55 protein-coding genes and 4 pseudogenes (1 of these 59 cut by a window edge) are annotated in these 57,671 nt (G+C 34.8%); 14 read left to right on the top strand and 45 right to left on the bottom strand.

Annotated features, from left to right (window positions below; all coding sequences use genetic code 11):
* Window positions 1–44 precede the first annotated feature (44 nt).
* The 5 genes from ACIGHG_RS06490 to ACIGHG_RS06470 all read right to left on the bottom strand — a co-directional run bounded on the left by ACIGHG_RS06490 (window position 45) and on the right by ACIGHG_RS06470 (window position 4,405).
* On the bottom strand, window positions 45–398 hold the full coding sequence (locus ACIGHG_RS06490) for an SH3 domain-containing protein (RefSeq protein WP_336472507.1): 354 nt from the start codon (window positions 396–398) through the stop codon (window positions 45–47).
* A 126-nt stretch (window positions 399–524) separates the two neighbouring features.
* A complete protein-coding gene (locus tag ACIGHG_RS06485; RefSeq protein WP_396547651.1) occupies window positions 525–1,085 on the bottom strand; it encodes a hypothetical protein in 561 nt (186 codons plus the stop codon).
* A gap of 283 nt (window positions 1,086–1,368) precedes the next feature.
* Window positions 1,369–2,388 (bottom strand): zinc-binding alcohol dehydrogenase family protein, encoded by a 1,020-nt coding sequence (locus tag ACIGHG_RS06480; RefSeq protein ID WP_336472505.1) that lies wholly within the window; start codon window positions 2,386–2,388, stop codon window positions 1,369–1,371.
* A gap of 598 nt (window positions 2,389–2,986) precedes the next feature.
* Entirely contained in the window at window positions 2,987–3,304 is a 318-nt protein-coding gene (locus ACIGHG_RS06475; protein ID WP_336472504.1) for a protealysin inhibitor emfourin, read from the bottom strand.
* 39 nt (window positions 3,305–3,343) lie between these two features.
* Window positions 3,344–4,405, bottom strand: a complete 1,062-nt coding sequence (locus tag ACIGHG_RS06470; protein WP_396547649.1) for a M4 family metallopeptidase — start codon at window positions 4,403–4,405, stop codon at window positions 3,344–3,346.
* A gap of 187 nt (window positions 4,406–4,592) precedes the next feature.
* Between ACIGHG_RS06470 and ACIGHG_RS06465 the strand changes: the two genes are divergently transcribed.
* Together ACIGHG_RS06465 and pgaC are read left to right on the top strand one after the other, a co-directional pair.
* A complete protein-coding gene (locus tag ACIGHG_RS06465; RefSeq protein WP_396547647.1) occupies window positions 4,593–4,730 on the top strand; it encodes a hypothetical protein in 138 nt (45 codons plus the stop codon).
* 53 nt (window positions 4,731–4,783) lie between these two features.
* Window positions 4,784–6,010 carry a poly-beta-1,6-N-acetyl-D-glucosamine synthase gene (gene pgaC, locus ACIGHG_RS06460; RefSeq protein WP_396547645.1) on the top strand — a complete coding sequence of 409 codons (1,227 nt, stop codon included), beginning with the start codon at window positions 4,784–4,786 and terminating at the stop codon, window positions 6,008–6,010.
* Between the two features lie 416 nt (window positions 6,011–6,426).
* Here pgaC and ACIGHG_RS06455 read toward each other — a convergent pair whose 3' ends face one another.
* Window positions 6,427–7,197 carry a polysaccharide deacetylase family protein gene (locus ACIGHG_RS06455; protein ID WP_396547643.1) on the bottom strand — a complete coding sequence of 257 codons (771 nt, stop codon included), beginning with the start codon at window positions 7,195–7,197 and terminating at the stop codon, window positions 6,427–6,429.
* A gap of 320 nt (window positions 7,198–7,517) precedes the next feature.
* A complete protein-coding gene (locus ACIGHG_RS06450; protein ID WP_396547642.1) occupies window positions 7,518–7,865 on the bottom strand; it encodes a winged helix-turn-helix transcriptional regulator in 348 nt (115 codons plus the stop codon).
* Between the two features lie 291 nt (window positions 7,866–8,156).
* Here ACIGHG_RS06450 and ACIGHG_RS06445 point away from each other — a divergent pair, with 291 nt between their 5' ends.
* Window positions 8,157–8,693: an NAD(P)H-dependent oxidoreductase gene (locus ACIGHG_RS06445; RefSeq protein WP_396547640.1), complete on the top strand. Its 537-nt coding sequence runs from the start codon at window positions 8,157–8,159 to the stop codon at window positions 8,691–8,693.
* 584 nt (window positions 8,694–9,277) lie between these two features.
* Here the strand turns inward: ACIGHG_RS06445 and ACIGHG_RS06440 are convergent.
* The 10 genes and pseudogenes from ACIGHG_RS06440 to ACIGHG_RS06395 form a co-directional block, all read right to left on the bottom strand.
* The gene (locus ACIGHG_RS06440; RefSeq protein WP_396547638.1) at window positions 9,278–9,823 is read right to left on the bottom strand and encodes a GNAT family N-acetyltransferase; all 546 of its coding nucleotides are present in this window, start codon (window positions 9,821–9,823) and stop codon (window positions 9,278–9,280) included.
* Between the two features lie 220 nt (window positions 9,824–10,043).
* Window positions 10,044–10,571 carry a permease gene (locus ACIGHG_RS06435; RefSeq protein WP_139207598.1) on the bottom strand — a complete coding sequence of 176 codons (528 nt, stop codon included), beginning with the start codon at window positions 10,569–10,571 and terminating at the stop codon, window positions 10,044–10,046.
* A complete protein-coding gene (locus ACIGHG_RS06430) occupies window positions 10,568–11,050 on the bottom strand; it encodes a hypothetical protein (protein WP_396547636.1) in 483 nt (160 codons plus the stop codon). Before ACIGHG_RS06430 ends, ACIGHG_RS06435 begins: the two co-directional genes overlap by 4 nt.
* Complete coding sequence (locus ACIGHG_RS06425) at window positions 11,043–11,384, bottom strand: PadR family transcriptional regulator (RefSeq protein ID WP_242221317.1); 342 nt, start codon at window positions 11,382–11,384, stop codon at window positions 11,043–11,045. Before ACIGHG_RS06425 ends, ACIGHG_RS06430 begins: the two co-directional genes overlap by 8 nt.
* Before the next feature lie 556 nt (window positions 11,385–11,940).
* On the bottom strand, window positions 11,941–12,567 hold the full coding sequence (locus ACIGHG_RS06420) for an ATP-binding protein (protein WP_336472498.1): 627 nt from the start codon (window positions 12,565–12,567) through the stop codon (window positions 11,941–11,943).
* A gap of 211 nt (window positions 12,568–12,778) precedes the next feature.
* The gene (locus ACIGHG_RS06415; protein WP_396547633.1) at window positions 12,779–13,054 is read right to left on the bottom strand and encodes a hypothetical protein; all 276 of its coding nucleotides are present in this window, start codon (window positions 13,052–13,054) and stop codon (window positions 12,779–12,781) included.
* A 195-nt stretch (window positions 13,055–13,249) separates the two neighbouring features.
* Window positions 13,250–13,838, bottom strand: a pseudogene (locus tag ACIGHG_RS06410) (DUF3967 domain-containing protein).
* A gap of 471 nt (window positions 13,839–14,309) precedes the next feature.
* Window positions 14,310–15,239, bottom strand: coding sequence for an alpha-helical endospore appendage domain-containing protein (locus tag ACIGHG_RS06405; RefSeq protein WP_396547632.1), 930 nt, complete (start codon window positions 15,237–15,239; stop codon window positions 14,310–14,312).
* Window positions 15,240–15,755: 516 nt separating this feature from the next.
* Window positions 15,756–16,517, bottom strand: coding sequence for a glycosyltransferase (locus tag ACIGHG_RS06400; protein WP_396547630.1), 762 nt, complete (start codon window positions 16,515–16,517; stop codon window positions 15,756–15,758).
* A gap of 326 nt (window positions 16,518–16,843) precedes the next feature.
* Window positions 16,844–17,545, bottom strand: coding sequence for a MerR family transcriptional regulator (locus tag ACIGHG_RS06395; RefSeq protein ID WP_396547628.1), 702 nt, complete (start codon window positions 17,543–17,545; stop codon window positions 16,844–16,846).
* A gap of 148 nt (window positions 17,546–17,693) precedes the next feature.
* Between ACIGHG_RS06395 and ACIGHG_RS06390 the strand changes: the two genes are divergently transcribed.
* Entirely contained in the window at window positions 17,694–18,188 is a 495-nt protein-coding gene (locus tag ACIGHG_RS06390) for a DUF6022 family protein (protein WP_396547626.1), read from the top strand.
* Window positions 18,189–18,362: 174 nt separating this feature from the next.
* On the opposite strand, the pseudogene ACIGHG_RS06385 reads toward ACIGHG_RS06390, so the two are convergent.
* A pseudogene (locus tag ACIGHG_RS06385) lies at window positions 18,363–18,725 on the bottom strand (DUF3139 domain-containing protein); the annotation flags it as partial.
* A 13-nt stretch (window positions 18,726–18,738) separates the two neighbouring features.
* Here ACIGHG_RS06385 and ACIGHG_RS06380 point away from each other — a divergent pair.
* Window positions 18,739–19,048, top strand: a pseudogene (locus ACIGHG_RS06380) (IS4 family transposase); the annotation flags it as partial.
* Window positions 19,049–19,078: 30 nt separating this feature from the next.
* Here ACIGHG_RS06380 and ACIGHG_RS06375 read toward each other — a convergent pair.
* Together ACIGHG_RS06375 and ACIGHG_RS06370 are read right to left on the bottom strand one after the other, a co-directional pair.
* Complete coding sequence (locus tag ACIGHG_RS06375) at window positions 19,079–19,852, bottom strand: Cof-type HAD-IIB family hydrolase (RefSeq protein ID WP_396547624.1); 774 nt, start codon at window positions 19,850–19,852, stop codon at window positions 19,079–19,081.
* 87 nt (window positions 19,853–19,939) lie between these two features.
* A complete protein-coding gene (locus tag ACIGHG_RS06370) occupies window positions 19,940–20,287 on the bottom strand; it encodes an ammonia permease (protein WP_336472490.1) in 348 nt (115 codons plus the stop codon).
* Between the two features lie 156 nt (window positions 20,288–20,443).
* Between ACIGHG_RS06370 and ACIGHG_RS06365 the strand changes: the two genes are divergently transcribed.
* On the top strand, window positions 20,444–20,890 hold the full coding sequence (locus ACIGHG_RS06365) for a GNAT family N-acetyltransferase (RefSeq protein ID WP_336472489.1): 447 nt from the start codon (window positions 20,444–20,446) through the stop codon (window positions 20,888–20,890).
* 193 nt (window positions 20,891–21,083) lie between these two features.
* Entirely contained in the window at window positions 21,084–22,118 is a 1,035-nt protein-coding gene (locus ACIGHG_RS06360) for an alpha/beta hydrolase (RefSeq protein WP_336472488.1), read from the top strand.
* Between the two features lie 800 nt (window positions 22,119–22,918).
* Here the strand turns inward: ACIGHG_RS06360 and ACIGHG_RS06355 are convergent.
* The 5 genes and pseudogenes from ACIGHG_RS06355 to ACIGHG_RS06335 all read right to left on the bottom strand — a co-directional run.
* A pseudogene (locus ACIGHG_RS06355) lies at window positions 22,919–23,111 on the bottom strand (SMI1/KNR4 family protein); the annotation flags it as partial.
* A gap of 39 nt (window positions 23,112–23,150) precedes the next feature.
* Window positions 23,151–23,318, bottom strand: a complete 168-nt coding sequence (locus ACIGHG_RS06350; protein WP_336472589.1) for a DinB family protein — start codon at window positions 23,316–23,318, stop codon at window positions 23,151–23,153.
* 222 nt (window positions 23,319–23,540) lie between these two features.
* A complete protein-coding gene (locus ACIGHG_RS06345) occupies window positions 23,541–24,743 on the bottom strand; it encodes an L-lactate MFS transporter (RefSeq protein WP_336472487.1) in 1,203 nt (400 codons plus the stop codon).
* 137 nt (window positions 24,744–24,880) lie between these two features.
* Window positions 24,881–25,621 carry a LytR/AlgR family response regulator transcription factor gene (locus ACIGHG_RS06340; protein WP_336472588.1) on the bottom strand — a complete coding sequence of 247 codons (741 nt, stop codon included), beginning with the start codon at window positions 25,619–25,621 and terminating at the stop codon, window positions 24,881–24,883.
* Window positions 25,599–27,365 (bottom strand): LytS/YhcK type 5TM receptor domain-containing protein, encoded by a 1,767-nt coding sequence (locus ACIGHG_RS06335; RefSeq protein WP_336472486.1) that lies wholly within the window; start codon window positions 27,363–27,365, stop codon window positions 25,599–25,601. Before ACIGHG_RS06335 ends, ACIGHG_RS06340 begins: the two co-directional genes overlap by 23 nt.
* A gap of 557 nt (window positions 27,366–27,922) precedes the next feature.
* Between ACIGHG_RS06335 and ACIGHG_RS06330 the strand changes: the two genes are divergently transcribed.
* Window positions 27,923–29,428 carry a serine hydrolase domain-containing protein gene (locus ACIGHG_RS06330; RefSeq protein ID WP_336472485.1) on the top strand — a complete coding sequence of 502 codons (1,506 nt, stop codon included), beginning with the start codon at window positions 27,923–27,925 and terminating at the stop codon, window positions 29,426–29,428.
* Window positions 29,429–29,518: 90 nt separating this feature from the next.
* Here the strand turns inward: ACIGHG_RS06330 and ACIGHG_RS06325 are convergent, their stop codons facing one another.
* A complete protein-coding gene (locus ACIGHG_RS06325) occupies window positions 29,519–30,391 on the bottom strand; it encodes an RNA polymerase sigma-70 factor (protein WP_336472484.1) in 873 nt (290 codons plus the stop codon).
* 17 nt (window positions 30,392–30,408) lie between these two features.
* Window positions 30,409–31,692 carry a phytoene desaturase family protein gene (locus ACIGHG_RS06320; RefSeq protein ID WP_336472483.1) on the bottom strand — a complete coding sequence of 428 codons (1,284 nt, stop codon included), beginning with the start codon at window positions 31,690–31,692 and terminating at the stop codon, window positions 30,409–30,411.
* 615 nt (window positions 31,693–32,307) lie between these two features.
* On the opposite strand from ACIGHG_RS06320, the gene ACIGHG_RS06315 reads away from it, so the two are divergent.
* Window positions 32,308–33,633, top strand: coding sequence for an MFS transporter (locus tag ACIGHG_RS06315; protein WP_396547770.1), 1,326 nt, complete (start codon window positions 32,308–32,310; stop codon window positions 33,631–33,633).
* Between the two features lie 140 nt (window positions 33,634–33,773).
* Here the strand turns inward: ACIGHG_RS06315 and ACIGHG_RS06310 are convergent, their stop codons facing one another.
* The 3 genes from ACIGHG_RS06310 to acnA all read right to left on the bottom strand — a co-directional run bounded on the left by ACIGHG_RS06310 (window position 33,774) and on the right by acnA (window position 38,206).
* Entirely contained in the window at window positions 33,774–34,418 is a 645-nt protein-coding gene (locus ACIGHG_RS06310) for an alpha/beta family hydrolase (RefSeq protein WP_396547768.1), read from the bottom strand.
* Window positions 34,419–34,625: 207 nt separating this feature from the next.
* Window positions 34,626–34,982: a hypothetical protein gene (locus tag ACIGHG_RS06305; RefSeq protein WP_396547620.1), complete on the bottom strand. Its 357-nt coding sequence runs from the start codon at window positions 34,980–34,982 to the stop codon at window positions 34,626–34,628.
* A 500-nt stretch (window positions 34,983–35,482) separates the two neighbouring features.
* Window positions 35,483–38,206 carry an aconitate hydratase AcnA gene (acnA, locus tag ACIGHG_RS06300; protein ID WP_336472481.1) on the bottom strand — a complete coding sequence of 908 codons (2,724 nt, stop codon included), beginning with the start codon at window positions 38,204–38,206 and terminating at the stop codon, window positions 35,483–35,485.
* Window positions 38,207–38,488: 282 nt separating this feature from the next.
* On the opposite strand from acnA, the gene sspO reads away from it, so the two are divergent.
* Window positions 38,489–38,638, top strand: coding sequence for a small acid-soluble spore protein O (sspO, locus tag ACIGHG_RS06295; RefSeq protein WP_020063103.1), 150 nt, complete (start codon window positions 38,489–38,491; stop codon window positions 38,636–38,638).
* A 34-nt stretch (window positions 38,639–38,672) separates the two neighbouring features.
* Here sspO and ACIGHG_RS06290 read toward each other — a convergent pair whose 3' ends face one another.
* On the bottom strand, window positions 38,673–39,341 hold the full coding sequence (locus tag ACIGHG_RS06290; RefSeq protein WP_396547766.1) for a polysaccharide deacetylase family protein: 669 nt from the start codon (window positions 39,339–39,341) through the stop codon (window positions 38,673–38,675).
* A gap of 106 nt (window positions 39,342–39,447) precedes the next feature.
* Window positions 39,448–39,711, bottom strand: coding sequence for a hypothetical protein (locus tag ACIGHG_RS06285; RefSeq protein WP_090913231.1), 264 nt, complete (start codon window positions 39,709–39,711; stop codon window positions 39,448–39,450).
* A 208-nt stretch (window positions 39,712–39,919) separates the two neighbouring features.
* On the opposite strand from ACIGHG_RS06285, the gene ACIGHG_RS06280 reads away from it, so the two are divergent.
* A complete protein-coding gene (locus tag ACIGHG_RS06280) occupies window positions 39,920–40,066 on the top strand; it encodes a small acid-soluble spore protein P (RefSeq protein ID WP_020063100.1) in 147 nt (48 codons plus the stop codon).
* A gap of 148 nt (window positions 40,067–40,214) precedes the next feature.
* The gene (locus ACIGHG_RS06275; RefSeq protein WP_336472479.1) at window positions 40,215–40,598 is read left to right on the top strand and encodes an Hsp20/alpha crystallin family protein; all 384 of its coding nucleotides are present in this window, start codon (window positions 40,215–40,217) and stop codon (window positions 40,596–40,598) included.
* 128 nt (window positions 40,599–40,726) lie between these two features.
* Here the strand turns inward: ACIGHG_RS06275 and ACIGHG_RS06270 are convergent, their stop codons facing one another.
* Window positions 40,727–41,965 (bottom strand): MDR family MFS transporter, encoded by a 1,239-nt coding sequence (locus ACIGHG_RS06270; protein ID WP_336472478.1) that lies wholly within the window; start codon window positions 41,963–41,965, stop codon window positions 40,727–40,729.
* Between the two features lie 82 nt (window positions 41,966–42,047).
* Window positions 42,048–42,440 (bottom strand): hypothetical protein, encoded by a 393-nt coding sequence (locus ACIGHG_RS06265; protein WP_336472477.1) that lies wholly within the window; start codon window positions 42,438–42,440, stop codon window positions 42,048–42,050.
* Between the two features lie 340 nt (window positions 42,441–42,780).
* Between ACIGHG_RS06265 and ACIGHG_RS06260 the strand changes: the two genes are divergently transcribed.
* Entirely contained in the window at window positions 42,781–43,989 is a 1,209-nt protein-coding gene (locus ACIGHG_RS06260) for an alanyl-tRNA editing protein (RefSeq protein WP_396547617.1), read from the top strand.
* Window positions 43,990–44,008: 19 nt separating this feature from the next.
* Here ACIGHG_RS06260 and ACIGHG_RS06255 read toward each other — a convergent pair whose 3' ends face one another.
* The 11 genes from ACIGHG_RS06255 to ACIGHG_RS06205 all read right to left on the bottom strand — a co-directional run bounded on the left by ACIGHG_RS06255 (window position 44,009) and on the right by ACIGHG_RS06205 (window position 56,401).
* A complete protein-coding gene (locus tag ACIGHG_RS06255; RefSeq protein ID WP_396547615.1) occupies window positions 44,009–44,257 on the bottom strand; it encodes an HAD hydrolase-like protein in 249 nt (82 codons plus the stop codon).
* Between the two features lie 36 nt (window positions 44,258–44,293).
* Complete coding sequence (locus ACIGHG_RS06250) at window positions 44,294–45,208, bottom strand: D-alanine--D-alanine ligase (protein WP_336472475.1); 915 nt, start codon at window positions 45,206–45,208, stop codon at window positions 44,294–44,296.
* Between the two features lie 5 nt (window positions 45,209–45,213).
* Window positions 45,214–46,662 carry a MocR-like pyridoxine biosynthesis transcription factor PdxR gene (gene pdxR, locus ACIGHG_RS06245; protein WP_336472474.1) on the bottom strand — a complete coding sequence of 483 codons (1,449 nt, stop codon included), beginning with the start codon at window positions 46,660–46,662 and terminating at the stop codon, window positions 45,214–45,216.
* Window positions 46,663–47,189: 527 nt separating this feature from the next.
* Complete coding sequence (locus ACIGHG_RS06240; RefSeq protein ID WP_336472473.1) at window positions 47,190–48,284, bottom strand: acetyl-CoA C-acyltransferase; 1,095 nt, start codon at window positions 48,282–48,284, stop codon at window positions 47,190–47,192.
* On the bottom strand, window positions 48,277–49,740 hold the full coding sequence (locus ACIGHG_RS06235) for an acyl-CoA synthetase (protein WP_396547613.1): 1,464 nt from the start codon (window positions 49,738–49,740) through the stop codon (window positions 48,277–48,279). The genes ACIGHG_RS06240 and ACIGHG_RS06235 overlap by 8 nt, the downstream gene beginning before the upstream one ends.
* A gap of 39 nt (window positions 49,741–49,779) precedes the next feature.
* Entirely contained in the window at window positions 49,780–50,340 is a 561-nt protein-coding gene (locus ACIGHG_RS06230; RefSeq protein WP_336472471.1) for a biotin transporter BioY, read from the bottom strand.
* A 120-nt stretch (window positions 50,341–50,460) separates the two neighbouring features.
* On the bottom strand, window positions 50,461–52,074 hold the full coding sequence (locus tag ACIGHG_RS06225) for a long-chain fatty acid--CoA ligase (RefSeq protein ID WP_336472470.1): 1,614 nt from the start codon (window positions 52,072–52,074) through the stop codon (window positions 50,461–50,463).
* A gap of 349 nt (window positions 52,075–52,423) precedes the next feature.
* On the bottom strand, window positions 52,424–53,071 hold the full coding sequence (locus tag ACIGHG_RS06220) for a 2OG-Fe(II) oxygenase (RefSeq protein ID WP_336472469.1): 648 nt from the start codon (window positions 53,069–53,071) through the stop codon (window positions 52,424–52,426).
* A 308-nt stretch (window positions 53,072–53,379) separates the two neighbouring features.
* Window positions 53,380–53,955: a GNAT family N-acetyltransferase gene (locus tag ACIGHG_RS06215; protein ID WP_336472468.1), complete on the bottom strand. Its 576-nt coding sequence runs from the start codon at window positions 53,953–53,955 to the stop codon at window positions 53,380–53,382.
* A 24-nt stretch (window positions 53,956–53,979) separates the two neighbouring features.
* Complete coding sequence (locus ACIGHG_RS06210) at window positions 53,980–54,993, bottom strand: S66 family peptidase (RefSeq protein ID WP_336472467.1); 1,014 nt, start codon at window positions 54,991–54,993, stop codon at window positions 53,980–53,982.
* Window positions 54,994–55,162: 169 nt separating this feature from the next.
* Window positions 55,163–56,401 (bottom strand): esterase/lipase family protein, encoded by a 1,239-nt coding sequence (locus tag ACIGHG_RS06205; RefSeq protein WP_396547610.1) that lies wholly within the window; start codon window positions 56,399–56,401, stop codon window positions 55,163–55,165.
* A 523-nt stretch (window positions 56,402–56,924) separates the two neighbouring features.
* Between ACIGHG_RS06205 and ACIGHG_RS06200 the strand changes: the two genes are divergently transcribed.
* On the top strand, window positions 56,925–57,671 hold the 5' portion of the coding sequence (locus ACIGHG_RS06200; RefSeq protein ID WP_413788883.1) for an ANT(4')-I family aminoglycoside nucleotidyltransferase. Its footprint extends 18 nt past the window's final position; 747 of the gene's 765 nt are visible here — the first part of the coding sequence; its start codon is at window positions 56,925–56,927; the stop codon falls past the right edge of the window.

The following is a 57,671-nucleotide window of genomic DNA, read 5'->3' as shown; positions in this document are numbered from 1 at the left end:
ATTCTACATAGCAGCGACCTATATGTCGGAAAATTAAAATATATTTATATGGTAAGCTTCACATTTTCTTTTGGTATCCATCCTTCTTCTAGAGTTAGAACTCTTTGACACCAAATCCAACCGTTAAGTTCTTTTAACCCTACTAGATGTTCACCTTCATCAACATTCAACTCTTTTGCAGTATAATCTTCCTTCGCAATACCTTCTGTTCCTTTCCATTGGATAAGTTGCGCTGGAACCCAACCTGAACTGTTTTTATCTACTGTTGTACAAAAGTACCAATTATCCCAATGCTCCGGCCCTTTATATTTTCCCCCAATAATAAATGACTGTCCCTGAACTAAGCTAATAGGATTCGGATAATTCGTCCTATGACTTTTTATAACTACATAATTCACTACGAATCCCTTCTTTCTTATCTACACTTTATTAGTAATCCTATAAATTCACCTATTTCCTGTAAATTCGACAAAAAGTCTAGTGAATCCTTTTGTATAAAAAGCAAAATGTACACACTTCAAAAATCATTCTTGCACTTTCACTAACATGCTCCCAATTGTATCCGCTCCATTTTTTAAGGTTACTTTTACATTTCCCGATTCTTTAAACGCGTAAGAAGACATCTCATAAATTTCTTTAATTTTAAACTGCTTATTCACGTTTTGTTTCATTGTATCCGTAAGCAAAGACATTTGCGGCTCCCAAACTTCCACTTTTCCAGATGGATAAGTGATAACCATTTGAACATCCGCTAAGCGAATCTCTTCCCAAAGTGTTATATGCATGTGCGTTTCTTTTCCTTTTCTAATCAATTCATCAGAATAATATCCTAACTCTCCAATATTTCCAAAGACAGTATATTTCTCATTTTTTACCGTAATATCAATATAGGGAAGTTTATATGTCATTTTATGATATATACCCAAAGCAGTACAAAGAACACCAATAACTGTAAATCCTAAAAGAAACTTTTTCAGTTGTTTTCCTTGAAAACTTACCATCATAGCTGAGTTTGGAGCAATTTTTTCTGCTAATAAAAAAATAAGAACTACAATTAAAACTCCACTCCCGATCAAAATATACATACGATTCCCATCACTTTCCTTTCCATAAAAAAATAAAGAAACTTACTCATTTGCAACGATTAAACGTTACTTACAAGAACTTTCTGTGAACTACCCTCCACGTTTAGAAGTGGGAGATGAATTTCGGATAGAAGTTAAAATAATATATATGCGGGAGTTTAAAAAATTAAAAGAGAACCAACTGTTTATTTGGAGATATTTTTCAAACATATAAAAATGGAGCTGTAGTACATGCAGCCCCATTTTTCATACATCACTCTCGTCAGTATCTACTTATATACTTTTAAAATGTTTCTAATACGATCTTTCCAATCGTACTTCCTGTTTCAATCATCGCATGCGCTTTTCTAATATTAGCCGCATGAATTGGCGATAACGTCTTGTTTAAAGTCGTCTTAAGCACTTTTTGATCCAACAACTCACTAACTTGATTTAACAAAAGGTGCTGGTTAATCATATCTTCAGTCTGGTACATAGATTTTGTAAACATGAATTCCCAAACAAATGTAGCACTTTTACTTTTTAATAACCCTAACTCTAACGGTTTCTCATTTTCTACAATAGAACAAATCTTTCCTTGTGGTTTGATTACTTCCGCCATGCTGTTCCAATGTTGATCTGTATTATTTAAGCAGAAAATATAATCAACTTCATCTATTTCAATTTGCGATAATTGTTCTTTAAATGATTCATGGTGATTGATAACATAATCGGCGCCAAAACTTTCCACCCATTCTCTCGTTTCCTTTCGAGAGGCAGTTGTAATAACGTTAAGACCAGCCCATTTTGCCAATTGGATAGCAATAGAACCTACACCACCTGCACCGCCGATGATTAAAATATTTTTCTGTTTATTCTTTTCCTTATTATTAATGTCAATTGCTAAACGTTCAAACAAGCCTTCCCACGCTGTAATCGCAGTTAAAGGAATAGCAGCTGATTGTGCATGAGTCAAATTTTTCGGTTTCGCTCCAACAATTCTCTCATTCACTAGATGATACTCACTATATGTACCTGGTCTAATAATACTTCCTGCATAGAAAACTTCATCACCTGGTTGAAACAAAGTACACTCTTCTCCAACTTCTACAACAACGCCGCTAGCATCCCATCCGAGTATTTTGTACGCTTCTTCTTTCTTATCTTTTGGTGCTCGAACTTTTACATCAACAGGATTAACCGAAATAGCATAGATTTTCACAAGTAAATCTTTTCCCTTCGGTGTCGGACGTGGTAATTCAATATCGATTAGACTGTTCTCATTTTCGATAGGCAAATATTCCAATAAACCAACTGCTTTCATATTCATTTCCTCCGCTTAATAAAAATTGTGCTTCTCTTTAAATTATAGATTGCAAAATCAAATTATGTAAGAAGGCACATTTATGTCACATAGTATCACTAATGTTACTATTAGTATTACTATATATTGCCACCTTTATAAGGAATAAAAAAGCAGTTTTAGTGTCCGTATGTAAAGCTATGATCACTGAACTATTCCACCGTTGTACCTCAATTCATATATACTCATTCCATAGCTGAATTGCACGCTAAGGAATGCAAAGCCTTAACGTGACAGTATTTTCAAAGGATATATCCATGTTCAGAAAGATAAAAACCAACGATTAATTGAACATTAAACTATTTACACACTTTATAAACGTGAATATAGTTAGAAAACGTTGAATTTGTTAAGTTTTATCCTTTATTTATAAGTAGAGATTTCTGTACAAATATCTCTTAGCGTACAATAGAAGAGTTAATTTGTGTCCAAATTGCGCTTAAACGTACAATTTTCCCGAAATGGTATTATAACCCATACCCATCAACTTAAGAAAACAGATTAAACCCCAAAACAAAAAATGAGTCCGATGCCTCCGCATCGGACTCATTTCTCTAAGTTATTCTCCCATTTTTTCTGCAACAGCGAGATTACGTAAGTAATCTAATAAAGGGCGCACTTCCTGTGGAGCTGTTACATCCGTAAATGAGAAGGACTTTTCCTTTTCACCATCTTCTATCCTAAGCTCGTAAGAAAAAGCATCCGCTCCTTGGATAGTAGCAATCTCCCCTTCACTTAATCTGAGGTTGAAAAGATTAGATTGCTTAATTAAATCTAGTAATTTTTCAGCTTTTTCCTTTGGTAATTCACCCGTATCTGCCTGAAAGGTTAGGTCAAAGTTAGCAATTCCTCCTATACAGCTAAATTGGATGTACATGTTAATTATTGAGCCTCCAATTCATGATAAAGAACCCCATTAATAAGGTAGTCCAACAGTTTTAAAAGCAGATTCTACAGATTTGGCTGCTGTTTTAGGAACTTCTCCACTATCAACAAGTTTTTGTGCTGCTTTGATAACAATTTGTACAAATTGATTGAAATTTGCAGTTGCAAATAAGCTTTGAATTGCAGTATACCATATCAAGGCTGCTTTATCTGTTCCAATTTCCATGGATACAAGATAAAACACCTTATTTGGTATGCCACTATTAATATGGACACCGTGGTGATCACGATCTCCTTGATAATAGTTTTTCATATGATCAGGTTGCATATCCTTACCCATTAGTTTGTTGTCAAATGCAGTACCAGGTGCTTTCATTGAACGAAGGGCTTGTCCTTTTAGCGTTGGCCCCATTATATCAGCACCAATTAGCCAGTCTGCATCTTGTGCTGTTTGCTTTAAATACGCTTGTTTAATTGCAATACCAAATACATCCGAAATATGTTCATTCAAAGCTCCAGACTGGCCTTCATACTCTAACCCGTTAGTGAACTGAGTAATACCATGTGTAAGTTCGTGCCCAATGACATCGAGTGAATTTGCAAAACTGGTAAAAATAATTCCATCGCCATCACCAAACACCATTTCATCACCGTCCCAATAGGCGTTTTGGAAATTATGCCCATAGTGAACGTTCAGAATGAGATCCAAACCGTTGTCGTCGATAGAATTACGGTGGAACACATTCTTGAAATAGTCACGCACAATTCCAGCATAATCATACGCATGGTTAACCACAGTATCTCCACCTGATCGGTCTCCTTCTTTCCTAACCTCATTAACCCGAAGTTCTGTCCCTCCTTTACAATCGTATACATGGCGAGCAGATTCACCTCGTGGTCCTGCTCCTGCATCAGTTAAAGCAACAACACCATTAATATCATATTCCTTCAAGATTCTGCGTTTTCGAATGCGGTGACTTTTTGCTAAACTGATTCGCGCGGCTTCTACTTCGTTTTGAGCTAAATTCTCCAAAATATAGTTAGGTACAATAAAACATTGGCAATTTTTATGCGAACAACGTTTTGTATGCAAATTTAACACCCCTTCATGATAGTCATAAATAACTTCTCAATTATTCTGTGCTTATTGCATGAGGTTTAAACATTCTATTGAATGAATTCATTAGGGATGTAGATATATAATGCTAGTCTAAAAAGTGGACACGACAAACTGGGGTTTTTAGCATAATAAACTTACTAAAAAGAAAGAGATGTCCATAATGGCAAAAACATACGATAACGAGTTTAAACTATATGCAGTAAATTTAGTGGTAGAAAAAGGAAGAAAAGGAGCGGAAGTAGTTCGGGAATTAGTATTATTTAACAATAGTGATTGGTTAGAAAATCATTTATGCTAGTATAGGAGAAAATAACATTTCTCCGGAAATAAACCTGTAGAGGTGTATATAATATGATGTCTTTTCTATCTGAATTTGTAATATGGTATCCAATTTGTATGTCTATTATTTGGATGATGGGTGCTATTATATTTTATATTTGTATAGAATCTAAGCAAATACTATCTCGAGATGAAACACCGTTTGTTTCAATTTTAATACCTTGTTACAATGAAGAACATACAATTCGAGAAACGATAGATCATGTAATGAAACAAAAATATCCCCATTATGAAGTTATTGTGATAAATGATGGAAGTACAGATCAAACCGTTTCTATTGTGAAACAACTCATTGATAAATATCCGAACTTGCGCTGTATCAATGTGAAAAAAAATTTCGGAAAAGCCAATGCATTACATGCCGGATTATTAGCTTCTAAAGGAGATTTTTTAGTTTGTATAGACGCAGATGCGATATTAGATGTACATGCGTTACAATATATGATTCCACATTTTTCAACTGCTAATCAAGGAGACAATATAGGTGCAGTAACTGGAAATCCAAGAGTTAGAAATCGGAATAACTTATTAAGTAAAATCCAAATATCCGAATTTTCAAGTATAGTAGGCATGATTAAAAGAACACAAAGTATATATGGAAGTATAATGACAGTTTCGGGTGTCGTTGTTGCTTTTCGAAAACAAGCATTATTAGATTGTCAATTATGGGATCGAGATATTTTAACGGAAGATATTGCGGTGACATGGAAATTACAGAAAAAAGGTTGGCAAATTAAATATGAACCCCGCGCTATTTGTTGGATGTTAGTTCCTGAAACCCTATATGGATTGTGGAAACAAAGAGTTCGATGGGCACAAGGCGGTTTAGAAGTTTTAATCAAACATAGGGATATCTTTTTAAATTGGAAATATAAAAGTTTATATATCATTTATATAGAACAACTTGTAAGTATTGTATGGTCAATCGTATGGTTTCTCATGAGTGTCACTCTTTTCATAAACATTTCTTTTACATTTGATTTTTTGAAATTATTTACAGTATCATCAGGGATATTATCGATGATATGCGTTTTTCAATTTTTCATTGCGATCATGATAGATAAAAAATATGATGTGAATTTAATAAGAGAATATTTATGGGCTGCTTGGTATCCCATATGTTATTGGTATATTAATGTTTTTGTGATTTTAATGGCTATTATGAAAGTTTTAACAAAGCAGAAAGGAAAATTTGCAGTATGGGAAAGTCCAGACAGAGGTCTACAACAAACGAAATAATTGTATATGATTTGAATTTAACAAAAATGAAATTTTTACAATATAGCATATCCTTCTCTTTATGGTTGTATATTATAATGTTTGGTATTTTTATTATCATGATTTGTCTCAAATGGAATATGGAGTATACGGAATTCTTATTATTTTTATTGAATACAAACCCATCACATATTCGAATAATGATGTTTATTATTTTGGCATGGGGTATTCTCTCATTTTTTTTCATATTTCTGTGGAATACGTATAGATCTTATAATTTTCAATCAAAAACAAAAAGACAGGTTTGGAATATGGAACAACATGCATATATGACATCTCGTTTTTTTAATTTGACGAAAGAAGAGAATATATATTTCCAAACGGAAACATATATAGAAATAGAATACCCATTGGATGCCTAACATATACTGCATGTTTCATGAAGTTGTATGGACCCAATTTTGTATCGCTTTCCAAGAAACATCATCAATTAATACTCTTTGAATAAAAAAAGGGAAACTATGTTGATTAACGATTCCTGGTGATAAAGTGAAAAGTAAATCATATTGCTCAGATAATAATATGTTATCTGTCTGTGGTGTCCCATATCCATATGGATATGCAAAATATTTAGGTTCATACCCGAAATGATCATAAAAAACTTGTTTTGCTCGTTTGGAATCTGTAATAAATTTAGATATATTTTCACTTTTTAAAAAAGGTGGTTTCTCATCTTTTTCAATGTAATGTAACTGATGAGTATGTGTCCCCACTGTTACTAGATTTGATCTTGTCATTTCAAAAATTTGATCCCAGTTAATCATGGTTAATCCATTAAAATTTGGATTTCCTACTTCTCCTGTAATAATGAAAATTGTAAAAGGGATTTGTTGTTTTTTTAAAAAGGGATATGCATAACGATAAACGCTCTGATCAATGTCATCAAATGTAATCATCGCACATTTGGGAGGCATTTTTTTTTGTTGATCTATGTAATCATATAATTCTTTTGGTGTGATAAATTGAAATTGATGTTTTTGTAAAAATGCAATTTGCTTCATAAAATCATCTTTAAAAACAGAATACGTTGTTAATTCTGAGTTTCCACTTACTTTCGCAAGATATTTGATGATGGCATTACCGGGACGAATTCGGTGGTAATTTAATATGATACACCCCTTTCCAGAAAGTTTTTTAACTTGTGTCAAGGGGTGTTCTTTTTCTCTTGTCATATAAGCATAAGTATATGTATATAAAATGATAAGCAGAAACATGCTAATCAATAGTTTTCTTTTCACACTATCCCTCATTTTATGTTGTGTATACAGTATGTTTAATATTTCCTTATGTCCAGGTATTTATGACAGCGAATAAAGCAAATGTAATTACTTGACATGGAGCCTCTGTATACAAGATGTTCCATTTGCAGGTTATCTAGCCTATCATGCACGCCTCTTCGTGTAAAACAGGTGCTTCGAACTGGAAAAAAGCGCTCAGCCTTATCAAACAGTAAAGTGTCCAATCTTATTTAGTGGTTACATTTGATATCGTTATCTGTCTCTTCTAATTGTTTCTGTATATGATTCTTACCCCATTCACACATACAATCAAGTACAGGCGTTAAAGATTTTCCATACTCACTTAAAGAGTATTCTACTTTAGGAGGTACTTGATTATAAACTGTACGATTAATGATCCCATCTGCTTCTAATTCCCTTAATTGTTGGGTAAGCATCTTTTGTGTAATACTAGGCATCGCACGTTTAATCTCACTAGTCCTCTTTTTTCCATTTAATAAAATACATAATAATACTACTTTCCATTTACCACCTACAACATCAAGAGTTGCCTCTATAGGAAAATTGTATTTTTTCATAAAATATCCCCCTTTACTTGTCAGAAAAAGAACCCTTACTTTCTTCACTAACTTTTTAACTTATACTAGAGCTACAATAGTTCTAAATCTAAAGCTTGCGAAAAAATGAATAAGTACTTCCTTTCCCCTTCTATAGGCACTTAAAAGTATCTATAGAACTTAAAAGTACCTATAGCACTTTTAAGTGCGTACTTTAAAGATTAATATATATACTACATAATATCAATATGATCAAAATATGAGATGTTATTGATATCATGTAGTATTATTTTTTTGAAAGGGGAAATATTTATGAAAACACTTGTAGTCATTGCGCATCCAAATATTGAAGAATCACGAGTGAATAAACGTTGGTTAGAGGAAATAAAAAAATACCCAGAAGACTTTACTGTACACGAAATATATAAACGTTACCCAAATTGGAACTTTGATCTTGAATATGAGCAAAATCTCTTATTAGAACATGATCGTTATATTTTCCAATTTCCATTTTACTGGTATAGCTCACCACCACTATTAAAAAAATGGTTTGACGATATTTTAACATATGGTTTTGCATACGGATCTAAAGGAGATAAGCTTCAAGGAAAAGAGTTCGGTTTAGCAATCTCCGCAGGCGTAATAGAGAAGGAATATCAAGCAGGTGAGGCAAATGAATATACATTAAGCGAATTATTAAAGCCTTATCAAGCTACATGCCTCTATACTGGTATGAAGTTCTTACCAACATTTGCTGTATATGGTGCTGAACACAATTTGACAGATGAAAAATTGGAAGAAAGCGCCAAAAATTACATGCTTCACACGAAAGAAATATCTAATAATTAAAAATATTAATCATTTAACATCCTTTTAATTTTTAAGAATACTTCAGAGTTCCAAGTATAGGAACTCTTTTTTTGATCCAATATCAGTATAGATGGGATTAGGAACAAAACAATTTTTCCGAGGAAAGAAAACAAGAAAAAATTAATTGTTAGTTTAAAAGAAGGTTTAATCAAAACATTAATTAGGCTTATATTTTGCAACAAACAAAAAGAAACATAAACCCCTTCCACTTCCTAGAATAAGTTATTTCAGTTCATCTTTTTTATAAACGGTTCAACTTTTTTCAAAACAGTACGACTTTCTTACAAACGGTGCATCTTTGCTTCAAACCGATAGTTGGGTCAAATACCCTTCTTAAACTCTCATTTTACGCCAAAACAAAAGAATCCATTTTGAAAAAAAATTGATCAAAATGGATTCCCATGTTAGAAATTTGAATTGAGTTTTTATAAAAAAGATTAATCAAAACTCATGAACATGTCTATTACAAAAGTTTAATTACCCGTAATAGAATTAACCTATTCTTCAAACCAAAATAGAACTTCAATAGGTGCTTGCAAAAGTAATGACTTTATTGTAGAGATCTACTCAAATATAAAATACCAGTATATCGCTATTTCGTCACTCAGCTGATTGATGCCTTTGTAGACATATTTGTCAAAGCCACCAATAAAGAAACCATAGCGTTCATAAAACTTACATGCACCTACATTGTTATTTTGTGTCTCTAACATAATACCAGCCATTCGGTTATCTTGAGCCCAATCTTTGACCTTATCCATAAGTAGGCGGCCGATACCATGTCGCCGATATTTTTGATCTACTTTGATGTCTTCGATGTAAGCAAACTCATTCCAGTTTCGCCTTACTATGACCAGGCCGACAATATCATTTCCTTCAATCGCCAAGAATATCTCTTTATCTGGATGATCAATGTATTTTTGCAAGTCAAGTAGATTATCTGGATCCTCTGAATACTGTTTTTCATAAGGAAGGACTTTCTTCACCGTATACTGGATGGAATGCTCCGTTGCTGTTAAAAAAAGAACCGAATCTACTGTGAATCGATCATTGATGATGACAGAATAATCCAAGTCTTCTCCTGTGAATTTTTTAATAGTTACGCCCATTTTTTCATTCTCCTCATTATCTGATTCCAAATACCATTCATTAAGCGATGTGCAACAGGAACATTGATTTGATTTGATTTCATTTCATTTAACAATTTGCCTGTTCGTTGAACATAAGACTCCTACATACCTACACAGTATTTTTGATCAAATGCTATTTAAAATCTACAGTTACAAAAGAATCTGGGCTTGAGGAGCTTAAAGACTTATTGATCTAAATCTAAACTTCTTTCGTTATATCATACTTTAACAATTGTCGATGGTCATAAAATTTTTCAAAAATAACACCCATTAAATAGAAAAATAATAAACCAAAACAAATGTGAATGAGTGTAAATTTAACTCCAAATGAAGCAAATTCATATACAATAACCGGTAATTTTGCAGTTGTCCAAACTCCTAAAAAAAATACAATGTACCGTATGCTTGCTCCTTTTTTTAATAAAAGTGCCGCAATTGGAAAAGCCACGTAAAGGGGGCCAGCTGCAATTCCTCCTAATAATAGGGAAAATAAGATGCCATAAATGCCAGATTTTTCCCCCATATATCTAATTAGCGTTTCTTTCTCCACCCATTTGTCAAGCAAACCTACGAATACTAAGACAGGAGGGAGTAGAAGCAACATATCTAAAATGCTTTTTCCTGTTAATTGAAATGCCTTCCATCCCACCGTTTGGTTTATAAGAGTTAGGATAATGAGACCAGATAGTAAAATAAAAAAGAAACGATACTTTCTTAATTCATTCATACCATCACCACCCAAATAATATATGAAAATATGAGAGACATTACCATTGCAGATGCATTGCGAGAATAAGCAAAACTTCGTCCAAATATTTTTTGTTCCATAGGTAAAGTTGTGATTCCTACTGACATTAATGTAGACATTAATGCAGCTACTTGAGGAAGACCGGCACCATTTTGGACTAATGTATGTCCGAGAGGAAATACAACAAAGCTTGGAAGTAGTGCAACAGAGCCAATTATTGTCGAATAAACAATACCTATCAATCCAGATTTTTCTCCAATGATTGAAGAAATGAGTGATGGCGTTAATATAGATAGTGATAATCCAACGAAAAGCATAATTGATAACATGTCAGGTATAATATTACGAAACATTTTCCATGACTTTAATAGAGCATCTTTTGTTTTATTTCGATCCTTTATAAAAGAAATACTGATAAGAATAATAGCGATAGCGTAAAGGATAACACCATTAATCATGATCAGACTCCTTCCATTCTTTATATTTGTTTAAGAAAAATGATAAATTCTTAATTTTTTCTTCAATATCTATTTGAAAATCTTCTAATTTTCTTTTTCCAACTGTAGTAATTTTGTACATCTTTATCGGCTTATCTTGATCAGTTGTATCCAAATAAGACTCAACAGCACCTTCTTTCTCTAATTTTTTTAGTGTGCGATATATGATGGCACTATCAATTGGATTGATGGGAAGCTCTTCTTCACATTTCTGCAGAAGTTTCCCTCCATAGCAATCTCCCTCTGTTAAAAACAGCAAAAGGAATGCACCTGTATGTCTCCCTGTATGTTTCATAAAATATACAACCTCCTAATTTAAATGTAAAAAAACTTTTTCGTTAACATAACATTAAAATCATTACTGTTATTAACATTATACTGTCAGTAACAGTAATATGTTACTGACAGTATAATGTTAATATAATCTCATGTCAATTCTAAAATATACAAACATGTTTTTTTATCTTTGTGATAACATGAATTCAATTGCAAATATTATCGAAGAATTGATAAAGTCAACAGAAATGAATGCGATGTCTTCTAGGGGGCTTGCCGCATGCCCATCAAGCTAACATTTTAAAGTGACCCCATAACGAAAATTTCATCTTTTCATAGGTGTCCATGGGAATTTGGCTCATTTTTTTCGTTTTGGGGAACAACCAATTTCTTAACTTGATAGCGATGCGGCTAAACCCCTAAATAGTAAAAAGGCTTGATTTCTTGTGAAGGAATCAAGCCTTTTTTATATATTATTCAATCGCAACGATAAATGAATGATTAATAATAGGGAAGTTTTACATAATTTTCGTTATCGGGAGTCAACATATTTAGGAACCTACTAAAAATTGCCCCTAGTTAATCGTTTCTGAAATCGTATAATTATGGAAGTTATTTGATGATTTGTTCTTTAACTCAAGTCCTTTAGCAATATGAACAATTTCTTTAATAACGGAACCAACTTCTTCGTTGTCTTTAATTACAAATAGATGGTCTGCTTCACCTTCTATTGGATCTACTACATCTTCATTAAGAGATTCAGCTTGTTGTCGAATAAGAACTTCCTCAAAATTTGAATAGGCTCCTCTAAATATGTTCGTACTACGTTCGCTTTGAGTAACTCTGGCTTGGAGTACATTATCTGGAATATCAAAATTAACAAGAATACGAACAAACTGATTTTTGGTAAATAAATTTTCAAGTAAGTTTAATCGACTTTTTTGACTTCGATTTGAATTACAAACAATAAGATGTAAATCAGTATTTTTTATGGCGTAATCAACTATTAATCGAGAGATAGAGTGTTTAAGAGTATTAGGTCCTTGTTTCGGCTGCAATTTTTCATAAAAAGTATTTATAAATTCTGCGTGGTTGTCTTGGTCCATAACAAAGGAGTTAAATAACTCTTTTTCTAGTGCTTTTGCAAATGTAGTTTTCCCACTATGAGTTTTACCTACTGTCATAATCACTAATCTTTTCACAACTTTAACCTCCGTTGAAATTTGCTTCTTTGGATATTTAATTTTATCAAATTAAATATCCAAAGAAGCAATAAATATCATATTCATGTAAGGTTAACATAACCCCACTTATCGGTAGTATCCAAAAAACTCAGAGTTCTCATATGACTCTAAGCTTTACTTTTATATGAAGTTTATTTAAATTAAAGCCTCGTTAGTGAATTAGTAATTTTCAGCGGAAATATTTAATACTCTGAGAAAATAAAAAATAAAAAGCAAAAATTACTAAACCTAAATCAATTAATGCTAACTTCTTATTTCCTTCTTTTAAACTTATAGTAAAACCATAAATACTTCTAACCATCCAAAAAGCTATCAAAAATAACCCACCAAAGTGGTCATTTGTATAATTTTCATCAAAAAACATTTGGAATGCACCTAAGAGTAATAAAATAAGTACGATATTAGTTCCAACCCTTAAAGCCCTATTTGATTTATTATTTTTCAATTTATCATCCCCAACTCAAAACTCTCTCTTAAACTATCCTGCTTTTTAGCAACCAATTCTAGTTCTTCAGACATAATCTTAATTTAAACTATGTTCTCCCTCCCCATATAACATTAAAAATTATACCATTATTATTGGATTTATTTTCCTAAATTTTTAGAGATAAAGGGAAATAATTAATCAAATTTCAAAAGATTATTTCCAAAACTCATACCATTTCTTCTCTTTACCTGCTGCAATCATCTTCTTAACTTCCTGAACTTCCCTTATTGTTTGCATGAGCATCTCATCACGGCCCTGGTTCTTTACTATGTCTTCGCTAGTATTCGTCGCTATAAGTGCCTGGGATTCCTGTATCGTTTGTATAGCGCTCAATAACTCTGATTTTCTTTGTATAAATCGCTGGTCTTGCTCAGTTAATCGTTCAGTTAATTCCTGGAGCAACTCATTTTGTTTTTCAATGATTTCAATCATCGTCTGTAGCGTTGAAATCCGGTTCTTCATAGCGCTCAACTTCATGTCGATCCAATGGCAACACTTCAACACCTTGATGCCATAATACAATTTGCTTTGTGGCATTTTCTAGTGTCATATCTGTGTCGTTCTTTAGGTTTATAACCTTACGAAATACCATTACATCACTTTCTCTATATTTCCTATGCCCACGCTCGTTTTTTATGAAAGTGTAGCCCTCTTTTTCTAACACGTCTGCATACTTACGTAATGTAAATAATTGGATACCTAATTGCTTCGCCACGTCACTAGGACTATAAAACGTCTTCATAGCGTTTCACCTTAAAAATATATTCGCTATAGCAATACCCTTTTTCCTAGTAATTCACGTATCACTTGTTTTCATTTATACAAAATTTTGTACTAATACTGGACATTCATAAACCTGAAAAACCCCTAGTATCTCTACAATGTATAAAATCATGCATAGTATGATAGAAAAAGAAAACGCACAAATCCAATGTTAGAAAAGGTTTGTGCGTTTTTCTTGCTTCTCATAATGTTGCGTTATGCAAACTTCACATGTATAACATATACACCTTTCTTTCCTAATAAAATAAAAACCTATTAATTGTATAGATGAAAATAAACACTATTTTTTCCCATGTATGTATAAAAAGCGAGCTAATATTAGCTCGTTTTTTATTTCTATCATCAACCAATGCTTGTCTAGAAAAAGTAGTAATATTAGATTCTTTTATGGAATCATTCACTACATATTCAGCAGTAAATAAAATAATAGTTACGGCGGGCAGTCCATAATGTTAATAGCTAAGATAATCGCTGCTCCGAAAGCAGTAGCGGTAACCGTTACTAGCCCAGGTCCATTAGTAGCTGTGAAAGTAGCCGTAAAATTGCCAGATAGATCTGTAAGAGCAGGATTAGGAGCTATAGTACCAAGAGCAGGATTATTTATTGTAAAGGAAACTGATGTACCTGGTGGAGGAGGACTTCCATTCACCAACACTTGACCAGTAAGAATCCCGGTATTAGACCCTGTTCCAAGAGAACATATCGAGCCTGGACCAACCAAGGTAATAGTTGTCTGACAGTTATTAATAGTGATAGTGACGGTATTGCTGCTTGCTCCCAAAGCAGTAGCGATAACAGCTGCCATTCCAGGTCCATCAGTAGATGTGAAAATCGCAGTAAAGTTGCCAGATGCATCTGTAAGAGCAGGATTAGGAGCTATGGTACCAAGAGCAGATACTATAAAGGAAACCGGTGTACCTGCTGGAGGGGGACTTCCATTCACCAATACTTGACCAGTAAGAGTCGAGGTATTAGGCCCTGTTCCAAAAGCGCATATCGTAGTTGGATCAGCATTCAAGGTAACAGTTACTGTAGACGGAGGAGGAGGAACAGTTGCTAATAGATCCAGAACATTTTCGAATTTGAACTCAAGCAGCATTTCCTTTTTGATGACGTCACGAAGGGTTCCTTGCACACGCTTGTTAATATCAAGAAGATTGGATATCGTAACCGTCGGAGGAACGAGGGTTCTTCCTCCCGGTAATGTTCCGAGAACAAATTGAATCTCCTCTGCTTTAGCATTGATAATGTGAGACAAAGCTAATTCTTCTAGGGCAATAGAGCTTAAAAGCAACGGAATCGTCTGTGCAGTAGTAATAGAAATAGTGGGTGTGATATTAGGGATGTTTGGAAAAGACAAGATTATTCACCCCCTTTATCGTTAGATTGTAATAAAAGAAATAAGAGAGTAGAAGCTTGTACAACTATTGTTCTATATATTTTATTCAAAAAAATATTTGAAAGACTGCATACTTGTCCATGTGTAGAAGTAGATTTTTAGCTAAAAAAACCCTTTTTTATTTAATTTATGACGCACCCACAATCTTAGTGGGAACGCATATTATCAATCCAATAGTCCTCTAGTTGTTTATAAAAAACATTGCTAAATTCATTCTGAGACATTTTTTACTTTTCTATTAACGAGAATTATGTAAAAAAGCTAGCATGAATCTAGCTTTTTTTTAATCCCGGGTGTCTTAATCTCTTTATTTATCATACTTCGAATGTATACTTTTGCTGGTGATTTTGCTAAAAATAGCTAAAGTTGATAAGGCTAATGAAATCAATATTTTGAATGTAAACTAATATTCAAAAGTTTACATTTATCTTGTTTTACTAGTTCATTTGATGATGATTTGTTTAGGAATTTTCACAGTTATCTTTCTTGGTTATCATAATATGTTTTATCTGCGTATTTTTTATCATTTCCTTTTAGGTAGGCTAAGATTACTTTTGGATTTTTAAGTAAAGACCAGTCTCCATATTTATCAAATCTTCTGCATGAAGTTATCATTCCATTTTTAATTGTACCGAATTTCTTATTATTTTGCTTTCCCCATTCTTTTAACCGTTTAGCGAAATCTGCATCCTCTGCCATAAGCATGTTTTCATTAAAGCCTTTGATTGCCATAAAGTCTTTTCTATAGCACCAAAAAATCCCTACAGATATAGCTCCATACTTAAAAAATAAAGGGATTATTATTAAAATTGCGGAAAGGAATATTCCTAAAGATATTCTTTCAAACTTCCCAGTTACCCCACCGCCAATGTATTTACCTGAAGCTAAATATTTATCTACATTAGACAACATAGACTCTGTCATTTGGGTATCAGCGTCTATAGTAATGATTATTTCTCCACTAGCTATTTGGGCCCCTGCATTTCGGATTTTGGATAAGTTTTTATCGTTATTTTTTAATGTAATACAGTTATAAGATTTTGCTATTTCCTCTGTTTTATCTGTACAACGATTTAAAACAACTATGACTTCAGTTTGATCTTTATATGCCTCTGATGCCTTTGCAATTGAATCCAAACATTTTCTAATGTACTTTTCTTCATTGTGTGCAGGGATTATAATAGAAAACTTCACATCTTTTTTAAAATTGACTCCTGAAGATTCGTTTGTTTCAGTCATAATATTCCCCCTTATTTTATAAAGTAAATATCCATTATACATAACATATATTAACATCTATTAACGTTTATTAACATTTATTAGGTTGTATTATAGAAACTGAAGGTAAACTATTATTTAACAGTTTACCTTGGAGTATTTAAAAAATAACATAAATTGTAGTGGATTAGTGTATCTCAATGATTCTACATGGAATGTATCTAAGCTGAACACAAAAGAAACCCTTCTAATTCGTTTAGAGGGATTTCTTTTGTTTATAATAAATCAATCTTATTCCCCCTTTTCGGGGATTTGGGCAAAATTACCCTATATTAATATTTTCTTAGTTATTTTAATCCTAACTTTGCACATAATCGATACAAAAAGTATAGTCCATGTAACTGTTCTTGATTACGTTTATTTAAATGCTGTTGGCACTCCTCGACAATGCTTTTTGCCCCTTCAATATTGTATTCCTCCAAATTTCTAATAGATTTTTTTAATTGAACAATTTCGTGTGAATACACAGCGTTTTGCGTAAGCTTCATTAACAAAATTTTAATAAACTGATATGAATTAAAGTAGCGATAATTATTTTCACCTCTCTTTGAATTAACATATCTCTCTTTTTCCCAATATCGTATAGTAGAAGTAGAAATTTTTGTTTTATTTGCTACCTCTCCAATCGTCATTAGGTTATTTTCTATCGATTGAGAATCAACGATATTGTTTAAGTCTTTTATTATTCTAGTAGCTAACTCTTTTTCTTGATAGGTGACTGCTTGTATCTCGTTGATTATCCAGAGTGCAGAATTCAGATTTTTTTGTTGCAGTTTTTTTAATACAGCTGTTGTTATCTCCATTCCAAACCCGGGTGACATGGCTACTATACATTCAAAATATGCTAAATGTTCCTCCGTATAGATTCGATATCCTGTACCCAACCTTTCTGTGGTTGGGATAATCCCCCTTGTTTCGTAACTTCTTAAAGTGCTAGTACCTAAATTTAACCTTTTCGCAATATCAATAGGCCTTATATTATTCTTCATTCTTTTTCATCCCTATCAACTTTAAATTTATTATAAAGTTTATCGTTTAATCCCCTCTAAAATAAGTATATACAATTGAAAACTTTATAATTGGCTTTAATGTTATAAGATTAAGAAGTAAGTAACAAAAAATGATGGAGGGATTTAAGTGTCAAAATTAAACATTCAACCCGAAATGTCAATTGAAGAGTTAGGACAAAAAGTATCTGGTTATCTAAAGGACCATTGGGAAGAAGTTCTTGCAAATACCATTGAGGAACTCCAAAAATTATTTCCTGAGTATGAAGATGCCACGTATGGTATGTACTTAGATAAACTACTTCCCCCAGCATGGAAAGAGCTTGAGAAAGCAGGTTTTCAGTCTGCTGAAAAAACAAAAGAAGATGACTTTATTATTGCTGGGTGCTTAAATTTTAGAAATTCTATTGAAAAAGCAAAATGGGGAACGCCTGATCATGAAAAGCGTATCTTTTGGATTGTCATTGAAAACCGAAATAAACAATTAATTGGTACTTTTCTTTTTGAATTATCTCATTCTCATGTGAATTTCAACCTCCCTTCAGCTCCAAAACTAATGACTTTTACAAGTACTGAAAGAAATGAAATTACCAAAAAAATTCTAAGCCTAAACGAAAATTCTTGATTAATGTAACAAGAGGCTGTCTAAAAAGGGCTTGCCCCATCCAACAAGCAACAATATATGGAACTACCTACTATTTAAATTCCTATAGTTAAAATAAAGTAACTAAAGCATTATGAGAAATGGGGAGGATTGAAAATGGGAGATCAAATGTCTCCCTCCCCCTTTTAATTATTTTTAAAAAGTGCATTTACCATTTTTGCAACTGTATTGATAAGCTTTTCCCTCATTATTCATACGGTATACGTAATGAGATTCTTTATCTTTCTTAAAATCTACGAAAGCTTCTGCACCATTTTTATCATCATCTACATCAATAAATTGAATGTATCGTATAGAATAATCTTTTTTCTCACTCAATCCTCTTTCTTTTAAGTTTTCATGAATGCCATCTACTAATTGGTCGAAAAGCGACCAATTTAAATTAAGATTTTCAAATGATTCAGTGTGTTTCCCTAAAATACTATTGTCTTGTATTATTTTTTTATTTTCATCGTAATTATAAAAGTATGTAACATATGGTTCATTTTTAAACACTACCTTTGAAAGTGTCTGCCATTTGTATGGACAACTGATTGCCATTCTACTCTGTTCTTCTGTCATGTTTCAAATTCGGCAATTACTTCTTATGAAAAAGAAACAAGAACTGAGTGAGTATAAGGCCATATATGATGAAAGATTATTTTCTTCTTCTTTTCCAAGCTATACAGAAAGACACCCAAGAGCTATCAAAGGTTCTACTTCGCCTATTCAACCTCCTACAGCAAAACGGACGAAAATCTCATAGGTATGAGAAGAAAACAGTCTTTGATATATTAGGTGTCGTTTACAATTGTACCATGTCTGATAATCAAGCGGCTTAAATCAAAAAAATGATCGTTATTTATTCATACTTAAATAATTCCGTACTTTCTAAGAGCAAAGTCGATTCCATCTTCACTTGACTCTTTCGTGACGAAATCTGCAACTGCTTTTAATTCTTCATTCCCATTTCCCATAGCAATCCCAAATCCTACTAATTCCAACATGTCTATATCATTTCCACCATCCCCAAACGCAATAGCCTCTGATTTATCAATGCTAAAATACTGTAAGACACTTTTAATTGCTAAGGATTTGGATACTTCTTCTTGTAAAACATTTAAAACAAAAGGATGCCATCTGCTAAATGTTAAATGTGGGAACTTATGAATGTATTTCTCTACTGTTTCATCAGTAGCATATAAACACATCAAATAGACCTCTTGATTATAAATATGTTTATCTATAGTTGGATAAGCATTCAATGACAACGTTTCATTCAATGCTTTTAGTATTTCTTTATCTTCTACACCATTCATACTAAAATCTTCTGTAAAAAATGAGAGCCCATTATTCTCCATATTTGCAAATTCAACCACTTCTCGAATGATATTTTTATCCATTGGTACTTTATGAAGAACCTCTTGATTGTGTTTCACATAAGCTCCATTTGCTGTAATGAACGTATCTACTCCTAATTTCCTTATTTCATCGCACATCGATAACGGTCTTCCAGTTGCTGCAACCACCCTTAATCCTTTATTTTTCAGTAATTTTATAGCTTCTTTCGTATTATCTGAAATACTACCATTTTCATGATGTGTAAGGGTTCCATCAACATCAAAAAATACAATTTTATAATCCATAAAATAACTCCTTTACAAATCAATACATAAATCAGAAGATAAGTACCTAAAAGTAAAAAACAACAATTTCGCTCATCATCGCTAATATTATATAATTTGATAAAAAATAGCTCCAAGTGTTCCTGCAGAACAAATAATAATTCCCACATTTCGAATACTCACAATTTGATTACTACTCCCACTCAAGCATGTAAATAACCCCGTTAAAGCAAACAAACTCCAGTACATAACAGTTGGAATCGGAATAAGTTTCTCCATATCGATACCCATTCCTAAGAAAACAAAAGGCATAATGATAAATGAACAACAAACAATTCCTGATATGATAACGAGTAATTTGCGATACTTAGCCCCTGCTATAATTAAAAAGATTCCTCCAATAATTCCACATAATATAAGTATTGGCATAAAGAAAATCCAAAGTAAAATTTGCATATATAAAGTCTCTCCATATCATACATTTTATTTTTTGGCTGTGCTAAGCGTAAACCTACATCTAAATTGTACCAAAAAAGTATTTCTTAGGATATGATTTAGATGTAACAATATTTCAAACTATTTATATATCAATGTGAACAGAGGAGGAGTTATATGATTCGCGAAGCTGAATCAAAGGACAGTAATGCAATTGAAAATCTCTATAAAATATTAGCACCGCACAGTAAAAACATTAAGGTTTTGCCAGAAAGAATTGAACAAATTAGGAATGATGCCAATAACTTTTTGTTTGTTTATGAGGAGCATGGCAAGGTGAAGGGAAGTATATTTATGACTTTTTGCCTTGACCCTGGATATCAATTTCGACCATATACTGTTGTAGAATATGTGATTGTAAATGAAGAATTTCGAGGGAATGGAATAGGTGAAAAATTATTGAAACATGTAGAACAGCTATCAATTGCAAGAGAATCTACAAGAATTATTTTATTAAGTAGCGCAACTAGAGTAGAAGCACATAAATTCTTCACGAAAAATGGCTATAATGGAACCATAAGCAAGGGATTCAAAAAATACATACCTATTCAGTCAACTCCCTAGGTAATTATTTGTCTAAGGGTATTTTCTTTTTAACTAACGGGGCAGGTTCGTTCAAAAAGCAGTAATCTCTTTTTATTAATTGTCAGTAGATATTTTTACAAATAATGTAACCCATATTTATTTCAACTGTGTTAAAGTGAAAAGGTAATAATTTACTTTCGACAAATAAACACATTAAGAAGAAAGGGGTCATATGAAAAATATAAAAAAATTAATAAAATGTATCGGAGTAATTATTATCATATTACTAATCATAGCACTTTTTTTCCCTACATGGACTTCGCATATAAAAGGTGATAACAGTATAAGTACATTAGAACAAGTAGAGATAAATGGAAGTAATCATGAAATTATGATACGTGGCAAAAATAAGGATAATCCAGTTATTATTTTTGTACATGGAGGACCTGGATGTCCGGAAATACCGTATGCCGATAAGTACCAAGACTTATTGGAAAACAATTTTACGGTTGTTAATTACGACCAAAGAGCAAGTGGAAAATCCTATCATTTTTTTGAGGATTATTCTAATCTTTCATCAAACTTACTCGTAGAGGACTTATTAGCTATGACGGATTATATATCAGAACGTCTTGGCAAAGAAAAGGTAATACTAATTGGTCATTCTTATGGTACATATATTGGAATGCAAGCTGCCTATAAAGCTCCTGAAAAATATGAAGCATATGTTGGTATTGGACAGATGAGTGATACAGTAGAAAACGAGATTGACAGTTTGAATTACTCTATTAATCAGGCTCAAAATGATGGCAATACGGATGATGTTTTATATTTACAAGGGTTAACTGAAAAAATCAAAAATGGCGATACGTTTACTCCACGAAATTATGTTATGAAATATGGTGGGAGTTCAAGACTTATTGATAATCCCGATGGTAATAACATCAGTATGTTATTTAGTAGTGAGTATAATTTATTAGATGTAATCCGTTATAACTATGGGTTAGCCTATTCACAAAAGATTTTGTTAAAGGAAGTATTGAAAAATCCATTACCTACTTTAGTAACAAAACTTAAATTACCGTGCTATTTTATCATGGGTAAATATGACTATATGACTTCATCTAATGCAGCAAAAAAATATTTTGATATGATTGAAGCCAATAAAAAAGAATTTATTGCTTTTGAGAAATCAGCTCATTATCCACAATTTGAAGAGAAGGAAAAATTTTATGAATGGATGTGCGATACATTTATCCCGCATTAACGGGCAGTAAGACCCCCCACCTCAATATTCAGAGAGAATCGAAGAAGATAGGTGGGGGATAAATTCAAGATAAAGTCATCCCTTCAAAGGTTTCTTGTTCATCTATTGAATATAATTAGAATTTTCAGTACAATAAATATACATATATGGTATTTTATAGGAGGGTGTCAATGAGAAACTTCATTGTAATGTTCTTTTCTATTCTGCTTTCAAATCTCATTTCCAAATTCATATATTCTTATATCGGCCTGAATTACAACGTATTTCAGGATAAATTCGACATTTTATTATTCACAATTGATTTCGGGATTTATATCATCATTTTTCTATCAATATACTCTCTTTTACGTAGATTGACAGATAAAGAAAAACATTGAATTGCTCTACTCCTTTTCTTATTTTATCCAAAGAATTTTGTAGTCTTCAAATTAACAAATGATGAGGTGAAATAAAAATGAAAACATGTCCCAAATGCCATAGCGAAATAAAGAAAAGAACCCTCTTTTTATGAAACAACACTCATAAGCTTGTTTGCCCAAACTGCGATACAACATTACATGCAACAAAAAAATCTTTTCTGATCTATGTTCTATTTCATTTACTAACTTGTTTATTAATTTTTATAAGCCCAATGACGAATACATTCCTTATCCTTGCCATATGGATCTTAATTTCAACTTTGATAATTCAACCGGTTGCTTTTTTCTATGAGGAAACATAACATCCTTTTTCACACACGTTTATTATTTTTCATTTTAAAAAAAGTGCTCGATTCACGAATAAGCACAAGACAATTATCAAATAAATTCAATGAAATTATTCGCTATTTTATATCCGTGTCCGTCTCCATCATCATGACTAAGGTAGAACTATTGGAGCATCATTACTATGATTCAAATCAAACGCTAAGTAATCTCCATTTCCCACTTCACAAAAAGCTAACTTGTTATGCCAAACCACATCATATTCATCTTCTAGATTTGAAAAAGCCTCAACATTATTTTAAATCAATAATAGCATTAAGAAATAGAACTAAATTCTTATATAATCCCTTATTAATAAATCAGATGAAACAGGCTTTAAGCCAATTTCTCGTAACCAAACAGACAACTGTCCAATGTGATGAATTTCATGAGTAATGATATGACGAATAATTCTTTCATAAGTAAATGAAAATAAATTACCACTCTTACTTCTCATAGGAATCAAGAGCATACTACTCTAAAAAGCTCTCTGTCACTGGTCTGGTTATATTAGAAAAAATCCCCACATCACTTAGGCTAGAAATCGTAATTATATCCTTAATTAAATTTAAAAATCATATATATTTATAAGTATGAATAAGAAGAGGGATTTACTTTTCATTAGAAAAGCGAATCCCTCTTCTTTTATCTTTAAACTTTAAATAAAAATGAAACATGCTCACGCTGCACTGCGATAATTTTCTTGTTTTTCTTTTTGCTGACTAGGTGGTCGAATTAAAATAGCGATAATAAATGACACGACACACAATGCGCCAATCACCATAAAGGTTGGTTTAAATCCGCCTAGAATTGCACCGATAAAGGAACCTGCGAGTGCTCCAAAACCAAAGCCTTGATACACGATACCGTAGTTTTTACTATGATTTTTTAGACCGAAGAAATCACCAACAATGGCTGGAAAAATCGTGATATTTCCACCAAAACAAAAAGCTACGCTTGCTACACATGCGAAATAGATACCATAATTTAAATCCACAAAACTGAGAACAAAAACAGACATAGCTATAACGACAAACGTTGTGGAAATAATTTTTAAACGGCCAATTTTATCTGACAACGGTCCCAAGATGATTCGGCCAACCGTATTAAAGATCGCAACCATAGCGACAGCATTAGCTGCTGTTGCTGCGCTAAGCCCTACAAGTTTAACACCGATATCTTTTACCATACCAATTAAGTATAAGCCACTCATACATGATGTAAAAAACATAATAAATAACAGATACACTTCTTTTGTGCGTAGCATTTCTCTTATTGTAAAGTCATGACTTTTTGTTTCATGAACTGTATCTTGTTCAGCCGCTTTATGGATAAAACAAGCGCCTATCACTATCATAACTGCGACAATTAAGCCCCAATATAAAAACGCTTGTGATACACCAACTGAAGCAATGAACTTTGCGTTAATGTATTTAAAAATTAGGCTACCCGCGCCATATGCAGAGACAGATATACCAGAAATTAAACCTTTACGCTCTGGAAACCACTTTATTAAATTGGATAGTGAAGTGATATAAGCTGTACCATCTGCGTAACCTACAACAACGCCTGCTAGTACATAAAGCATTGGTAATGAGGAAACTTGCGAACTAAGCATCAACCCAATTCCTAAGGCTAATCCAGCTATCATAATGAGTTTACGAAGTCCCCATTTCTCTTGTAATTTACCCGCAAACAAAGTTGAAAATGCTAAAGAAAAGCTAGTGATTGAGAAAGTTATCGCAACAGCGTTAAGACTCCAGCCGTATTTACTCACTAAAGGCTGATTGAATAAGCTCCATGTATATATCGTTCCAAGTCCCATTTGGACAATGACTGTACCGAGGACAACAAGCCATGGATTAACAGATGAACGTTTCATATCATCCTTCCACCTCTTTCGATTTGATACCGTTATTGTATAGGATGTAAACGATTGTGTAGGTGCTTACAACACAGGGCGTCAAATATATGAAATCAGTTACAGAAAAAGAAGGATGAAATGCAAAAAGCTGCTTGTTAAATACAAAGCAGCTTCTTTAATTCTTTTGCATATGTTCGGCTTACAGGCACTTTTGAATCCTCTTTCATAATTAAATTATACGTAGAGTTAAACCACGGCTGAATTTCAGAAATATGGTTTACATTTACGATAAAACTGCGATGCACACGCAGAAAATTCACTTGTGGCAATTTTTTTTCTAATATGGCAAGCGTATCGTTCGTCACATACGTATCACAAATCGTTTTCACAATTACTTTTCCGTCTAACAATCCAGCATATACGATATCTTCTATATTCACTAATACAATCGATTCATCAATCAGCAGCGCTAATTTTTTCATTCTGCTAGATCCATCTGACGCATGTATTTCTTGTTTCTCTTCCATTTCATGTTGCTTTCGTTTTTTAAATTTCTTAATCGTTTGGACAATGCGCTCTTCGTCAAACGGCTTTAAAATATAATCTAAAGCATCTACTTCAAATGCCTGAATGGCATATTGATCATAGGCCGTTGCAAATACAATAGCAGGCGGCTTTTTCATCTTCTTTAGTATATTAGCAATTTCAAATCCATTATCATCCGACAGCTGAATATCTAAAAAAACAAGATCTGGTTTACTTTCTATCAACTTCTCTAACGCTTCTTCTACACTGTCTGCCTCATCAATAATATCGACTTCTTTCGTTCGATATAATAAATATTTTAATTCGTCACGCGCCAACATTTCATCATCAACTACTAATATTCTCAATATCGCTTCCTCCTTTTCTTTGAATTGGAATCATAAAGGACATCTCCGTCCCTGCTTCTAGCTCACTAACAATATGAAGTGTTGTATCTTTTCCAAACAAGCCCATTAACCGTTCATTAATATTATATAATGCTGTTCCCGTTCCTTTTTTTGACGATACAATTGCTTTTCCTAACCGCTCTAATCGTTCTGGTTCAATCCCTTGACCGTTATCTTTTACTTTGAAATGTACGCTGTTTTGCTTGGCATAAACATGAATTTCAACTTGACATATAGGCTGTTTTTGAGAAAATGCATGACGAAGAGCATTTTCTACTAATAATTGCAGCACAAACGGTGGAAGCAAAATATTATGCAATTCATCTTCAATATACATTTTCACTTCATATTTATTCGGAAATCTTGCTTGTTCTAACGACAAAAACGCATGCACATGATTTAATTCTTGTTCCAATGGAATAAGAAGCTGCCTTGCACCTTGTAAATTGCAGCGAAAATATACGCTTAGCTGTAACAATAATCTCCTTGCTTTCTCTACATCTGTACGACATAAAGCAGAGACTGTATTAATCGCATTAAAAAGAAAATGAGGGTTAATTTGTGCTTGCAGCGCCTTTATTTCCGCATCTTGCAACAATTTACTTTGCAGTTCTGCTTCTCCAAGCTCAAGCTGCGTTGAAAAGATTTTCGCTAATCCTTCTGCCAGCTCCTCCTCTACGGGGCTTAATGAATTGGGATTTTTAAAATAAAGCTTTAACGTACCGATGGTCTTTCCACGTGATGTGAGCGGAATCACGATTGCAGCTTGTAATAAACACCCTCCATGCTGACAATTAATCTCTTCACGCGACTTTGCTTTCATAATCTCCCCGACCTTTAACACCTCTTTTGACAATTCAGTAATTAAGCTATGGGAAGGAATATGATGATCAGATCCTAATCCAACATGTGCTAATATTTTTTCTGTATCTGTTAAAGAAACTGCATCTGTTCCTGTAAAGTGATGGATAATTTGCGCCACCTGCGTACATGATTCTTCCGTTAATCCTTGGCGAAAATACGGAAGTGTTTTATCAGCAATGCGCAATACTTTATGCGTTTGTAATGCCTTCGCATGTTCTTCTTGTCGTAACATGGACTGAATCATTGACAATAGAATAAAACTTCCGAAACCATTTACGATAATCATTGGAATTGCAATTGTTTTCACAATGCTCCAGCCGTCATCGATTATAAAAAGAATCATAAGCATTTCCAGCGATACCATACAGATGCTAAGCACCGAAGAAAACTTAGGGGTCACAACGCGATTTCGTTTTTGATATAAATAGCCAATATAACCTGTCACAATCCCAGCTAAAATTGAAGAGGCTGCACAGCTCAATGCAGTCGTTCCCCCTAGCATATAACGATGAATGCCAGCTATAAATCCTACTCCTATTCCAACAATTGGACCTCCAAGTAACCCGCTAATCCCAATTCCCATAATACGCGTATTCGCAATCGTACTAGAAGAAGAGACACCCCGCAGCCAGTTATCATTCAAAATCGTATTACCAGAAATCTCAATCCCTGTGTAGTTGCTTACAATTGTAAATAATGAAAATATGCCAATTAACATAAAGCTACCTTTATAACCATCTTGCTTATGCAGCAGCCAACGGAACGCCTTAATATGTGAAAGTGAATATCCTAAAATAACGATTAAACCAACTCGTTCAATCATCATCAATAATAAATCTCCCATTTTATGTCCATCCTTCATGTATTTTCATTCAATATATTACATCATTATGTCTATACCGTAAACGTCAATAAAATCCAAGTTACACCATAAAGATTGATTTTAGAGTTACTTTTTGTTCACTTCATTTTTCACAGCGGATTACCACTTTAATTAACAGGCTAATAAACATGTTAATAGTTACAAAAAATACGGGTTTTTGATAACGAATCTTATTATTTTATAACAATTTACCTTGCACTCTATGACAGAAACCTTGTGACTATGCTTTATACAAAGTGACAAATTTGTAAGAATACAAGCTTAATTTGTAAGACAGATACATGTCTTCTTTAACCATATTCTTCTAAAATATTTAAATATCCGTTCCATTTTTATAGTCCTTCACGCCCGTCTCTCGTTTATGTTGTATACAAAAGACATATGATCTAGTACACCAACAATGTATAAGGAGGAATTAAAGTACATGAAGACATTTACGTGGCAATGCAAACGATTTACTTTTATGTAGCCAGCAACAGCTATATGAAAAGCATAAATTTAATCAAGGAGAATCGGTAATGAAACCAGCAGTAAGACTTTGTATGTTAATGATTGCTATAATTCTGGCGGTTAGTGGCTTCATACCCAAAATAGCTAACGCTGAATCAAGTGAAAAAATTCAAAAGATCGAACAGTTTGTTGAAGAGCAAAGAAGCATTAGTAAAATTCCAGGGATATCGTTAGTTATTGTAGAGAAAGGGAAAACGGTTTATCAAAAAGGCTTCGGGTACGCTGATGTAAAGGCGAAAACACCTGTGACCTCTAATACGTTATTTGAAATCGGATCTACAACGAAAGCATTTACAGGTCTAGCCATTTTACAATTAGAAAAAGAAGGGCTGTTAAAACAATCAGATGATGTCCGGAAGTATATCCCATGGTTAGAGTTAAAATATAATGGAGAACCGCAGACGATTACTTTGAATCAGCTGCTTCATCATACCAGCGGGATAGCTTCTAATTCTATAACACAAATTCCTGAAAGTAATGCAGATAACGCCCTTGAGTTAACCGTAAGAAAATTACTGAATCAGCAATTAAACCGAAAGCCAGGTAGCTCTTTTGAATATGCGACAATCAATTATGATATACTGGGACTTGTTATCGAGAGCGTAACGAAGCAACCCTACGATATATATATGAAAAAACAGATATTAGAGCCGATCGGTATGAAAGACTCGTTCGTTGGGTTGCATCAAGTTCAGTCCACTGAAATGGCTTCTGGTTATAAAAGAGGATTTATGAAAGAGCAGTATTACACGCCGCCTATTTATCGTGGGAACATACCAGCGGGATATCTTATCAGCAATACGAATGATATAGCGAAATGGATGAAACTACAATTAGGAAACGATCCGAGCAATACAATCGACAAGCAGCTCATTCAAGAATCGCATATCCCTGATCAGTCAGTGGAGCCTTTCGATAAGGATACCTACTATGCCAGCGGATGGGCAGTTATTAAAAAAAACGAAAAACAATATATTTTCCATGCCGGAGAGAATCCAACATTCACCTCATATTTCATCATGCAGCCCGATGAACAATTAGGGGTAGCAATTCTGTCCAATATGAATACGAACTTTACAACAGCCATAGGTGAAGGCGTGATGGATCTATGGGAGGGAAACAATGTTACTAATCATCATTCCGATAACTATCAAAAGTTGGATAGATTCGTGACTATCCTATGTATTGTAGTCGGCTGTTTGGGTTTATTTTTTATCCTACTATCGCTAAGAATAATACGGAAGCTCGTTAGAAAACAACGAGTTAGGACATCATTAAACGCAAAGAGGATCTTGTTATTATCCATTCATACGTTGATTGTAGCTGCAATCTTGACGCTTACAATCATGTTTCCGAAAATTTTACTTGGAGGATGGTCTTGGGCATTTATTAAAGTATGGGCTCCAACGACGATTCCAGTGTTTACTTATAGTGTTATAACAGTAAGTATCATTTATTATTTGTTTGGATTATTGCTTGTTTTCACCAAGAACATGAAATTAAAGACGAAATAGATTTCACCTAAACAACTTCAGCAATAATGAAGTAAGTAGAATACAAGGTTATCCAAAACATCATTTTTTATTGATATTTTGGATAACCGCTTAAATATTTTCGTTTAAACGGCTAAGCTTATCAGGATTCGCCACCATGTAAATGGAATTGATTTTCCCTTCTTTAAACTCAAATGAAATTACGTAAGCTAGGTAACCGTTAATCATAACAACAATTCCTGGTCCACCGTTAACCTTTTTAAATTTGAACAAAGCACCTTCAGGTAACCTTTTAATTACATTCAAGAATAGGTGTGAAATTCGATCCGCAGTATAAATGGGTTTAAGTGCAGTTGTAACTTTCCCACCACCATCTGCATAAAAGATTGCGTCTTTCTGCATCATTTGAATCATTTCTGAAATTTCACCGTTTTGCAATGCCGCAGTGAACCTTTCTACATAGTTACTAAATTGCTGATAATCTTGTTGGTAAACATTCGGTTCATATACAAGGCCTTTCTTTGCTCTATGAAATATTTGCCGACAGTTTGTGCTGCTTTTATCCACCATAGAGGCAATCTCATCATATTCGTATTGAAAGACTTCTCGTAAAAGAAACACCGCTCTTTCAACTTCAGATAACTGTTGCAACAACATTATATAGGCGGTGGATAAAGATTCCTTCATAAAATATGAATTAGCCGGATCATCAAGGTAATCTTCCACAATCGGTTCAGGAAGCCATGTGCCCACATAAGTTTCTCTCTTGTGGGCAGCAGACCTTAAGTGATCAATACAACAATTGGTCGTAATTTTACACAAATAGGCTTTTACGCTTGTAATGGACTTAGAATCTTTAAGTTTTGCAAAAGTAACGAATGATTCATGAACAATATCTTCTGCATCCATCACACTTCCTAGCATTCGATATGCCAGAGAAAAAAGCAGTGGCTTGTAATCTTGATAAATTTGTTCTAATTCCATCTTCTTTTTCTCTTGATTCATACTAACACCCAATCTTTTTTCAATATGTGTAATGCTGCACGTTTCGCGCTTGCAACAGCTGCATCGACCAATAATTCCTCGTCTCCTGCCCAATCTCCTGCTATATAAAGGCCCTTTATTTCTGGAACTGCTGGACCTGGTTTTTCCGTTCTACCGGTATGAGGAAAATTATGCACAACGGTTATTTTAGGTAAATATTGCTGTTCGACCACTTCTTTTTGCCAGCCTGGATGAAGCAAATCCATTGTATGTTCTAATTGTTGTTTATCTGTTCGAGAATCTATCGAAATTCTATTCAAATCATGATATTTAACCAAGGAAACTACGGATGTTCCGTCATTACTCAGCTTCGCGGCCCTGGATTGATTTGTAAAGGCGACTGGTTGGTCAAGCCCCAGCACAAATTGATGATTTATATTAGGTAACGTTTTTAATCCTAAATCGTAGCAAGATGCGGTTACAGGAATTGCTTCCTCCTTCCAACGATACAGGGAGGTTTTTTCAACATGGGGCACAAGACGACATGCTTCGTTAGGAGATGTTGCAATAATCACACTTTCTACATCAAACGATTCTCCATTCGTACAACTCACTCGTTCAACTTGGCCATTGTGGTCAATACTATTCACATTCATAGATTCAAGAAGTTTAACACCAAAACTAACAGCTTTAGACCTTAATTCGGTTACAATAGATTCCCAACCATGGTCGACATAGAGAACACCTTCTTTTATCCCCCTCTGGATCTGCCTTACAACTGGGTGAGCTAGCTGTATACTTGGAGCATATGTTAGAGTGGTTAATCTACATAATGCATAAAAGAAGTGGCGCACCATTGGATCAATGATTTCCCTTTCTGCCCAAGCTTGCACGCTTTCATTTGAAACCGAATTCACATCCATTTTACTGAGATGAAACATAAGCTTTGCAAGACGGACCTTCCCTAAACCATTAAGAAATTGCTTCGAAAATAAGGAACGTAAACCCATCGGTACTTGATAAACCTCATTTTTCCAAATAACATGTGCACCCGTAGACGGTTCATTTCCCTTGATTGTAATCCCGAGTTCATCAAATATCTTCATTGCTTCACCGCCTTTATAAAGGGCATGTGCACCTAGGTTCATGAGAACGCCATTTTTATTAATGGTCATCGACCGTCCTCCGTATCGGTCTGATTTTTCAAGCACCACTACCTTCTTACCTTCCTTTGCTAGAAAAAGAGCAGCTGTTAATCCAGCAAACCCACCACCAATAATGGCAACATCAAATTTATTCATTTAAATCCCTCCTATTCTTTTCATTAATCAAGACGTATAGAGGGTTTCAATTGTGACAAAAAAACTTAATTTATGAAAACTTTTTTTGGCCGAATATACGAACCAGTTTACCTGTGGGCTATATTCATTATTGGACATATGGTGGCACAATTCGCAGATACTACCTTTACTTGCGGTATCCATCATGTAAATAGTTATTTCACAATCTTGCCCTTTAACGGAACAACTTTATGTCACTCAACTAAAGGGCCAGGTTGTTGAAGATAAAGAAAAAATAAAAATAATTATAGAAATGGATACAACCAGCATCGCGCGATATTCAAGGAGATGAGAATATCTCTAGTTAATATCTATACATTGTCTTTTATATATAAAATAACTATGATAAAATATTGAATAGATTATTTTTTCTAAAAATTCAAATACATTTTAGTTAAGGTGGTGAAATACTTTGGAAAGATCGTAATGGAGGGTTTTTTAAAGCATATGTTTTTGTCTTACATAACAAATGGCACTTTTAATCTGCTTTTTTATTACTATATTTGATTCACAAAAAATGATATACAAAACACCTACTACAATTGCACTACAAGATCTATAAATGGGGGACACATGATGAAGAATAAATATAGATATTTTATCATTTTTATGATTGTTCTTATGACGATTATTAACTATATCGATCGAGGCGCCATGTCTTACGCACAAGCTGCCATTATTAAAGAATTCAACTTGAATCCAGTAAGCTGGGGAGCAATTCTTGGCTACTTTGGATATGGGTACATATTTGGCGCTTTATTTGGCGGAGCGCTTGCAGATAAAAAGGGACCGAAATTTATGTGGATCCTAGCAGGTACGAGTTGGTCAATCTTTGAAATTGGAACGATTTTTGCTGGGCAATTGGGCGCTGCACTATTTGGCGGTTCAGCATTAGCTGGCTTTGCTGTGTTTCGTGTATTGTTCGGTTTTGCAGAAGGTCCTACACTTTCAACGATGAATCGTACCATGGCAAACTGGGTATCACCAAAGGAAAAAGGATTTGCGGTCGCACTTGGATTAATTGGAACACCCGTCGGTGCTCTCATTACCGCACCAATTGTTGTTGGTCTTCTCTCTGTTACAAACTGGAAGGTCACATTCATTATTTTAGGCGTTGTCGGGTTACTATGGGTATTTGTATGGGCGAAAGTGTTTACGGATTTACCAGAAGATCATCCGAACGTATCAAAAGAAGAATTAGAAGAAATTCGAAGTACAGATGGCTTGCTTGATGGGGAAAGTCAATTAGAAAATAAAGAACAAACCCAGATCCCTTGGTATCATTTTTTCAAAAACCCTTCCTTAGTCATGAATGCCATTGGATATTTTGCGTTTTTATATGTGAATATTTTACTACTTACGTGGACACCAAAATATCTACAAGATGAATTTGGATTTTCATTAGCTTCGCTTGGGTTTTTAGGAATGATCCCATGGATTGGTGCGATATTCACAGGACTGCTTGGCGGGAAAATTTCTGATAAAATACGAGAAAAAACAGGGAATTTGCGCCTAGCAAGATCTTGGTTTACCGTTGCTTCTTTATTTTGCACAGCGGTTTGTTTTATGCTGATTCCAGCTGTAAAAAGCCCTGCGATGGTACTCACTTTAATGTGCATTGGGAATGCATTCAATTACTTACCTAACTCAATTTACTGGACGGTTGTATTAGATACAGAGCCCAATAAGGCAGGTACATTTGGAGGTGTTACGCATTTCATTGCCAATCTTGCGACAATCCTTGCACCGACCTTAACAGGAAGCCTTGTTGCAAAATATGGATATCAAGCCATGTTCCTTGCTGCCGCGATTGCAGTCGTTATTGGTATGCTGGCCATGGTATTTGTGAAACCAGGAAAACAGCAATCTTCGTCTCAAGGTGCTGAAAGTTTAAAAGCATAATAAAGCAGTTCTTCTAATAGTAACGGGTTCGGATTTGAAGTACAAAATTAAAAATGACCATTCAAAAATAGGTGCAATTAGTACCTATTTTACATTTATTTAGCAATTAAATTTACACTTTTGATAATATCAGTTTATCACTAATTTGTCCTAACGGTTTCTTGAAGTTTTTCCATTATCCTTGATAAAGCTAAAATTGAATTTGTTGTTTCAAGTTCTCCAACATTTAAGGAATGATTTGCATTTTGAATTACAGCAACTTTTAAATTCGCTTTACTTAATTGGTCAATTTGATTTGCATTGTAATAATGATCTTTATCCCCGATAACGAAAAGACCTTGATGATGACTATTCAAGATTGAGTCAAAGATTGAATCAAAATTTATTAGAGGAGTAAATAAAATCATTTTTGACTTTAGGAATTCTTCTCTCTTCATTAAGTCATTCGCGATTGGTATTGTTCCGAGTGATTTTCCTAAAAAAATAGAATTGTTATATTGTCCACTTTTTAAAACATCGAAAATCACAGGATTAATATCATCCATCATTATTTTTGTTATCTTTTCAATATTATTTTTCGTTGGTTGCTCATTATAGGAGTAATGGATCTGGACAATATCAATTTTATTTTGGAGCATTGCCATTGTCGCGTAATAAAACAATGGTTTATCGTAATTGTAACCTGAACCTGAAAACATAAAGCAAATCGTTTTGGAACCCCTTTCTATATGTGTATAACGAATCACTTTGTCGTTTGTTTGTATCTCCTTTTTATTCCCTTTCATCATTGCTCCCTCCGAAACTTTTATAATTCCATAACATAAATTACCGTTTTTTTTGAAAATTGTCCTCTTTACAACAGGATGATTTATCGGAAATACATTTTATCCTGTATGTCAAAAACCTTTTTATCGATTCAAACATTGTGAGTATCTGCTTTCTTGTTTATCGGTTGATTATAACCATGCATCCATATCCTCAAAAGTTACTAATTAATCTATATCTTCTATGGAATAGAAGCTTAGTTCAATACCATCTACACAATCATATTTTTGATTTAATCTGTGTTCTATTTTTTTCACCCAATTTAACTGTATTTTATTAGGGCGTTGCTTGGTAACCGCTATTGTATCTAAATCAGCCACACCTTCAATGCCTATCCCTTTTGGAATTGATCCTCTTATGTATACACTATGTAAATCATCTTTGAGATAGGTAGAATAAGCATGAATCACATCATGTATTACAGGTAAAAAAATAGGATTGATTTTCTTCTTATCCGACTGGTTGATCATATATCCATCTTTATCTGTAATACATAAGCTTCCGATTTCTTTAATAGTAGTCATTACACCGCCCCTTATTACCTATAATTGCTGCAATGAAGATAAAAATGGACCTACACCTCGCTGCCTTTCTTTGTTTTCAAACCTTGCACGTGGTAGGAAAAGGCCCTGACCGCTACTATATAAATCCAACTTGACTTTCCAACACACAAGTCGCCGCCATGCCAAGCAAAAAATAACCTGTTACTTTCTTTCTCTCTTTGTTTGAACTTCGCATGTGGAGGAAAAAGGCCCTGACCGCTTCTACGCATGGCCAGACGCTCTCGACCATCTAAAAAGAAAAGGGGTTTATGTCAGGTTTTTAATTTGGATTTATATATAATAGCCAGTCCCTCTCGCCCACTTAAAAAAATGCTTTTCTGCCTTTTTTCATAAAGTAGTTGAGTAGTTACAAAAAAGAGAAGATAACTTTCGTCACCTTCCCTTTTACATACAGTGTAAATATTTATACTAATCTAGAAACTACTAAACTATTGTTCATTTAAAATCATTGACATCTAAACTTAGTTAGAAACCTTAGACTCTTCTAATTTCTCACGAAGAACCATTTGTAAGATACCGCCGTGACGGTAGTAGTCGATTTCTACTTCGCTGTCGAAACGTGCTACAACTTCAAATTGTTTTTTGTTTCCTTCTGAGTCAGTCGCAACTACTTTTACAAGGTCGCGTGGTTTTACTGTTTTATCAACTTGAATTTCAAATGATTCTTGACCAGTAAGACCTAATGTTTCTGCACTTTCGCCATCTTTAAATTGCAGTGGTAATACACCCATTAATACAAGGTTACTGCGGTGGATACGCTCGAAGCTTTCTGCGATAACTGCTTTAATGCCTAATAGGTTTGTACCTTTTGCAGCCCAGTCACGTGAGCTTCCCATACCGTAGTCTTTACCAGCGATAACAAGAAGACCTGTGCCGTCTTGTTTGTATTTCATTGCTGCATCATAGATAGATGTCACTTCGCCTGTTGGCCAGTACGTTGTGAATCCACCTTCTGTGCCAGGTGCGATTTGGTTTTTAATGCGGATGTTCGCAAATGTACCACGCATCATAACTTCATGGTTACCACGGCGAGAACCGTAAGAGTTGAAGTCAACTGGCTGTACGCCATTTTCTAATAAGTAACGGCCTGCTGGTGTATTTTTACCGATAGATCCTGCTGGTGAAATGTGGTCTGTTGTTACAGAATCGCCAAATTTACCAACTACGCGCAGTCCTGAAAGTGTTTCTACTTCACCTGGCTCTTTAGATAATCCTTCAAAGAACGGTGGGTTTTGGATATATGTTGAGTCATTATCCCAAGTATATAACGCTTCGTTTGAAGTTTGGATTTCGTTCCAGCGTTCGTTGCTGTTAAATACTTGTGCATATTCTTTCTTAAACAGTTCAGATGTTACAACGTTTTGTACAACTTCTTCGATTTCTGCCGCTGTTGGCCAAATGTCGTTAAAGTAAATTGGGTTGCCGTTTGCATCGTTACCGATTGCATCATTTTTCAAGTCGATATCTACTGTACCAGCAAGTGCGTATGCAACTACAAGCGGTGGTGATGCTAAGTAGTTTGCTTTTACAAGCGGATGGATACGACCTTCAAAATTACGGTTACCAGATAATACAGATGTTACTAATAAGTCATTTGCAGCAATTGATTCTTCTAATTCTGGTGCTAATGGACCAGAGTTACCGATACAAGTTGTACAACCATAACCTACTGTTTGGAAACCTAATTGATCTAAATAAGTTGTTAATCCAGACTTATCTAAGTATTCAGTAACAACTTTAGATCCTGGTGCTAATGATGTTTTTACATAACCAGGTACTTTAAGTCCTTTTTCAATTGCTTTTTTCGCAACTAAACCTGCACCAATTAATACATATGGGTTAGATGTATTTGTACAGCTTGTAATCGCAGCAATTGCAATTGCACCTGTGTTCATCGTTACTTCTTCATCTTGTAATACTACTTTCACTTCTTTATCAAATTCTTGATCTGAGAAGCCAAATCCTTGGTTACCAACTGGTGCCACAACAGCTTTACGGAACTCATCTCTCATACCAGAAAGAGGAATTAAGTCTTGTGGACGTTTCGGACCAGAAAGGTTAGACTCGATTGTATTTAAATCAACTTCAACAAGATCTGTATAAGTTGGATCTTGACTATCAGCTGTATAGAATAAGCCGTTTGCTTTACAATATTCTTCAACGATACGAATTTGTTCTTCGCTTCTTCCTGTTAAACGTAGGTAATCTAATGAAATATCATCGATTGGGAAGAATCCGCAAGTCGCGCCGTACTCTGGTGCCATGTTAGAAATTGTTGCACGGTCAGCTAATGGCATGCTTTGTAAACCGCTACCGAAGAATTCAACGAATTTTCCAACTACACCTTTTTGACGTAATACTTGTGTTACTTTTAATGCAACGTCTGTTGCTGTTGTACCACTTGGAAGTGTACCTGTTAATTTCACACCGATTACTTCTGGTACTGGGAAGTATGAAGGCTGTCCAAGCATTCCAGCTTCTGCTTCAATACCGCCAACGCCCCATCCAAGAACGCCGATACCGTTAATCATTGTTGTATGAGAATCTGTTCCTACTAATGAATCTGGGTATGCAACAAGTTCGCCTTCAGCATTTTTCACTGCATGAACAACTGGCGCTAAATACTCAAGGTTTACTTGGTGAACGATACCTGTTGCTGGTGGAACTGCACGATAGTTATCAAATGATTTTTGTGCCCAGCTTAAAAATTTATAACGTTCTTCATTACGTTTAAACTCTAAGTCCATATTAAATTGAAGTGCATCTGATGTACCTGCTCTATCAACCTGTACAGAGTGGTCAATAACAAGATCAACTGTAATCTCTGGATTGATTTTATCAGGATCTCCACCCATATCTGCCATTGCTTTACGAAGAGAAGCTAAATCAACAACAGCTGGAACTCCTGTAAAGTCTTGTAAAATAACGCGAGATGGTTTAAACGGTACATCGATATCTTGAATATCTTTCGTTCCCCACTTCGCTAAATTTTCAACATGTTCTTCTTTAATAACACGGCCATCAACTTGACGAAGTACTGACTCAAGTAATACCTTAACCGAATAAGGTAATTTAGAAACATTACCTACCCCTGCATTTTCAAGCGCTTTCAAACTATAATAGTGATACGTGTTTCCATCTACTACAAATGTTGCGCGAGTGTTAAATGGATTGTGTTTTACCATTATGGTTACCCCCCTGTTAAACGTGACTGAAATTGTCTGAATATAAAATGTAGACGAATTTTTCAATACCTTACGATAATATATTATTACAACTTAATGGATAAGTAAATAATAAGAAACTTATAGTTTCCCATAAGTTTTCTTTATACCTTCGTTGTTGTATAATAATTTTCTCGTTAACAGATACTATTCCTGTAAAGTGAAACTTCTTTTTAAAAGATATTTTACTTTATAAATAAGTGGAACAATTCAAGTTCTTATAGCCAATTAGGGGGAATAGTAATGGGAAAGCGTAAAGCAAATCATGTCATTCCTGGAATGAATGCCGCCTCTGCACAAGGACAAGGTACAGGATACAATGAGGAATTTTCGAATGAGCCATTAACACCTGCACAACGCCAAAACAATAAAAAACGTAAAAAGAATCAATAATTCAAAATCCCAAAAGATAATCTTTTGGGATTTTTCAATGCTTGTACTTTAATAACTCTGACACTTTCACAAATCGATATCCTTGTTTTTGTAACGCTGGTAAAATTTCTTTTAATGCTTCAACAGTTTGGCTTCTATCGGTTCCGCCATCATGCAGTAAAACAATATCACCACTTCTTGCATTGTTTAGAACATGCTTTACAATTTTATCTTTTCCAGGATTAGACCAATCCTTTGGGTCTTGATGCCAAGACCATAATACGATTTGATATCCTGCTTCTGTCGCTGTTTTAAACACCGATTCATTAATATAACCACCAGGCGGACGGAAAAGGAGTGGTTTCTCTACCCACTTTTCCAAATATTTTTTCCCCTCTAGAATATCATTTTCAAGCTTTTGGCCTGTTGCACTGCGTGCATACAAATGGTTCATCGTATGATTCCCAATTTCATGACCATCTTTTAATACTTGTTCGATTAAATATGGATTACGCTGAATTCTGAAGCCAATCATAAAGAAGGTTGCTTCAGCGTGGTATTCGCGTAATGTTTTTAAAATTTGCGGTGTATATGTAGGATCCGGACCATCATCGAAAGTAATTGCTATTATTTTTTCATTCGTTGGTACTTCCCACGTTACAAAGCCAGTTGGCTCTAACTCTTTTCTCATTAACATTTTTGCATCAACTTTTTCAATTCCCATCAAGCTTAACACTATGATTAGACAACTGATTATAATGCGGTTCGTTTTTTTAATCATTATTATCCCTTTTTATGTGAAAAGGCTGCTGAGGACACTCAACAACCTATTAATCACGTGCTTCCTCCACATTTTGCATAATATGTTGCAACTCTTGCTCATATTGCTGTAATTGCGTTCGCTGCGTTTCAGAAGCGACTTCTAATGCATTTTGGATTTGTTCATATGCTTCTTGCACTTCTTGACGTAAATGTTTTAAGTCCTGGGCATAATTTGGATCGTTTTTCACAATGTTTTGATATAAATTTTCTGCATCTTCCGTTCCTTGCTGCGCAGCTTGAAATGCTTGTTGTTTATCCTTGTGGTACGGCATAATCATTCCCCTTTCTGTCTTTACTCTCCATTATCTTTTACCTTTTTCTCAAAAAACATTCTCGTATAAATTTATGAAGTTCTCTCATCCTAATATAAAGCGAAACTTTAAGCTGAAGTGCTCTTTCTCAGCTGATTCGTTTCGCTAATCAAGCTCTACCGTTTATCCAATTCATCACTGGAGCTTAATAAAAAGAGGGGTATTATAAATGGAAAAAAACAACAGCAAATCCATTCGTAAAAATTCACCGCAAGGACAAGTTTCTGGAGGACAACCAGAACCATTAAGCGGATCACACAAAGTAAAAAACCGTAAGCATTCACGCCAAAAAAACCATGCTCACCACGACATGTAAAAAATAGACAGTGCATGTGCACTGTCTATTTATCATATATTTATACTATCTCCTCTTCTTTTTTAAGCACATTTCCTCTTTCCTTTTCACCTCTATTTTCAAAGTGAATATCGTATTATGAATGAACTTTTACGGAGGTTTTCTTACAATGGGCAAGAAAAAGAAAAAAGACTGCCTTTTTCATGTTGATGGCTTTGAAGAATGGATGAATCAATTTTGCTCCGATTTATACGCAAACTCCCCCTCTCCAAACGGTATTCACGTTGACCTTTTTGAAACAGAACAAGAATATATTTTAGAAGCTGATATCCCGAACGTAGTTGAGCAAAATATTCTTATTAAAAAGATGGAGACAGGCCTACAAATTAGTGTATCTAGTAATAATTCTGCATTGCAGCATATGATTTTCTTACCAGCCAATATTATATATAAAAAAATGTTAGCCTATCTTGAAAATGGCCTTCTTGCCATTCACATTTCTAAAACAGAAGCGGCGCAATTAACAGAACGAACCGTTCTCCTTACAAAATAATCGTATACAAATTTTCCAAGTAATATAAGAAATACCCTTTCTTTAACTAAAATGATGTATACGAAAAAAAGGTGGCTGACTACAATCATCCACCTTTTTCTTTCAAAACCTTATTCCTACATGTAAACTCACATTACATTTGTACTGCTCATGTTTTCTTCTATCGTTCTTTTACGAAGCAAACTTCTTGTTAATAAAAGAATCGGAAATGCAAACATTGAAAGAGTCGCCAAAATTGTAAAAATCACAAAACCACTCTGATAACCGTAATAATCTAACAGAGCTCCTCCAAACCATGGTCCAATAACAGCACCAATTCCAGAGAACCCCATCGCACCGAAATAAGTTCCCTTTAAATTTGAAGCTGCAATTTGATCAATAAACACATCTGTCATGGAAAACATTAGTACTTCTCCAATTGTAAATATGATTGTACAAACGAAAACAGCCCACATTGATCCTGCAAATCCAAATCCACATAATCCCGCACTAACAAGTAGTGTACCGATCATAATTGATACAAGCGGTGTATACCTTTTACAAGCTTGCACGATTGGATACTGGACGATAACGACAGTAACTGCATTTAATGTTAATGCGTAAGAAAACAACGTCACTCCATTTTCAAATACATGGGAGTTCGCGAAATATTGAGAAAGCGTTGATGAAAATTGCGCATATCCTGCTGTACTAATAATAATTCCAATTAACGCAACTAAAAAGACAATGTCTTTTCTTATAATGTGCAAAGAATCTATAAAAGTAGCTGCCTTTTTCTCTTCCTTTTTTCCTTCTTCAATGTGATACTTTCGGAACTGTACTACAAGCACAATTGCATATAGAATATACACAACAGCTGTTATAAAAAATGGCATTGTTGATTTTGCACTGCCAAGCTGAAGACCAATAAGCGGTCCGATTGCAAATCCGACATTAATCGCACCATAGCGCAAGTTAAACACCATTAAGCGATGCTCTGGCTTTGTTAAATCGGATAATAAAGCACGAGACGTTGGTTCAAAAAATGAACGGCACATCCCATTTAGTGCATTTAGCAGGAAAAATGCAACAACATGCTCCGCAAATCCAAATCCAATGAAGACAAGAATCCAAACAAAAATAGAGGCTAACATAATCTTCTTTCGCCCATAACGATCTGATAAATTTCCGCCAATAAAACTTGCGAATACACCAACTAATGCGCTCGTTCCAATAATAGCTCCTGCAACTCCAGCTGATATTCCTTTTGCAGTCGTCAAATAAATTGCTAAAAATGGAATGCTCATCGATGTTGCAAATCTTGCAAATAATGTTCCAATAATGATATTCATCCCGATTGGATGAATGTTCCTTAACTTCTCCTTCATCTCTTTCACCTTCTCTATATCTAAATGCAAAGAAAAAGAAAGCTGAAAAGCAGCTTCCTTTGAAAACATAATTTTCGTTTTCTTAAACACGAGCTGTTCGTTTCAGCTCCATATCAATACCATATGTAAACTGTAATTCTTTTAATACTTCCTCTACTGTAATATTCACATTATGTTTATTATTAAATTCTGCTACACAATTCTCTACTTCTTCATGTGTATAAGCATATTCCCCAGAAATGAAACTTTTCATATCAAAACAATCATTAATACAAAGTTGAATTAGGAGCTGATCATACATAGAAACTATATCTTCTTTTTTCCAAAATAATTCTTTCACATATAATCGATCAAATGTTACACTTTCACGGTTACATTCTTTTAAATGACGGGTCATTTCATGCAATTCTCGGTATAGTTCAGAAATACTTGTGTTTAGATGAATCAGTTTGCGTACGCCATTTTCATACAACATATCATCCACCCCCGTTATGTTCCTTTTTCTCATTATAGCAAGAAAATTCCAAAAAGGAGAATTTTTCTTATGAAATATTAGGAAAATTAATACGTATTGTTTTACAATAGAACTATATTTGTCCATTTTAATTTTTCTACATATAACTCGCTGCTATGTAGAATACAAAAGGACCGCTACTTGCTTTCTCCTTTTGTTTTAAACCTTGCCTGTGGCAGAAAAAAGGCCCTGACCGCTTCTATGCATGGCCAGATGCTCTCGCCTACCTAAAAAGAAAGAGGGTTTTTATCTCGATTTTTTATTTTGTATTTATATAGCTAAGTTTGAAAGGAGTAAGATCGTGAATCACAAATTATTTTATGCAGATTCATATTTACAAACATTTACAGCTCAAATCACAAAACAAGTATGTGACAAAGACGACAAAGTCTATGTTGTATTAACACAAACAGCGTTTTATCCAACGGGCGGTGGTCAGCCACATGATACAGGGTATTTAAATCAAATTCCTGTTATAAATGTAGAAGAAATAGATGGAGAAATTCGTCATTACATTACTGAAGAGATACATGCAGATGAAGTAACGGGACATGTTTCTTGGAAACGTCGTTTCGATCATATGCAGCAACATGCTGGGCAACATATTTTGTCCGCTATATTTTGGGATCACTTCAACATTCCAACAATCGGTTTTCACTTAGGAAGAGAAATCGTAACAATTGATTTAGAAACTTCTGACCTTTCTTTCGAAACGGCTGAAGAAGCTGCAAATCTTGCTAATCAAATTGTACTTGAAAACCGTCCAATTACAGTTCAGTGGGTAGATCTAGAAGAAGCAAAGCAACTTCCTTTACGCAAGGAACCAACAGTGACAGAAAATATTCGTGTTGTTATTATTGAAAATCTTGATTATAACGGATGTGGTGGTACACATCCAAAACAAACTGGTGAAGTCGGCCCGGTTCAAATCATCAATTGGGAGCGTCATAAAGGAAACATTCGTCTTACATTTGTTTGCGGCTGGCGTACAATTGAACTGATGCAGCGTAATCAAGCTCTCGTAAAAGGCGCAGCACAGCAGTTACAAAGTAAAGAGGACGATATTCCAAACAAAATAAAGCAGCTCCTTTTCACTCAAAAAGAAACTGAGAAAGCGTTGCAAGCAGTCAACGAAAAACTCATTCTTGTAGAAGCAAATGAATTGTTACAGCAAGCAGAAAAAACTTCATTTGGGAAACAAATTGCCGTTAACTTTACAAATCGTTCTATGCAGGAACTTGCAAAATTAGCAGCTATCCTTACAGAAAAAGATGAATATGCCATTACATATTTTGTTACACAAAACGGCGAAAACTTACAATGCATTTGTGCATGTGGTCAAGCCGTTAAGCTAAATATGAATACCCTTTTAAAAGCAGCCCTTCCTCTTATAGAAGGAAAAGGTGGCGGGAATCCAAAAAGCGCACGCGGCGGCGGTAAAGCAACTGTTACAGGCAAAGCATTTTTATCACACCTTATTCATATACAAAAAGAAACACAAGAAACATAAATCGTTTCTTGTGTTTCTTTTATATGTGAAGACTCTTCTCTTTCAGAATATGAAGTAACTGATGATAAGAATCAATATAATAATCTGCGTTTTGAAAAGCACATGTTGTGATTCCCAGTTTTGTAGCCGGTATAATGTCTAACGCACGATCTCCCACAACAAAATTAATAGAGTGTTTCTTTTGCATATGGATATATGCTTCTGGATTCGGCTTTTTAGGAAATCCATCTTCCCACCCAATAATTTCAGAAAAGTAGTGTAGAATCAACAATACATTTTAACACTGCATTTAATTATATTTCTATTAAAACCCTTCGTTTCTCCTAGCCTTTAAAGAGATTTCAATGATCATATCCAATAGCTTGCTATAAGAGATTCCCACCGCATGAGCGCTTTTCGGCAGTAAGCTATTTTTTGTCATCCCCGGCAATGTATTAACCTCCATGACATATGGGATTCCATCTTTTATAATCATATCAACTCTAGCATAAACACTGCATTTTAATGCTTTATAGCAGGCCATTGCAGCCTCGGCGACACGCTTTTGAGTTGTGACCGGAAGTTCTACAATCTCTTCAATCGTAGCCGCATCATCGTATTTCGCATGATAGTCAAAGAACTCAGCCACATGTTGAATTGAAATAATCGGTAAAAGTTTTCCGTCCAAAATGGAACAGGTAATTTCTTCACCCTTTATATATTTTTCAATTACGATTTCAGAATCCCATTTCAGTACATCTTCAAGCGAGGATAGTAAAGAGTCCTGATCGTATACGATCTTTACCCCTACACTGGAACCACCCGAATTAGGTTTTACCACTAACGGATACCCCATTTTTTCAATTTCATCAAGCTGAAGTTCTTCCATATTCGAAAGATGAATCCAATCCGGGGTTTGAATTCCTTCATAACGAATCAATTTTTTCGACATATTTTTATCCATACAAATACCGCTTGATAACATGACACTTCCGGTATATGGAATGCCGAGCGTTTCCAATGTACCTTGAATCGTACCATCCTCCCCATATTCTCCGTGAAGCGCTAACAAGGCAATATCGATATTCCTTACCTTTTCAATTAGCTCTTTTTTGTTATTTAGTTGAATAGGCACAATTTCGTACTTACTTTTATCCAAATGGGCAATCATTTCTTCCCCAGTCATGAGGGATACTTGTTTTTCGGAGGACACGCCTCCCATAATTACGCCAACTCTCACTTTTTTCAACTCCCATTTTCATTTTTCAATGTATCTCCAATTATCTTAATTCCCTTAAGAATATCCGCTTCTTTTAACCGAGAGAATCCTAATCGAAACGTATTACTTCCCCTTCCATCCGTGTAAAAGACGTCTCCAGGAGAAAAAACAACTCCCTTTTCATAGCATTTTTCCAAAAGTGTACGCGAATTCATTCCTTTTGCTAACTCTATAAAAAGATGAAGTCCGCCATCCCCTGTCATTCTTTGAAAAGGAATGTATTGATTGCAAGCATGAAAGGCTAGTTCATATTTTTTCTTATAAACTGACTTGGCCTTTTTTAAATATTTTTCAAAATAACCATCATGCAAATATTGATAAAGCACTGCCTGATCCAGCGTGGATGTATGAATCGTTCGTGCCCTTTTCACACTTTCCAAACAATGGATTAATTCCTTATCTGCTAAAATCCAACCAACACGTAATCCCGGAAAAAGAATTTTTGAAAAACTGCTGATATAGATCACATTGTTGCCTGATCCGGCGAAAGTCAATAACGGTGCTAAATGGGAACCTGAATAACGTAATTCCTCATTAAATCCATCTTCCACAATAGGAATTTGATATTTTGAAAAAAGTTTCATGATTTCAGTTCTTTTTTCCGAGGACGTGACAATCCCGGTCGGATTATGATAGGACGGGATTAAGTATGCAAAATCAAAATCCATTTCGGATAAAATCTTCTCAACTTCACAAATATCGATACCATCATCCTTCATTTCAATCCCGTAGATATCAAGTCCATATAATCGAAAAAGCTTTAATGCGGCATGATGGGTAGGATTTTCGCAAATAATACGCCCAGATTTTTTAGCTAAGGAAGACAACAAAATATCCAGACCCTCGGTGAAGCCATTTGTGATCAGAATATCCTTATTGGAAATATCTACGCCTTTCATTTCCATATAGTGAAGAAGGTAATCAATTAGGGGTTTATAGCCTTTTGCATATCCGTAGTTCAAAACGATATCTCCTTCAATAGACATTCGGGTCAGAAAAGCCCTTTTAAAATTTTCAACATCAAAAAGCTTTTCGTCTGGGGCAATGCTATTGAATGAAATCATGCCTTTTTTCCAGCGAACACCGTGCTTCATTAAATCTAATTCATCAGCTAGCAAGGTAACTTCATTGACCTTTTCTTTCCAGTTTAATTCGATGGATGGAGTTTTGGCTGTTTTGACTTTCCCTACAAAATTTCCTTTTCCCTTTATTGCATAGATTAGACCTTCTTGTTCTAAATCTGCGTAAGCAGTGAGTACAGTATTTCTGCTGATCAATAGTAATTTACTAAGTTCTCGGGTAGATGGAAGCTTCTGGTGCTCCAGCAGGTGTCCTTTCATAATCATTTTTTTTAAATAATCCTTTAATTGAATATAAACAGGACGATTATCCACAAGCTTAAAATCATTAAACACTTCCTTGACCCCCTTGCTATCATTTTTGCATAACTATATCTATCCCAAAAGGTCCACAACATAGGTATTTTCTTTAACCAGTGGTATGGTTTTAGGCACTAATTTTATCCTCGTTCTCTCCTAAAAAATATTTGCGACTTTCTCTCCATTATAGTACTTTTTCATAAGATCAATAATTTGTGCTTGAAATAAATGTGCTAAATGCTTATCAATATTAGAAAATCCTAACTTTTATATAGAAATCCCCACTGTTCTCACTCCTAAAAAACAAAACATCCGTTCACTTATTTTAATAATAAGCAAACGGATGTTGAACTTCCATATTTAAACAAATCTATTATTCGTAAACACTTCCATCAGTGATCGTTTTCTTCATCCTTCACTGATGAAAATCTCGCCTAATCGGGCTTTTACTGGCAATTATCCTCCGCCTATCTTCCTCGTCTCTCTTTGAATCTTGAGGTGGGGCTCTTACTACGCCAAAATAGCGGGGTAAAAATGAGTAACATAATATGCGCCTAAAATTTCTACGTTTCTACTTTTTCAAACAAAAGTGCAACTCCAATCCCTCCGCCAATACCTAACGTTGCAATCACGTATTTCACCTGTTCTCTTTGCACTTGATAAAATAACCTTGTCACAAGCATTGCTCCCGATGCACCGTATGGATGTCCAACAGCAATCGCTCCGCCGTTTACATTTAATTTTTCATAAGGGATGTTTAACTCGCGCGCACATGCAACTATTTTGGAAGCAAACGCTTCATTCATTTCAATATAATCAATATCTTCCATTGTGAGATTCATCTGTTGTAATAATTTTTGCACCGCAAATATCGGCCCACTACCGGGAAAATGAGGATCTACGCCAGAAACGGCACTATATACAAATCGTAGTACCGGTTTATAACCAAGCTTTTCAGCTTGCATTTCATTCATAATAAGAAGTGCACACGCTCCGTCGTTCACTCCACATGAATTACCTGCCGTCACTGTCCCCTCTTGTAAAAAGGCAGGGCGTGTTCGTTTTATCATTCTTTCATAATTCATACAATGTTTAATCGTTTCGTCTACTGCATTGTGAGAAACTGGTACAATTTCTTCTCGTAAATATCCTTTTTCTAATGCTGCTAATGTTCGTTTATAGCTTAGACATGCATATGTATCTTGCATCTCCCTTGTAATTCCGTAACGCTTCGCTACATACTCTGCAGCAACTCCCATATCAGGATCACCAATATGCTCAGGTGAGAAACGAGCTCGCTTTTCAAATCGTGAGGTACTTACACTTTCGGCTCCACCTGCAATGTAACAAGTTCCCGCTCCGCCCTGAATCAGATGACATGCCAACCGAATTGCTTCCAGTCCTGCCCCGCACTGGCGATCAATCGTCACCCCGGGTACTTCATATGGGAGACCGGCCTCTAATGCTGACAGCCGAGCTACATTCCCACCAGGCCCGACAACATTTCCGAATATAACATCATCGATTTCTTTTTCGATACCTTTACTTATATATGTAAGTAAAGGAGCTGCTAATTTTTCAACAGAATAATCTTTAAACATGCCATTTATCTTTCCAATTGGAGTGCGTTTTGCTTCAACAATTACTGCTCTATTCATACATAAACCCCTGCTTTTCAAGCATTTCTTTTACTTCTGCCCGTGCAACTTTCCCACTGCTTGTATGAGGAATTACATCTACAAAATACCATTCTGTCGGAATTTTATAGGAAGATAACCTTCCCAAACAAAGTTGCTTCAGTTCCTTTTTTGATACCACTCCTTTAACTAGTGCTACCGGTTTTTCTCCCCAATACATATCTTTCTTACCAACAACAACTACTTCATCTACATTTGGATGCATCTGCAATACACATTCAATTTCTTCAGGGAAAATGTTGATTCCACCATAAATAATCATATTTTTTTCTCGTCCTACAATATATAAAAAACCATCTTCATCAACATAACCCACATCATGAACTGTCATCCATCCATCACTCGTTACGTGAGAAATTGGTACATGATCTATTATATACCCCATAAAAAACTGCTCACTCTTCACATAAATTGTGCCGACTGTTCCTTTCTCTACTTCTTGTTCGTCCCCATTGCGAATACTAATCTTTACATTATGACATGGTCTTCCAACTGAAGATGGTTTATGTTCATTATCATGATGGGATAGTGCTGTAACAAAACTTAATTCAGACGCTCCATAAAATTCATATCGCTTTGCATTCGGAAAGACCTGTTTTATTTTTCGCTTTGCTTCAGCTTCCCATTTTGCACCTGATGAAACAATCTTTATCTCCTGTTCTATCATTCTTTCTTCTTTGTATAGAGACTCTAGCATCGTTGGAACTGTATACATAACAGAAATAGATTCCTTCTCTAATATTGAAAGAACACGGTTTGGAATGAATTTTTCTGTCATGTATATCGTTTGTCCTAAAAATAAAGCGCTCATTGCACCGTATAAAAAGAGAGAGTGTACAAACGTTCCCGTAAGCAATACTGTCTCATCTTTTTTCATATGAAAATCATGAACATTACAAGCAAAGCTTTCTACCCATGATTGTTGTGAACGGAGAAACGCTTTTGCTTTTCCAGTTGATCCTGATGTGAATCCCATATAAAAAGGTAACTCTCCCACCTTTTCTATATCATTTACTGTAATAGAAGTGTTTGTTATTCTATCAGACCACGCACTGATAGAAAATAGTTTACTATTTGTTTTGGGCAATTGATTACGTTTATGCTGTGCTACAACTATAATAGAAGGCTGTACGATTTGTAGTCGTTCCTCAAGTTCATGAATACTCCACTTTAGATCAAGTGGGACACAAATCCAACCTGCCATAGCAGATCCAGCAAAAATTTGTAAAAATCCCACGCTATTATCAAGTAAAATCGCAATCTTTTTATTACTTAATTCTTCCTCATGAAGCCAATTTGCAACTTGACAAACAGACTTATACCATTCTTTATATGTAACGCTTCTATCTTTTGTTTTTATTGCAGTTTTGTTCGATCGATAATGTGCATGTGCTGCATAAGATTTTGTAATTCCCACCTATTTCACTTCCTTTTCTATAACAAAAAGAAACACGTTTTAACGTGTTTCAGAATTTGTATGATAAATTGTTCGTTTCAATGAACGTTGTAATCTCGTTACAAGAATTGTCGCAAATACAGCCTTCAATATATCTCCCGGTAAGAACACAACACTTAATTTCACTGCTTTTACTACACTTATATCCATCACAAAGGCTTGTACGATAACACCAAAGAAATATACAACAAAAATACCACCAATAATATTAATTAAAAATAATTTCAGAAATGATACGTTGCGAAGACGTTCTGCGAAATATCCAATAACAAATGCTCCGATTACATATCCCATTAAATAACCAGCACTCGGTCCCACAAAAACTGAAAATCCACCGCGGCCTCCAGCTAACAACGGTGCACCCGCTGCTACAACAAGTAAAAATACGAATTGGCTAAGAGCCCCTAGACGAGATCCTAACAAACCGCCCGCAAGCATGACACCAAGTGATTGTAATGTAATCGGTACAGGTGTAAATGATAAAGCAATTGGCGGTATAAGTCCTAACACTGCCATAATGGCACTAAATAAAGCGACAAAAACTAAATTTCTTGTATCCATATTATGTTTTCTCCTGTTTGTAAACTATAAATTAAAATAAGGTAACATATCACATGTGATATGTTACCTTGCTCTTTCTATATTGTCAACCAAAACTCAATCGAAGTTTACAATCACTATTCAATTTTCTATATAATATTGCTCCAGCTCTTTTCGAAGCGCTTGCTTTAAAAACTTCCCAACTGAAGTTTTCGGAATTTCTTTCAGAAAGACAATCTCATCTGGTAGCCACCACTTTGCAAATTGTGGTTTTAAAAAATCATATAATTCTTCCTTTGTAACAGATTGACCTTGTTTTACAACAACACATGCAACAGGACGCTCTTGCCACTGTTTATGCGGCACTGCAACAACAGCCGCTTCAAATATTGCTTCATGTGCCATTAAAGCATTTTCTAAATCAACAGATGAAATCCATTCTCCCCCGCTTTTAATTACATCTTTCGTTCGATCGACAATCTTAATACACCCTTCTTCATCAACCGTAACGACATCTCCTGTATATAACCATCCATCTCGAAATCCCTCTGCTGTTCGCTCGTCTTTATAATAACTTGCCGCAATCCAAGGAGCACGTAAGCATAGCTCGCCCATTTCTTGTCCGTCCCATGCTACATCTCCGTTTTCTCCAACAACTTTCATTTCAACACCAGGTACTAAATAACCTTGCTTCGCACGTATCGTAAGTTGTTCTTCATATGGTAGTTCACGTTCATAACTTTTCAAACGCGCAAGCGTGACAAGCGGACTTGTTTCTGTCATTCCATATGCATGCACAAATGGGACATTGTATTTTTGTTCGAAAGCTGCAATCACACTTTTCGGCGCAGCTGCACCGCCGCATAAAATTCGTTTCATATTTGATAGATCATAACGATTCTTTTCTAATTCTTGCAGCACACCAAGCCAAATTGTTGGCACACCGGCTGCCAATGTTACTTTTTCTTCCTGCATCATTTCTAATAAAATTTTCGGTGTAAACATCGGTCCAGGAAGAACTTGCTTTGATCCAAACCATGTTGCTGCAAACGGTAATCCCCAAGCGTTTACATGAAACATAGGAACAACCGGCATAGCAGCATCACTTTCAGAAAGTGCCGCTGTATCTGCAAGCCCAAGCGTCATACTATGCAAAACAGTACTGCGATGTGTATATACGACGCCTTTCGGATTGCCTGTTGTAGCTGATGTATAGCACATACCAGCCGGCATATTTTCATCAATATCTTTTAAAAATGAAAAATTAGGATTCCCTTCTTCAAGAAGTTGTTCGTAGTGGTATACAAATTGAAGCGAAGTTTCAGGAAGCTCTTTTTTATCGGTCATGATGATATAAGCTTGTACAGTTGATAATTCCTCTTGCATTTTCTCAACAACCGGTACCATATCTTCATCAATGAGTAAAATGCGGTCTTCTGCATGGTTAATAATATAAGAAATATGCTGCGGAGATAAACGAATGTTAATCGTATGCAATACAGCACCAATACTAGGAATCGCAAAATATGCTTCTACATGACGATGGTGATTCCATGCTAATGTGCCAACACGTTCTCCTTGCTTCACACCTAATTTTTGCAGCGCGCTAGACAAACGTCTCGTTCGCTCACCTAACTCCTTATACGTTAACCGTGTAATTGTGCTATGTGTACGAGAAATAATTTCTTTCTTCGGGAATAACTTCTCTGCTCTTTCGATCATCGAACTAATTGTTAATGGCACATCCATCATCATATTTCTTCTCCCCCTTATAAAAACGCTTTCATTTTTAGATATTACAAAAGGACTTATTAACAGTTCATTATGCTGTCATAAGTATAAAAATTGAAAGTTATTTTGTCAATATTTTTAGAAAATTTAGATAAATATTTATATATTTTTAATTTTTCTTTTTAAATAAAGCACTGCCAAACATTCATGTTGATATTGACTAAAAGAGAGCCACCATAGAGCCAAGAACTAGGGAATCATTCTTGGGTATGCAACTACGAACGGAGTCCACGAAAGACTGAGGCTAGGCAACCAGGGCTTTTTTTAAGCCCCCGCTTCAAAACGTGTTAGCGTTTAAGTGGTGGGTAGTTGACTACGAAGGTCTTCTTCTCATCCATTGCGTCGCAACCCATTTTTCACCTTTGATAACAGGTGCACTGCCATGTAAAGTGAGTTTGTTTAATGATGCATCCTGATAAAAATATTCGAAATATACCGCCATTCCTTTTTTCGGAGATACAGAAAGGTTGAGTTTGGGAAAGAAAGTCTCTCCGCCTTCTTCTACATGATTTAAGTACATGACAAGGGTACTCATCCGATTGTTATTTGCTGCTGCACTGTTTTCTGCGAAAAAATCATAATGCGCTTTATATTCTTGGCCAACTGTATACTTTAAAATCTGTAACCCTTCTCCATGTTCAATAGGAACATTCATGATCGAAGCAATTCGTCTTTCGATTCTAGTAGTGACCTCACTTTCTTCTAAAAACGTACCACTACTCGTCCGAATGTCATTTGTTTTGCGCGAAACACCAATTTTAGAACGTTTCATTTTATTTTTGGACATTTGCATTAACATTTCACACTCTTCATCACTTAATACATTTGCTAACACGACAATAAGAGGCTCTTCTAATCTTGAAATAATTTGGATTTCTCTATCTTCTGTTACAATTGTGTTTCCAATGTGGTTAAAAATCGTGAGTTCCTTATTTTCAACTATTTGATTTTCCGTTGTCATGTTCCCCATCTCCCTTAAAAATGATTGGATAGTATAAATATATCATATTTTTCTTTCTATTCAGTTTTTTTAAAATTAAAACAAGGACTATTCCGTTGTATTTTAACCATTGTCATAAAAAACCTCGATTCACTTTGGAATCGAGGTTCATAATTTTTCTCTCTATCTCATGTTGTGTTAAGAAGAGTAGGGTTCTAAACCAGTAGACCTACACTGGTAAAAACCGCACTCTCGAAGAATTTGGAGTCAAAATGGGCATACCTCTAGATGATTAAGAGAGTAGAAGAAAAGAAGAGTAATTCACTCTATTACTCTCCCTTTTGTACATCATATTCCTCTCGCAAAATCGAATATATTTTCGTATCTCGATATGCTCCCTTCACAAACATATCTTTTCGTAACGTTCCCTCATATTGCATTCCTAAACGTTTCATCACTCGTTCGGATTGTACATTACTAGCATGACATCTTGCTTCAATACGATTTAGCTGTAAGATTTCAAATCCATAACGGATACATGCCTTTGCTGCTTCTGTCGCAATGCCTTGTCCCCAATAGTTTGGCGATAATGCATAAGCCAGCTCTGCCTTATGATGATTCTTGTCATACTCGATAAAACCACACGTCCCAATCATCTTTTTTTCCTTTTTCAGTTCTATTCCGTAAGCCGCCATTTCTCCTTTTTCGTATTGATCTAAGATTGACTGAACAAACATTTTTGAATCTTGTAGTGTCTCATGCGGATACCATACTGTATATGTTGCAATTTCTGAATTTGAAGCATATTCAAATACATCATCAGCATCTTCTATTGTTAACGGCCGTAAACATAATCGTTCTGTAATGAGTGCTGGATATTTTTCTGCAATCTTTTCATATTCCATTCATATCATTTCCTTTCTACATTTCTACTTAAAATGCTGTGTAATTACTCCTTTACCGCCCTCCACTTCAACCTCTGCAAATGCCCCGTTTATAAATGTAATTTGCGGAGGCCTATGACCACAGTCTACATCGTAAATAATTGGAATTTGCAACTCATTAGCTAATTCTGTATATACATCTTCAGCGGTATATTCATTCACTGGATGATTTGCAGCACTGCGGCCAAATAAAATACCTGAACAATTTTCAAACCAACCAGCCAGTTTCATTTGAACCAATGAACGTCGTAAATCAGTAGTCGTTAACTCACAATTTTCAAAATACCAAATGAACGGATCGTTATTACAATGCTTCTTCCTAAACTCTTGCACGTTACCAAATGGCGTGCCAATGAGGTGTCTAATCACATCAATACATCCGCCAAGCAATCGACCTGTAATACTCACATTCCCATTCGAAATTGTTTTCCAATTTGTATCTTCTGTTAAGTGAAACACACATGGCGATGGATTATTATGTTGCCATTTCGCTTGATATTTCTCTGAAGAATACTGAGTGATTGAATCCCCTACTTCCGTTGATAATACACTTTGCCACATTGCTGTTGTATGATCGGAATATTCGCCTCTTACATCTACGAAATTTGTTCCGTGAGCAGTCGCTATTCCTATTTTTAACGTTATCGCTAATAATAAAACACTCGTATCCGAGTATCCCAATACCCATTTCTTATTTATTTTTTCAAAATCAATTTCTTCTAGTATTTCAATTAATAGTTCACCACCCCAAGGAGGAATGATGATATTAATGTTCTCATCTTGCATCATTTCCATAAATTCATTTGCTCTTTTGTTCGCACTAGAAGACTTAGCTTTCTCTTGCGTCCAAACTGTTTCTCCGCAGACGACTGTATAACCTTTTCTTTCCATACTTTCACAGGATTGTTTGAACATATTATGTAAGGCAGAATTTACACCAGAAGAAGGTGCCGTTACCCCAATTGTTGCTCCTTTTTGCAAAAACGGATATTGTATCATATGTATTTCTCCATTCTTTTCTATATATTTAGATTTATATTCGTTAAACTACTATTGAAACCCTTCATTTCAAGCAATCAAAACTGCTTATACGAAGGCGATTTGGACAAAGATGCTATAATATTTTATCCCCTTCATAATATATGAAGGGGATTTCTATTTCCTTCTTTTAATTCAAGGGTAAACGATAAATATTGCCAGCAACTTCATTATAAAACGAATATATATCACTAATCCCTAACGTATCTGCAAGATCAATTCCAATAAAATCGAGATGATCCCAATTATATTTTGTCGCCGTATAATTCCAAACACCTTTTTGAGCATTTCCTGCATACAGCTGATTTCGCTGCCCTATCGGATATTGTGACGAAACAACACTAACAAGGCCATCATTTGGCCACCAATTTCCATTAATAAACGGCTCTGCATATCCTCGTGTAAACTTGCCAATATGTAAGCCAGACAAATACATAAGTGGATTCATCGTCAACAAAGGTACAGAATGCCCTGTCAGTAGTGATCGATACGTCGCATCTCCTGTATAAGAAAAGTAATATACATCATCGTATGTTTTTACCCATTGATTAAGCTCTTTAGAGCCCGCTGTCGTTAAATCGTAAGCACTGACATCTTTACTTTTCCAAACGGAACTATTAAGCATTCGATCTGCATATTGTAAAAAGCTCTCTCCTTGTTTTCGCTTTAATCCCCATTGTTCCAGTTTAAAGTCATAGCCAAATGTTTCTGGATTACTGCCTGATAAACTAGCAATCTTTAATACAAATTCTTTAATAAACGAAGACATCGTTTCTTCATCTGCAAACGTAGAACCGTTATGCGGCGTACCGATACTTGTTACACTACGTACCCAATCTTTATTCCCTTCAAATAAAGGCGATATCCCTATCTCAGGATGTTGTTTATAATACTCTCGTTCTTCTAAACTTCCCTCTTTTAATAGCTGTAATAATACTCTTGCTGTCTGACCACCCATGCTATGTCCAACGAAATGAACTTTATGTTGATTATCCCATTGGCTATATGCCCCCGAATATGTTTTTCCATAACGGGCATGTCCATGTGCTCTCGCATGAGCTTCTCCGTAATCAACTGTTCCACCTTTTAAATAAGAATATAGCTCTGTTGCACGATCCCAGTTGCTTGAGAGTGGTCCAATAGAAGCTGTATATGTTTTATACCCTTGTCGATTCAAGTTTGTCTCGATGTCTTTGAAACCACCCCAATACTTAAAGCCAAATAATTCATCACGGCCCCAACCACCTAAACCATGAATAAGAATAATCGGTTCTTTTTGATTTTGTTCCTCTGCTTTTAATTCAAGCGGCGACCAAAGTAAACCAATAATAAGTAACATAGAAAGCATTGCATTTACATATCTCCTCATAAAAAACCTCCTTTGTTTTAATTAATTTTACTGAATTTTCTGTTATTTTTGAAGACATGAAAATTTTTCTCAACAATTGCTGTCATATGTGTTAACTAAAAGAGGGTTTTTATATTCTTCTTTGACTAAATATCTCATTCCATTTACAATAAACTTCATAAAATGGATTTTATTTCATTTCCTAATTTGTATGTACGTGACTTTTTATCCCTCATTAACAGGCAGTAAGACCCCCTCCTTAAAATTTAGGGAGAAGCGTTGTCCAGCTCGTCCCCCTCCGACGAGGCGCTTCCGCTTTTCTAAAGAAGATAGGTGAGGGACAACTGCCCGTAAAGCCCGATTAGTTCAATTAACCATCAGTGGAGGATGGAGCCCCCCTACTGATGGAAGTTTCACTTTATATGATTTAGAAAGGTGGTGTATTTAAATGACACCAGATAAAGTTCCCTGTTAAGCCCGTGGTCCTCCTTGATCATCTATATATTATCTCACTCAATATTTTTATAAAAAAGGAGAAATGTATATGATGGGTCCAGGAAAGGTTACAAGAGAAGAAAGAATAAAAATCGCTTATACGATAGCAAATCAAATATTAGAAAAATATGGTTCAGAAGTTAAAGCTATTGGTATATACGGTTCTTTAGCTAGAAAAGCAGATGGTCCATTTTCAGATATCGAAATGAAATGTATTTTAAATTCTTTAGAAGATAGCTATAGCTATGAATGGACAGCAGGTGATTGGAAGGCAGAAGTAAACTTTGATAGTGAAGAAGATATTGTAGAAGAAGCCACTACAATAGAAGAAGATTGGCCACTTACTCATGGACAATTCTTCACGATACTACCAATATATGATCCTGAAGAATTTTTCCAAGAGTTAAGACAAAAAGCAAGTTCTGTAGATCACACAATTTTTAAAAAAGCGATTTGTAAAACACTAGTTGAAGAAATGTACGAATACATTGGGAAATTAAGAAATATAGAAATTCAAGGACCTGAAACGTTCTTACCTACTTTGGCTATAAAAATAGCAACTGCAGGTGCGATGATTTTAGGATTACACAACAAACGATATTTTACGACATCAGCTCAAGTATTACCTGAGGCTAGAGCTTTTACAGATAAGCCAGAAGGATTTGATGCACTTTGTGAAATGGTGATGTCAGGATATCTTTCCGAACCTAAACAAATTATGAATGTCTGTGAAAACTTTTGGAAGGGTTTATTAAGTTGGTCAGCTAAAAATGGTTATGTGATAAAATGTTCAAAT

This window comes from Bacillus sp. NPDC077411 (assembly GCF_044543425.1).
In the GTDB taxonomy this organism is placed as follows: domain Bacteria; phylum Bacillota; class Bacilli; order Bacillales; family Bacillaceae_G; genus Bacillus_A; species Bacillus_A bruguierae.
Note: the sequence above shows the minus strand (reverse complement) of the source record. Positions and strands in the feature narration are given on the sequence as shown.

Bases quoted from the DNA above. Each gene is read 5' to 3' on its own strand.
- ACIGHG_RS06215 (WP_336472468.1), bottom strand. From the start codon at position 53,955: ATGGAATATGAAAAGATTGCAGAAAAATATCCAGCACTCATTACAGAA.
- ACIGHG_RS06485 (WP_396547651.1), bottom strand. From the start codon at position 1,085: ATGTATATTTTGATCGGGAGTGGAGTTTTAATTGTAGTTCTTATTTTT.
- pgaC (WP_396547645.1), top strand. From the start codon at position 4,784: ATGATGTCTTTTCTATCTGAATTTGTAATATGGTATCCAATTTGTATG.
- ACIGHG_RS06370 (WP_336472490.1), bottom strand. From the start codon at position 20,287: ATGCAAATTTTACTTTGGATTTTCTTTATGCCAATACTTATATTATGT.
- ACIGHG_RS06315 (WP_396547770.1), top strand. From the start codon at position 32,308: ATGAAGAATAAATATAGATATTTTATCATTTTTATGATTGTTCTTATG.
- ACIGHG_RS06205 (WP_396547610.1), bottom strand. From the start codon at position 56,401: ATGAGGAGATATGTAAATGCAATGCTTTCTATGTTACTTATTATTGGT.
- ACIGHG_RS06400 (WP_396547630.1), bottom strand. From the start codon at position 16,517: ATGACTGAAACAAACGAATCTTCAGGAGTCAATTTTAAAAAAGATGTG.
- ACIGHG_RS06280 (WP_020063100.1), top strand. From the start codon at position 39,920: ATGGAAAAAAACAACAGCAAATCCATTCGTAAAAATTCACCGCAAGGA.
- ACIGHG_RS06270 (WP_336472478.1), bottom strand. From the start codon at position 41,965: ATGAAGGAGAAGTTAAGGAACATTCATCCAATCGGGATGAATATCATT.
- ACIGHG_RS06210 (WP_336472467.1), bottom strand. From the start codon at position 54,993: ATGATACAATATCCGTTTTTGCAAAAAGGAGCAACAATTGGGGTAACG.
- ACIGHG_RS06345 (WP_336472487.1), bottom strand. From the start codon at position 24,743: ATGAAACGTTCATCTGTTAATCCATGGCTTGTTGTCCTCGGTACAGTC.
- ACIGHG_RS06305 (WP_396547620.1), bottom strand. From the start codon at position 34,982: ATGACTACTATTAAAGAAATCGGAAGCTTATGTATTACAGATAAAGAT.
- ACIGHG_RS06350 (WP_336472589.1), bottom strand. From the start codon at position 23,318: ATGAGAAGTAAGAGTGGTAATTTATTTTCATTTACTTATGAAAGAATT.
- ACIGHG_RS06225 (WP_336472470.1), bottom strand. From the start codon at position 52,074: ATGATGATGGATGTGCCATTAACAATTAGTTCGATGATCGAAAGAGCA.
- ACIGHG_RS06310 (WP_396547768.1), bottom strand. From the start codon at position 34,418: ATGAAAGGGAATAAAAAGGAGATACAAACAAACGACAAAGTGATTCGT.
- ACIGHG_RS06395 (WP_396547628.1), bottom strand. From the start codon at position 17,545: ATGAAGAATAATATAAGGCCTATTGATATTGCGAAAAGGTTAAATTTA.
- ACIGHG_RS06445 (WP_396547640.1), top strand. From the start codon at position 8,157: ATGAAAACACTTGTAGTCATTGCGCATCCAAATATTGAAGAATCACGA.
- ACIGHG_RS06360 (WP_336472488.1), top strand. From the start codon at position 21,084: ATGAAAAATATAAAAAAATTAATAAAATGTATCGGAGTAATTATTATC.
- ACIGHG_RS06265 (WP_336472477.1), bottom strand. From the start codon at position 42,440: ATGTTGTATGAAAATGGCGTACGCAAACTGATTCATCTAAACACAAGT.
- ACIGHG_RS06285 (WP_090913231.1), bottom strand. From the start codon at position 39,711: ATGCCGTACCACAAGGATAAACAACAAGCATTTCAAGCTGCGCAGCAA.
- acnA (WP_336472481.1), bottom strand. From the start codon at position 38,206: ATGGTAAAACACAATCCATTTAACACTCGCGCAACATTTGTAGTAGAT.
- ACIGHG_RS06320 (WP_336472483.1), bottom strand. From the start codon at position 31,692: ATGAATAAATTTGATGTTGCCATTATTGGTGGTGGGTTTGCTGGATTA.
- ACIGHG_RS06430 (WP_396547636.1), bottom strand. From the start codon at position 11,050: ATGATTAATGGTGTTATCCTTTACGCTATCGCTATTATTCTTATCAGT.
- ACIGHG_RS06375 (WP_396547624.1), bottom strand. From the start codon at position 19,852: ATGGATTATAAAATTGTATTTTTTGATGTTGATGGAACCCTTACACAT.
- ACIGHG_RS06440 (WP_396547638.1), bottom strand. From the start codon at position 9,823: ATGGGCGTAACTATTAAAAAATTCACAGGAGAAGACTTGGATTATTCT.
- ACIGHG_RS06275 (WP_336472479.1), top strand. From the start codon at position 40,215: ATGGGCAAGAAAAAGAAAAAAGACTGCCTTTTTCATGTTGATGGCTTT.
- ACIGHG_RS06220 (WP_336472469.1), bottom strand. From the start codon at position 53,071: ATGACAACGGAAAATCAAATAGTTGAAAATAAGGAACTCACGATTTTT.
- ACIGHG_RS06325 (WP_336472484.1), bottom strand. From the start codon at position 30,391: ATGGAATTAGAACAAATTTATCAAGATTACAAGCCACTGCTTTTTTCT.
- ACIGHG_RS06335 (WP_336472486.1), bottom strand. From the start codon at position 27,365: ATGGGAGATTTATTATTGATGATGATTGAACGAGTTGGTTTAATCGTT.
- ACIGHG_RS06475 (WP_336472504.1), bottom strand. From the start codon at position 3,304: ATGTACATCCAATTTAGCTGTATAGGAGGAATTGCTAACTTTGACCTA.
- ACIGHG_RS06465 (WP_396547647.1), top strand. From the start codon at position 4,593: ATGGCAAAAACATACGATAACGAGTTTAAACTATATGCAGTAAATTTA.
- ACIGHG_RS06290 (WP_396547766.1), bottom strand. From the start codon at position 39,341: ATGGGAATTGAAAAAGTTGATGCAAAAATGTTAATGAGAAAAGAGTTA.
- ACIGHG_RS06450 (WP_396547642.1), bottom strand. From the start codon at position 7,865: ATGAAAAAATACAATTTTCCTATAGAGGCAACTCTTGATGTTGTAGGT.
- ACIGHG_RS06435 (WP_139207598.1), bottom strand. From the start codon at position 10,571: ATGAATGAATTAAGAAAGTATCGTTTCTTTTTTATTTTACTATCTGGT.
- ACIGHG_RS06425 (WP_242221317.1), bottom strand. From the start codon at position 11,384: ATGAAACATACAGGGAGACATACAGGTGCATTCCTTTTGCTGTTTTTA.
- ACIGHG_RS06365 (WP_336472489.1), top strand. From the start codon at position 20,444: ATGATTCGCGAAGCTGAATCAAAGGACAGTAATGCAATTGAAAATCTC.
- ACIGHG_RS06480 (WP_336472505.1), bottom strand. From the start codon at position 2,388: ATGAAAGCAGTTGGTTTATTGGAATATTTGCCTATCGAAAATGAGAAC.
- ACIGHG_RS06230 (WP_336472471.1), bottom strand. From the start codon at position 50,340: ATGGATACAAGAAATTTAGTTTTTGTCGCTTTATTTAGTGCCATTATG.
- ACIGHG_RS06330 (WP_336472485.1), top strand. From the start codon at position 27,923: ATGAAACCAGCAGTAAGACTTTGTATGTTAATGATTGCTATAATTCTG.
- ACIGHG_RS06240 (WP_336472473.1), bottom strand. From the start codon at position 48,284: ATGAATAGAGCAGTAATTGTTGAAGCAAAACGCACTCCAATTGGAAAG.
- sspO (WP_020063103.1), top strand. From the start codon at position 38,489: ATGGGAAAGCGTAAAGCAAATCATGTCATTCCTGGAATGAATGCCGCC.